Origin of the sequence: Paraburkholderia ginsengiterrae (assembly GCF_001645125.1) — a bacterium.
Taxonomy (GTDB): domain Bacteria; phylum Pseudomonadota; class Gammaproteobacteria; order Burkholderiales; family Burkholderiaceae; genus Paraburkholderia; species Paraburkholderia ginsengiterrae.
The window spans coordinates 57,496-113,948 of sequence record NZ_LXKA01000327.1 but is presented as its reverse complement, the minus strand read 5'-3'; the positions used below and the strand labels follow the sequence as shown (position 1 = coordinate 113,948).

Annotated in this window: 53 protein-coding genes and 2 tRNA genes (1 of these 55 running past the window's edge); 24 read left to right on the top strand and 31 right to left on the bottom strand. The window is 63.5% G+C overall.

Annotated elements, in window-relative coordinates; translation table 11 throughout:
- Window positions 1-55: 55 nt before the first annotated feature.
- Window positions 56-619 (top strand): YggT family protein, encoded by a 564-nt coding sequence (locus A6V37_RS22895; RefSeq protein WP_064268623.1) that lies wholly within the window; start codon window positions 56-58, stop codon window positions 617-619.
- Between the two features lie 117 nt (window positions 620-736).
- Here A6V37_RS22895 and A6V37_RS22890 read toward each other — a convergent pair whose 3' ends face one another.
- On the bottom strand, window positions 737-1,639 hold the full coding sequence (locus A6V37_RS22890; protein ID WP_341272022.1) for a hypothetical protein: 903 nt from the start codon (window positions 1,637-1,639) through the stop codon (window positions 737-739).
- A 571-nt stretch (window positions 1,640-2,210) separates the two neighbouring features.
- Between A6V37_RS22890 and A6V37_RS22885 the strand changes: the two genes are divergently transcribed.
- Both A6V37_RS22885 and trmB read left to right on the top strand, forming a co-directional pair.
- A tRNA-Gly gene (locus A6V37_RS22885) sits at window positions 2,211-2,284 on the top strand.
- 160 nt (window positions 2,285-2,444) lie between these two features.
- The gene (trmB, locus tag A6V37_RS22880; protein ID WP_064286375.1) at window positions 2,445-3,227 is read left to right on the top strand and encodes a tRNA (guanosine(46)-N7)-methyltransferase TrmB; all 783 of its coding nucleotides are present in this window, start codon (window positions 2,445-2,447) and stop codon (window positions 3,225-3,227) included.
- A 93-nt stretch (window positions 3,228-3,320) separates the two neighbouring features.
- Here the strand turns inward: trmB and A6V37_RS22875 are convergent, their stop codons facing one another.
- The 3 genes from A6V37_RS22875 to A6V37_RS22865 all read right to left on the bottom strand — a co-directional run bounded on the left by A6V37_RS22875 (window position 3,321) and on the right by A6V37_RS22865 (window position 5,266).
- Window positions 3,321-4,157, bottom strand: a complete 837-nt coding sequence (locus tag A6V37_RS22875; protein WP_064268625.1) for an undecaprenyl-diphosphate phosphatase — start codon at window positions 4,155-4,157, stop codon at window positions 3,321-3,323.
- Window positions 4,158-4,237: 80 nt separating this feature from the next.
- Window positions 4,238-4,831: a DUF1439 domain-containing protein gene (locus tag A6V37_RS22870; protein WP_064268626.1), complete on the bottom strand. Its 594-nt coding sequence runs from the start codon at window positions 4,829-4,831 to the stop codon at window positions 4,238-4,240.
- 99 nt (window positions 4,832-4,930) lie between these two features.
- Window positions 4,931-5,266, bottom strand: coding sequence for a YkgJ family cysteine cluster protein (locus A6V37_RS22865; RefSeq protein ID WP_075643541.1), 336 nt, complete (start codon window positions 5,264-5,266; stop codon window positions 4,931-4,933).
- Between the two features lie 224 nt (window positions 5,267-5,490).
- On the opposite strand from A6V37_RS22865, the gene hemN reads away from it, so the two are divergent.
- Entirely contained in the window at window positions 5,491-6,876 is a 1,386-nt protein-coding gene (hemN, locus tag A6V37_RS22860; protein WP_064268627.1) for an oxygen-independent coproporphyrinogen III oxidase, read from the top strand.
- 106 nt (window positions 6,877-6,982) lie between these two features.
- Window positions 6,983-7,067: transfer RNA gene (locus A6V37_RS22855), tRNA-Leu, on the top strand.
- Between the two features lie 156 nt (window positions 7,068-7,223).
- On the opposite strand, the gene A6V37_RS22850 is transcribed toward A6V37_RS22855, so the two are convergent.
- Window positions 7,224-8,705, bottom strand: a complete 1,482-nt coding sequence (locus A6V37_RS22850; protein ID WP_082902741.1) for a hypothetical protein — start codon at window positions 8,703-8,705, stop codon at window positions 7,224-7,226.
- Between the two features lie 381 nt (window positions 8,706-9,086).
- On the opposite strand from A6V37_RS22850, the gene A6V37_RS22845 reads away from it, so the two are divergent.
- From A6V37_RS22845 to A6V37_RS22830, 4 genes are all read left to right on the top strand, one after another.
- A complete protein-coding gene (locus A6V37_RS22845) occupies window positions 9,087-9,458 on the top strand; it encodes a YciI family protein (RefSeq protein WP_064268628.1) in 372 nt (123 codons plus the stop codon).
- Window positions 9,455-10,723, top strand: a complete 1,269-nt coding sequence (locus A6V37_RS22840; RefSeq protein ID WP_064286374.1) for an RNA polymerase sigma factor — start codon at window positions 9,455-9,457, stop codon at window positions 10,721-10,723. Before A6V37_RS22845 ends, A6V37_RS22840 begins: the two co-directional genes overlap by 4 nt.
- A gap of 107 nt (window positions 10,724-10,830) precedes the next feature.
- Complete coding sequence (locus A6V37_RS22835; RefSeq protein WP_064268911.1) at window positions 10,831-11,100, top strand: MoaD/ThiS family protein; 270 nt, start codon at window positions 10,831-10,833, stop codon at window positions 11,098-11,100.
- Between the two features lie 48 nt (window positions 11,101-11,148).
- Entirely contained in the window at window positions 11,149-12,303 is a 1,155-nt protein-coding gene (locus A6V37_RS22830; protein ID WP_064286373.1) for a WD40/YVTN/BNR-like repeat-containing protein, read from the top strand.
- A gap of 19 nt (window positions 12,304-12,322) precedes the next feature.
- Here A6V37_RS22830 and A6V37_RS22825 read toward each other — a convergent pair whose 3' ends face one another.
- The 3 genes from A6V37_RS22825 to A6V37_RS22815 are packed head-to-tail and all read right to left on the bottom strand — an operon-like array spanning window position 12,323 to window position 14,624.
- Window positions 12,323-12,754: a YeeE/YedE family protein gene (locus A6V37_RS22825; protein ID WP_064268631.1), complete on the bottom strand. Its 432-nt coding sequence runs from the start codon at window positions 12,752-12,754 to the stop codon at window positions 12,323-12,325.
- Window position 12,755: 1 nt separating this feature from the next.
- Window positions 12,756-13,190 carry a YeeE/YedE family protein gene (locus A6V37_RS22820; RefSeq protein ID WP_064268632.1) on the bottom strand — a complete coding sequence of 145 codons (435 nt, stop codon included), beginning with the start codon at window positions 13,188-13,190 and terminating at the stop codon, window positions 12,756-12,758.
- Between the two features lie 48 nt (window positions 13,191-13,238).
- Window positions 13,239-14,624, bottom strand: a complete 1,386-nt coding sequence (locus A6V37_RS22815; RefSeq protein ID WP_064268633.1) for an amino acid permease — start codon at window positions 14,622-14,624, stop codon at window positions 13,239-13,241.
- A 213-nt stretch (window positions 14,625-14,837) separates the two neighbouring features.
- Here A6V37_RS22815 and A6V37_RS22810 point away from each other — a divergent pair, with 213 nt between their 5' ends.
- Window positions 14,838-15,839, top strand: coding sequence for an alpha/beta fold hydrolase (locus tag A6V37_RS22810; protein WP_082902742.1), 1,002 nt, complete (start codon window positions 14,838-14,840; stop codon window positions 15,837-15,839).
- Window positions 15,840-15,909: 70 nt separating this feature from the next.
- Here the strand turns inward: A6V37_RS22810 and A6V37_RS22805 are convergent, their stop codons facing one another.
- The 9 genes from A6V37_RS22805 to A6V37_RS22765 form a co-directional block, all read right to left on the bottom strand.
- Window positions 15,910-16,743: a M55 family metallopeptidase gene (locus A6V37_RS22805; RefSeq protein WP_064268634.1), complete on the bottom strand. Its 834-nt coding sequence runs from the start codon at window positions 16,741-16,743 to the stop codon at window positions 15,910-15,912.
- Window positions 16,743-17,822, bottom strand: a complete 1,080-nt coding sequence (locus tag A6V37_RS22800) for a DmpA family aminopeptidase (protein WP_064268635.1) — start codon at window positions 17,820-17,822, stop codon at window positions 16,743-16,745. Before A6V37_RS22800 ends, A6V37_RS22805 begins: the two co-directional genes overlap by 1 nt.
- The gene (gene gsiD, locus A6V37_RS22795; RefSeq protein ID WP_064268636.1) at window positions 17,819-18,724 is read right to left on the bottom strand and encodes a glutathione ABC transporter permease GsiD; all 906 of its coding nucleotides are present in this window, start codon (window positions 18,722-18,724) and stop codon (window positions 17,819-17,821) included. Before gsiD ends, A6V37_RS22800 begins: the two co-directional genes overlap by 4 nt.
- A 7-nt stretch (window positions 18,725-18,731) precedes the next feature.
- Window positions 18,732-19,652, bottom strand: a complete 921-nt coding sequence (gene gsiC / locus A6V37_RS22790) for a glutathione ABC transporter permease GsiC (protein ID WP_064268637.1) — start codon at window positions 19,650-19,652, stop codon at window positions 18,732-18,734.
- Between the two features lie 111 nt (window positions 19,653-19,763).
- Window positions 19,764-21,326, bottom strand: a complete 1,563-nt coding sequence (gene gsiB / locus A6V37_RS22785; RefSeq protein ID WP_064268638.1) for a glutathione ABC transporter substrate-binding protein GsiB — start codon at window positions 21,324-21,326, stop codon at window positions 19,764-19,766.
- Window positions 21,327-21,413: 87 nt separating this feature from the next.
- Entirely contained in the window at window positions 21,414-23,336 is a 1,923-nt protein-coding gene (locus A6V37_RS22780) for a dipeptide ABC transporter ATP-binding protein (protein ID WP_064268639.1), read from the bottom strand.
- A gap of 85 nt (window positions 23,337-23,421) precedes the next feature.
- Window positions 23,422-24,414 (bottom strand): isoaspartyl peptidase/L-asparaginase family protein, encoded by a 993-nt coding sequence (locus A6V37_RS22775; protein WP_064286372.1) that lies wholly within the window; start codon window positions 24,412-24,414, stop codon window positions 23,422-23,424.
- Window positions 24,411-25,397, bottom strand: a complete 987-nt coding sequence (locus tag A6V37_RS22770) for a MurR/RpiR family transcriptional regulator (RefSeq protein ID WP_064286371.1) — start codon at window positions 25,395-25,397, stop codon at window positions 24,411-24,413. The genes A6V37_RS22775 and A6V37_RS22770 overlap by 4 nt, the downstream gene beginning before the upstream one ends.
- Before the next feature lie 219 nt (window positions 25,398-25,616).
- Entirely contained in the window at window positions 25,617-26,870 is a 1,254-nt protein-coding gene (locus tag A6V37_RS22765) for an MFS transporter (protein ID WP_064286370.1), read from the bottom strand.
- Between the two features lie 104 nt (window positions 26,871-26,974).
- Here A6V37_RS22765 and A6V37_RS22760 point away from each other — a divergent pair, with 104 nt between their 5' ends.
- The gene (locus tag A6V37_RS22760) at window positions 26,975-27,685 is read left to right on the top strand and encodes a pseudouridine synthase (protein ID WP_064268643.1); all 711 of its coding nucleotides are present in this window, start codon (window positions 26,975-26,977) and stop codon (window positions 27,683-27,685) included.
- A gap of 168 nt (window positions 27,686-27,853) precedes the next feature.
- Window positions 27,854-28,042, top strand: a complete 189-nt coding sequence (locus A6V37_RS22755) for a hypothetical protein (RefSeq protein ID WP_064268644.1) — start codon at window positions 27,854-27,856, stop codon at window positions 28,040-28,042.
- Between the two features lie 88 nt (window positions 28,043-28,130).
- Here A6V37_RS22755 and A6V37_RS22750 read toward each other — a convergent pair whose 3' ends face one another.
- Window positions 28,131-29,171: a Rossmann-fold NAD(P)-binding domain-containing protein gene (locus tag A6V37_RS22750; RefSeq protein WP_064268645.1), complete on the bottom strand. Its 1,041-nt coding sequence runs from the start codon at window positions 29,169-29,171 to the stop codon at window positions 28,131-28,133.
- 113 nt (window positions 29,172-29,284) lie between these two features.
- On the opposite strand from A6V37_RS22750, the gene A6V37_RS22745 reads away from it, so the two are divergent.
- From A6V37_RS22745 to A6V37_RS22735, 3 genes are all read left to right on the top strand, one after another.
- On the top strand, window positions 29,285-30,316 hold the full coding sequence (locus tag A6V37_RS22745; RefSeq protein WP_064268646.1) for a CDP-6-deoxy-delta-3,4-glucoseen reductase: 1,032 nt from the start codon (window positions 29,285-29,287) through the stop codon (window positions 30,314-30,316).
- Window positions 30,317-30,677: 361 nt separating this feature from the next.
- Entirely contained in the window at window positions 30,678-31,862 is a 1,185-nt protein-coding gene (locus A6V37_RS22740; RefSeq protein ID WP_064268647.1) for an acetylornithine transaminase, read from the top strand.
- A 16-nt stretch (window positions 31,863-31,878) separates the two neighbouring features.
- Complete coding sequence (locus tag A6V37_RS22735; RefSeq protein WP_064268648.1) at window positions 31,879-32,349, top strand: GNAT family acetyltransferase; 471 nt, start codon at window positions 31,879-31,881, stop codon at window positions 32,347-32,349.
- Window positions 32,350-32,445: 96 nt separating this feature from the next.
- On the opposite strand, the gene A6V37_RS22730 is transcribed toward A6V37_RS22735, so the two are convergent.
- The 7 genes from A6V37_RS22730 to A6V37_RS22700 form a co-directional block, all read right to left on the bottom strand.
- On the bottom strand, window positions 32,446-33,162 hold the full coding sequence (locus tag A6V37_RS22730; RefSeq protein ID WP_064268649.1) for an ABC transporter ATP-binding protein: 717 nt from the start codon (window positions 33,160-33,162) through the stop codon (window positions 32,446-32,448).
- On the bottom strand, window positions 33,162-33,935 hold the full coding sequence (locus A6V37_RS22725) for an ABC transporter ATP-binding protein (RefSeq protein ID WP_064268650.1): 774 nt from the start codon (window positions 33,933-33,935) through the stop codon (window positions 33,162-33,164). The genes A6V37_RS22730 and A6V37_RS22725 overlap by 1 nt, the downstream gene beginning before the upstream one ends.
- A 17-nt stretch (window positions 33,936-33,952) precedes the next feature.
- Window positions 33,953-35,122, bottom strand: a complete 1,170-nt coding sequence (locus A6V37_RS22720; RefSeq protein WP_064268651.1) for an ABC transporter permease subunit — start codon at window positions 35,120-35,122, stop codon at window positions 33,953-33,955.
- Between the two features lie 17 nt (window positions 35,123-35,139).
- A complete protein-coding gene (locus A6V37_RS22715) occupies window positions 35,140-36,090 on the bottom strand; it encodes a branched-chain amino acid ABC transporter permease (protein ID WP_064268652.1) in 951 nt (316 codons plus the stop codon).
- 230 nt (window positions 36,091-36,320) lie between these two features.
- A complete protein-coding gene (locus A6V37_RS22710) occupies window positions 36,321-37,520 on the bottom strand; it encodes a branched-chain amino acid ABC transporter substrate-binding protein (protein WP_064268653.1) in 1,200 nt (399 codons plus the stop codon).
- A gap of 540 nt (window positions 37,521-38,060) precedes the next feature.
- Window positions 38,061-39,020 carry a 4-hydroxy-3-methylbut-2-enyl diphosphate reductase gene (ispH, locus tag A6V37_RS22705; protein WP_064268654.1) on the bottom strand — a complete coding sequence of 320 codons (960 nt, stop codon included), beginning with the start codon at window positions 39,018-39,020 and terminating at the stop codon, window positions 38,061-38,063.
- Window positions 39,021-39,022: 2 nt separating this feature from the next.
- Window positions 39,023-39,478 carry an FKBP-type peptidyl-prolyl cis-trans isomerase gene (locus A6V37_RS22700; protein ID WP_064268655.1) on the bottom strand — a complete coding sequence of 152 codons (456 nt, stop codon included), beginning with the start codon at window positions 39,476-39,478 and terminating at the stop codon, window positions 39,023-39,025.
- 167 nt (window positions 39,479-39,645) lie between these two features.
- Here A6V37_RS22700 and radC point away from each other — a divergent pair, with 167 nt between their 5' ends.
- The 4 genes from radC to nadB all read left to right on the top strand — a co-directional run bounded on the left by radC (window position 39,646) and on the right by nadB (window position 42,923).
- Window positions 39,646-40,425, top strand: coding sequence for a RadC family protein (radC, locus tag A6V37_RS22695; RefSeq protein ID WP_082902743.1), 780 nt, complete (start codon window positions 39,646-39,648; stop codon window positions 40,423-40,425).
- 229 nt (window positions 40,426-40,654) lie between these two features.
- Complete coding sequence (gene rpmB / locus A6V37_RS22690) at window positions 40,655-40,888, top strand: 50S ribosomal protein L28 (protein WP_064268656.1); 234 nt, start codon at window positions 40,655-40,657, stop codon at window positions 40,886-40,888.
- Between the two features lie 10 nt (window positions 40,889-40,898).
- Window positions 40,899-41,066, top strand: a complete 168-nt coding sequence (gene rpmG, locus A6V37_RS22685; protein ID WP_007180630.1) for a 50S ribosomal protein L33 — start codon at window positions 40,899-40,901, stop codon at window positions 41,064-41,066.
- Window positions 41,067-41,324: 258 nt separating this feature from the next.
- Window positions 41,325-42,923 (top strand): L-aspartate oxidase, encoded by a 1,599-nt coding sequence (gene nadB / locus A6V37_RS22680; RefSeq protein ID WP_064268657.1) that lies wholly within the window; start codon window positions 41,325-41,327, stop codon window positions 42,921-42,923.
- A gap of 86 nt (window positions 42,924-43,009) precedes the next feature.
- Here the strand turns inward: nadB and nadC are convergent, their stop codons facing one another.
- The 6 genes from nadC to purN form a co-directional block, all read right to left on the bottom strand.
- Window positions 43,010-43,909 (bottom strand): carboxylating nicotinate-nucleotide diphosphorylase, encoded by a 900-nt coding sequence (nadC, locus tag A6V37_RS22675; RefSeq protein WP_064268658.1) that lies wholly within the window; start codon window positions 43,907-43,909, stop codon window positions 43,010-43,012.
- Entirely contained in the window at window positions 43,909-45,048 is a 1,140-nt protein-coding gene (nadA, locus tag A6V37_RS22670) for a quinolinate synthase NadA (protein ID WP_064268659.1), read from the bottom strand. The genes nadC and nadA overlap by 1 nt, the downstream gene beginning before the upstream one ends.
- 130 nt (window positions 45,049-45,178) lie before the next feature.
- Window positions 45,179-46,375 (bottom strand): DesA family fatty acid desaturase, encoded by a 1,197-nt coding sequence (locus A6V37_RS22665; RefSeq protein WP_064268660.1) that lies wholly within the window; start codon window positions 46,373-46,375, stop codon window positions 45,179-45,181.
- Between the two features lie 203 nt (window positions 46,376-46,578).
- The gene (locus A6V37_RS22660) at window positions 46,579-47,934 is read right to left on the bottom strand and encodes a mechanosensitive ion channel family protein (protein ID WP_075643539.1); all 1,356 of its coding nucleotides are present in this window, start codon (window positions 47,932-47,934) and stop codon (window positions 46,579-46,581) included.
- An 89-nt stretch (window positions 47,935-48,023) separates the two neighbouring features.
- On the bottom strand, window positions 48,024-49,283 hold the full coding sequence (locus tag A6V37_RS22655; RefSeq protein WP_064268662.1) for an RsmB/NOP family class I SAM-dependent RNA methyltransferase: 1,260 nt from the start codon (window positions 49,281-49,283) through the stop codon (window positions 48,024-48,026).
- Entirely contained in the window at window positions 49,280-49,933 is a 654-nt protein-coding gene (gene purN / locus A6V37_RS22650) for a phosphoribosylglycinamide formyltransferase (protein ID WP_064268663.1), read from the bottom strand. The genes A6V37_RS22655 and purN overlap by 4 nt, the downstream gene beginning before the upstream one ends.
- A 118-nt stretch (window positions 49,934-50,051) precedes the next feature.
- Here purN and A6V37_RS22645 point away from each other — a divergent pair, with 118 nt between their 5' ends.
- The 5 genes from A6V37_RS22645 to A6V37_RS22625 all read left to right on the top strand — a co-directional run.
- Window positions 50,052-51,047, top strand: coding sequence for a bifunctional riboflavin kinase/FAD synthetase (locus A6V37_RS22645; protein ID WP_064268664.1), 996 nt, complete (start codon window positions 50,052-50,054; stop codon window positions 51,045-51,047).
- A 168-nt stretch (window positions 51,048-51,215) separates the two neighbouring features.
- A complete protein-coding gene (ileS, locus tag A6V37_RS22640; protein ID WP_064286369.1) occupies window positions 51,216-54,053 on the top strand; it encodes an isoleucine--tRNA ligase in 2,838 nt (945 codons plus the stop codon).
- 11 nt (window positions 54,054-54,064) lie between these two features.
- A complete protein-coding gene (lspA, locus tag A6V37_RS22635; RefSeq protein ID WP_064268914.1) occupies window positions 54,065-54,571 on the top strand; it encodes a signal peptidase II in 507 nt (168 codons plus the stop codon).
- Window positions 54,572-54,691: 120 nt separating this feature from the next.
- Window positions 54,692-55,906 carry a bifunctional phosphopantothenoylcysteine decarboxylase/phosphopantothenate--cysteine ligase CoaBC gene (gene coaBC / locus A6V37_RS22630; protein WP_064286368.1) on the top strand — a complete coding sequence of 405 codons (1,215 nt, stop codon included), beginning with the start codon at window positions 54,692-54,694 and terminating at the stop codon, window positions 55,904-55,906.
- 73 nt (window positions 55,907-55,979) lie between these two features.
- Window positions 55,980-56,453, top strand: partial view of an LLM class flavin-dependent oxidoreductase gene (locus A6V37_RS22625; RefSeq protein ID WP_064268667.1) — the 5' portion only. Its footprint extends 546 nt past the window's final position; only the first 474 of its 1,020 coding nucleotides appear in the window; its start codon is at window positions 55,980-55,982; the stop codon falls past the right edge of the window.

Sequence of the window (56,453 nt, the reverse complement as noted above, 5' to 3'; positions counted from 1 at the left end):
GCGCCGGCACCCTGCGGCCGACCGACGGCCGTCATTCGAAGGATAAGGACACGAGATGTTTGGCGATATCGCCCGTTTTCTGCTCAATACCGTCTTCACGTTGTTTGGCGCCGCCCTATTGCTGCGCGCATGGCTGCAGGTCGTCCGCATGCCGCCCTACAACCCGGTGAGCAATGCTGTGCTGCAAGCCACCAACTGGATCGTGCTGCCGCTGCGGCACATCTTGCCGAGCACGCGCAAAATCGACTGGGCGAGCGTTGTCGCGGCGCTGCTCGCGGCCATCGTGTATGTGGTGCTGATGGTGGTCCTGACGGGCGCCGATCCGCTCACGCTGTTGCCGACGCTGCTGATCGTCGCGGTGCTGACGCTGATCAAATGGGCGCTGAACCTGATCATCTGGATGACGATCCTGATGGCGCTGCTGTCGTGGCTCAATCCGCGTTCGCCGGCCATGCCGATTCTGTATCAGCTGACCGCGCCGTTTCTGAACCCGCTGCGTCGCGTCGTGCCGCAGCTCGGTGGCATCGACCTTTCGCCGATCCTGCTGTTCGTGATCGTGCAGGTGCTGCTGATGGTGGTCACGCGCGCGGCGGTCCAGTTGACGTACTTCGTGATCTGACGGCGCGCGGCCCGCGCGCTGGTTCTCTCTCGCCGCAGACATACCTCGCCTGAAACGCCGGGCTAGTCGGCCGCCGCCCATCCAACAGGGCGGCGGCCGTTTCACGTCATGCCCCGCTTACTGCTTCTTCACCTGGCCGTAGGCGACCGTCGCGTTATTCGCCGACTTGATGAGGTAGATGATCGAGCGGGAGTACAGCGTGCTCCCCGTGATCGGCAGGAACGCAATCGCGGCATTACCCGTGTAGGTCGTACCCGCAGCCAACGCGCAGGATGCACTCGTTCCGGTGACGGTCAGCGTGAAGAGATTCTTGCTCGACGACGGCGTGGTGAGCAGCAGCGTGCCGGAAACCGGGCAGTTGCTCATCGTGCCGGACAGCGTGCCGTCGTTAGCAATCGTCAGCGACGAACCGGTTTGCGTCCACGTGCCCGCGACACTCGACTGCGTCACCGCGAGCGCATTCGCCGCGTCGTAGTTCCACGCCAGGCTGACCGTGTTGCCGTTATAGACATAGCTGCCGGTGAACGTCTGCTTGGCGGCGAACGTGCCCGAGCCGGAGGTGGTCGTATAGTAGACGCCGCCGTTATATTGCAGACCCGAAGTGAGCGTCCAGTTCGGTGCGGTGGTCGCGACGACGCCGAACATCTCCGACAGGACGAACGTGCCCACCGAATTCAGGGCGGAAATATTGCCTTGGGGATCGATAAACGCAGACGTCTTGTCGGCGCCGAAGGTGCTCGTCCAGAGGCCCTCTATACCATTGCCGGAAGTAGCGGCCGAGCCGGCTTGCGGGCTCGTCAGACTCGGCAGCGGCTCGCCGCTCAGCGCCGGAGACGATGCCGCAGCCGGAGCGCTCGCCGCAGCGGGCGTGCTCGCGGCCGGCGTGCTTGCCGCCGACGGAGTCGAAGCGCTGCTCGATGCAGGTGCCGCAGAGCTGGAATCCCCGCCGCCACCGCCGCCGCACGCTGCCAGAACGAGCGAAGCAAGCAGAGATAACGCCAATGTAGCTTTGTAGTTCATATTCATTTTTTTGTTGGCGAGCGCGGCCAATCAGGCTCGCTAACTCGCGCCGTTGGTCAAATTGATCTCGATGTTTTTCCGCCAGCGCCAATTCGTAGAGTTATTCCAAGAATCCACTTGACAAATACATAATCGCATGAATTTATGTAATATTTTGAAAGACGCTAAAGACGTAAACGGCGCGATTTCGGCAACCTTTAATATTGATTTGGATTTATTTTGGAATGAACTCACTGACGCCGGTGAATACAATGCGGCATGAATAAACCTACGGCAATTCGGCGTACTAACCTGATCGATTTGAAAGTTATATGAAAGTTTAATGCGCAGTTAACCGCCCAATCTGACTGGCAATCAATCAGGGTTTTAATCAGCACATGCAATGCCTCTCCCAAACGCACACAAAGCACGATGCAACGTCAATATCCTGCTTGTCGCCACGTGAGGTCGCTTCGAGCCATTCGGCGCGCCCAGCACGCCGGCAACAACTTCCGGCGCGAACCCATTTTTCATCCTGCCCCCCGATCCCGACTCCCCAAAGCGCCGAAACCCCTGTAAAATAGCGCGCTCTGCGGGCGTCGTATAATGGTAATACCCTAGCTTCCCAAGCTAGAGCCGTGGGTTCGATTCCCATCGCCCGCTCCAGATACTTTTCCGCCGCGCCGCCCAACCAATCGGGTGAGCCTTTCCGCGGAATCCAGCACGAGCCGCCTCCCTGAAGGCGGCTTTTTTGTAGTGGCGGCGGCCTGGCGTAGCGATTCGCGGCTCGCGCCGTGACGCCCTCACCCTTGTAGCAGCATCGACCATGACCCACGATCCCAACGAAGCCGGCCTGCCGGACGAACTCCCAACGCCCTCCAGCGACGCCGAAGCTCAGCCCGCCGGCGACGATACGTCCGGAGAGAATGCGCTGCATCGGCGCCGCATCCGCAGCTTTGTCACGCGCGCCGGCCGTGTCTCGACCGGCCAGCGCCGCGCCATGGATGAACTCGGCCCGCGCTTCGTGGTGCCCTACGCGCCGCAGCAGCCCGACTGGAACGGCGTATTCGGCCGTACGGCGCCGCGCGTGCTGGAAATCGGCTTCGGCATGGGCGCGACCACGGCGGAAATCGCTTCGCACCGCCCCGGCGACGATTTTCTCGGCGTCGAGGTCCACGAGGCGGGCGTCGGCGCGCTGCTGAAATTGATGGGCGAGCAGAACCTGTCGAATATCCGCATCATCCAGCACGACGCAGTCGAAGTGCTCGAGCAGATGATCGCACCCGACAGCCTCGACGGCGCGCACATCTTCTTTCCGGACCCGTGGCACAAAGCACGCCACCACAAGCGCCGGCTGATCCAGCCGAAGTTTGTCGCGCTGCTGGTGTCACGCCTGAAACCGGGCGCGTATCTGCATTGCGCAACGGACTGGCAGAACTACGCCGAACAGATGCTCGAAGTGCTGGGCGCCGACCCGGCGCTGGAAAATACCGCCGACGCTTATGCGCCGCGTCCGGAATACCGTCCGGTTACGAAATTCGAGCGTCGTGGACTACGGCTCGGTCACGGCGTGTGGGATCTGGTTTTCCGCAAACGCGGCGCTGAGTAAAGCCGCGCACTGGACAAACACTCGCCCGATAAGAAAAAGGTCCGCAATTGAATTGCGGACCTTTTTCTTTTGGCTCGGATAAAACGACAAAGCTCAGTCTGTCCAGCTCAATGCGCCGCTATAGCCGACCAGCAGAATCAGCAATCCAAACGCGATGCGATACCACGCAAACACGGTGAAATCGTGCGCGGCAATATAGCGAAGCAGCCAACGAACGCAAGCGAATGCACTGACAAAGGCCGCGGCAAAACCCAGCGCGAAGGTGCCGAGCGCGTCGACGGAAAGAAGATGCCAGTCTTTGTAGAGTTCGTATGCGGTCGCACCGAAAATAATCGGAATCGCGAGAAAGAAGGAAAACTCCGTGGCGACGCGCCGCTCGAGCCCAAACAGCATCCCGCCGATAATCGTCGACCCTGAGCGCGACATGCCGGGAATCAGCGCAAAACACTGAGCGAGGCCGACTTTCAGCGCATCCAGCGCGCTCAGATCGTCGACGCTCTGCACGCGCGCCGCGGTGTCGCCGCGCGCACGCTGGCGCGCTTCAGCCCACAGGATGACAACCCCGCCCACCACCAGCGCGAACGCGACCGGCACCGGCGAAAACAGCGCCGCCTTGATGGATTTTTCGAACAGCAATCCGAGCACGACCGCCGGAATCGTCGCGATGATCACGTTCAGGGTGAAGCGGCGCGCATCGGGCCGGCTCGGCAAGCCGGACACCACGTTGCCGATGCGGCGGCGAAACTCCCAGCACACGGCGAGAATCGCGCCGAGCTGGATGACGACATCAAAGGTTTTCTCGTGCTCGTCGTTAAAGTTCAGCAAGCTGCCGGCGACGATCAAATGCCCGGTGCTCGATACGGGCAAAAACTCGGTCAACCCTTCGACCACGCCCAGAATCAGCGCCTTGCAAGCCAATAGCCAGTCCATCCGTGCCCCTTATCGCTGTAGTTAACCAGAACGAACAGGGTCGGCACGGTAGCGCGCGGCCCTGGCGGCCGCGCGCCGCGTCATTTTTCGACGATCTGCACGCGTATGCCGTTTGTAAGGATTGTGATTGTACCGGGTTCGTAGTTCACCCCGGCAAATTGCAGTTGTTCCGGCTTGAATGTGTAGATCGGATAGTTGGTCAGCAATTGCGTGGCGAGCAGCGCCGCCGCGGCATTGATCTGCTGCGTGTAAGCCTGCGCCTGTCCGCTCACGCTGACGTTGTCCACGTTAGGCGACTTCAGCACGACCGACTTGCTGGCGGCGTCGTAGGCCAGTTCGCTCGATAGCGTGAAGATGCCGTCGACCGGCTGCGGCATGAACGGACTCGCGAGGCGTGCGTTGAGCTTCACGGAGACGCGATTCGCATCCGGCAGGAAGCCGACCACGGGATTCGTCAGCGCGACGTCGAACACTTGCGAGACCGTGCGCTGATACGGGAATTTGCGCTGCACCGCGTCCTGCACCTGCTGCTGGGAGAACGTGTAGTGCGAAGGAATGAACGGAAACGTCGAGCTCGCGCACGCCGCAAGCGATACGGTAATGCCGAGCGCGCCGCAGCCTGTCAGCGCGGCTTGCAGAAAGCGGCGCCTGGCCGGCGCAGCGGGTCGAGTCATGCGAAATCTCCTGTGGAAACCCGATCGGGCATGCAGTTGAGTTGTGTTCGGCCGGGACAGCCGGATTGAATGGATGGCATGAAGGCGCGCCGAGGCCCGTTACCGCTGAGCCGCCGGTTGCACGCGAGGCCGAGTCTGAGCCTCGAGTTGCGTAAGCCACGCGAGCGCTTCATCACGATTCGCGCCGCACATTTCCATTTGCGGTTGCAGACCGGAGCAGCACGCCGGCCGCTCCGGCTGGCCGAAGATCGCGCAGCGCAGATCGTCGCCGAGCTGCACGCAGCGCACGCCCGCCGGCTTGCCGTTCGGCATGCCCGGAATGGGACTCGAGATCGACGGGGCGATACAGCACGCGCCGCAATCGGGGCGGCACGCATGCCCGGCGACATCAAATGGAGACTCGCGCTTCACAGCGCCGTTCGGCACATCATTCACGACCTTTTTCCTTCAACTCGACAACCGGCAACAAACTATCAGACCCGCATTGTGCCACCGCATTCCGTGCGACCTTTTTACGCAATCGGCTGAGCGGCCGCTCACGTAAACTCGAGAGGTCCCCAAAAGGCCATGTTCAAGAGGCGTCCGCGCCGTTCGATCCAGCCGCGCGAACCGCGCCGGTCCTGCCTCTTCCTCGATGGCCGCCAGACCGCGAGCCACTCATGTCCATCGCCAATTCGCTGTTCCGTCCCGACCTGCTCGCCAAATACAGCGCGAACGGTCCGCGGTATACGTCCTATCCGACCGCCCTGCAGTTCCACGACCACTTCAATCCCGCCGACTACTTACGCGCCGCCGCCGACCCGGGTGCGGCGGACACGGATCTCTCGCTGTACTTCCATATTCCGTTTTGCGACACCGTGTGCTTTTACTGCGGTTGCAACAAGGTCGCGACGAAAAATCGCGCCCATGCTCGTCCGTACCTCGAGCGAATGAAACGCGAAATAGCGCTGCAGGCGGGATGTTTCGACACGCGTCGTCCGGTGTCGCAATTGCATTGGGGCGGTGGTACGCCGACCTTTCTGTCGCACGGCGAAATGGCGGAACTGATGGCTGCCACGCGTGAGCACTTCATGTTGCTGCCTGACGCGATCGCCGAATATTCAATCGAAGTCGATCCGCGCGAAGCATCGCCCGAGACCATTGCGCATTTGCGCGAGCTTGGTTTCAACCGCTTGAGCCTCGGCGTGCAGGACTTCGATCCACTCGTGCAGCAGGCAATCAATCGCATACAGCCGCTCGATATGACCGTGTCGGTCATGCAGGCCGCGCGCGCCACCGGCTTTCATTCAATCGGCGTCGATCTGATCTACGGGCTGCCGCATCAAACGGTGGAAAGCTTCAGCCGCACGCTCGACACCATGCTGGCACTCGCACCGGATCGTCTCTCGGTGTTCGCTTATGCGCACATGCCGCAGCTCTTCAAAATGCAACGTCAAATGGATCCGGCGACGCTGCCCTCGCCAGCGCAGCGGCTCGCGATCCTGCAGCGCGTGGTCGAACGCTTGACGGCCGCGGGCTATGTGTACATCGGCATGGATCATTTCGCGCTCCCCACCGACGAACTGGCCCGCGCTCAGGCGCAGCGCACTTTGCATCGCAATTTCCAGGGCTACAGCACGCGGGCCGAATGCGATCTGATCGGCTTCGGCGCGTCGTCGATCGGCAAGGTCGGCGATGTGTACGCGCAAAACGCCAAGGACCTGCCCGGCTACGCCGCCGCGATCGATGCAGGCAAGCTCGCGATCACGCGCGGCGTGCGGCTCACGGCTGACGACCGTCTGCGTCGCGACGTCATCACGCAACTGATGTGCAATCTGGAACTGCGCTTTGACGAATTCGAAGCCGTCTATGGCATCCGCTTCGCCGAGACGTTCGAGCCCGAGCTGGAGCGGTTGCGCGGCTTCGAGCAGGATGGGCTGGTGTCGATCAGTGCAGGCAAGCTCGAAGTGCAAACGGCCGGACGCATGCTGGTGCGCAATATCGCGATGGTGTTCGACCGCTACCTCGGGCAGCAGACGCTCGAACGGTTCTCCCGCACGGTTTGACAGCCCGGATGCGTTGGAGAGCAACCGGCTTGCCCGCTGTCCATTTTTCGGCCATAATCTGCGTCTTCGCTGCGCGCCAGTTTCTGGCGCGTGCGCCGCGAGACCTGCCCAGGTGGTGAAATTGGTAGACGCAGGGGACTCAAAATCCCCCGCCGCAAGGCGTGCCGGTTCGATTCCGGCCCTGGGCACCAACTAGTCTCGCAACGATCACCAGCTTTGCCAACGAAACCCCGCCAGATCAAGTCTCGCGGGGTTTTTTGTTTCCATGGCCACCAAGGTTTGCCTAACGGCCGCGCGTTGAGAAGACGGTTCGGGCAACCGATGACGTACGACCGTAAGCGAGGGGGCTATTTCCACCCCTCCGTCCCTGCCTGGTAATCGACGAACATCGCGTGCGTCGCGAAGAAGCCGATCCCGATATCGGTTAGCTCAACCCCCGAGTTGAGCTGTGGTGTGAGCGTCGTCGCAAAGTTGCCCGTGCCCGCGGTGAACGAGTAATTGAACGCCGGACCCATCGTGACGCTGATCGGCGTGCCGGCGGAGATCGTCGCCGGAAAGCCCGTCAGATTGACCGTCCCCATCATCATGCCGGAATTCCCCGTGTTCACGATCACGCTGGCCGTCGACGTGCTGCTGCCAGCGAAGGCGACCGTCGATGGCGACACGACCTGGCTGCAGATTTTGACGGAAGGGGCGGACGTGCCCGAGGGCAACTGGCTGCAACTCAGCGCCACCGCCGTGAAGCCGGCCGTCACAGCCGGGGTCACGCCGACCTGCAACGACGGCACGGCACTGCAACTGCCGGGCGTACCGAGGGTGCAGTTCTGCAAGGTGAACGGCTGCAACACATAGCCAGGATCAACGGTCGATGCGTAGGTCAGAGAACGTAGTGGGCTCAATAGCCCGCACGCAGACGACGCGCTCGGCGCGGTGTTGCAGACGGCGACCGATGAGATGTGGGAGCCCCGTTGATACATGGTCGTCAGCGACGGGTTGACGCCGAAAATATTGGACGTCACGGTGTCCGGCGACACGGCGGCGCCTTGAACCAAGACCTGGTAGACGAACAGGATCGGGATGACCGAAGTCGTAATTTGCCCGGCAGACCCGAACGACACCTGCGCGAAACCCAGGTTGCCAATGGCAAAAATGGCGGGCGGATTCGTGACGGCGCCAAACCACCCGACATTGAAACCCGCACCCTCGTCGTTCAGCGTGGTCTCCAGCACGATGTTCGTCACGGTGATGCCGTTGTACGTGATGGTTTGAATCGTGTCCGGAAGGATGGGAGGGTTCAGTCCCACGAACCCGTCTGCGGTAACCACCGACGACGGGAAAAGGTCGAGCGCATTCAGCACCACGCCCGATGACCCCGTATCGAGTGCCGCATTGATCGACACCTTGTTGTTCCCCACCATCGTCACCGGCACATAGGCGTGCGAGTAGCCGTCCGACGCGGTCGCGACCGGATAGATGCCTATGGCAGAGGGACTCGAAATAACCGTGTTGCACTGCACGTCGACGTTGCCGACGTTAGCCGCGGCGACAATGCCGCCGCCTTGACTGACCAAGCAGTTCTCGCCGGCCGGCTGACTGGCAACCGATATCTGATAGGCCGTTCCATTCGGAAGTTGATCCGGGAACGCGAAACTGGTGGCGCCTGAGGCGATGGATAGCGTCGTCGTGCCGTTGGTCAACGTCAGCCCGGACGACGAGAGGTGATCGACCGTCCCCGAGACCGTGTAAGTCGGGGAACTATTCGAGCCTCCGCCACAACCGCTCAAACCGGCAATCAACGCGGTCAGTACGATCCAGAGCGTTACGCGCATGTCCCACCCCATCATTTATCGGTCGCCGTCCAGGCGGCTGGCTCGGCTTTACCTGCCGGTCGTGCGAAGTTTAGGGCAGGAGCAAGACTGGTGGACAAGAATTTTCCGCCCCCCACCCTCAAGATCACGGCGAGCATGCCGGGTCATGCAGTCATTCGACGTCATGCCGCTTGGACAGCCGGCGGTATCGAGTGGTATTTTTAGTGGCATTACCCTCGCTGCCGCCCGCCCCTTGCGCACCTCGCCGCGCCGCATCCGGGCAGCCGCGTATTCCGATTGCAGATTTTTTCAACGCCACCTGTCCATCAGCAAGCGCCCCGAGCGTCATTGTGATGGCGGCCGATGCAATTCATCCGCCTCAACCCCATGACGGAGGCTCACATGCAATATCTGTTGATGATCTATTCGGAAGAAAACGGCTGGAGCAAGATGACCGACAGCGAGCGGCAGCAAGGCGTGGCCGCATATCACGCGTACACCGAATCGTTGAACAAGGCGCAGGTGCTCGTCGGCGCCAACCGGCTGCAGCCCACCAGCACGGCGACCACGGTGCGGCTCGTCGACGGCAAGCCGCAGGTGCTGGACGGCCCCTATTCCGATTCGAAGGAGCAGCTCGCCGGCTACTACCTGATCGACGCGCCCAACCTCGATTCGGCGATCGCATGGGCGTCGCGTTGTCCCGGCGCCGGGCACGGCATCATGGAAGTGCGCCCGGTCTGGACCGCCCCGTACGAAGCGCCATCGGTTAAATGAGTCCCTCCGGCGGCAGCCGTGACGGCGACGCCGCCGCGCGGTCGATTGCCGAGGCGGTCGCGCGCCGCAGTTACGGCAAGCTCGTCGCGCTGCTGGCCATGCGCACACGCGACGTCGCCGCGGCCGAGGACGCGCTCGCCGACGCGTTTGCGGCCGCGCTGGCGGACTGTCCCGCGCGCGGCTGCCCTGCGAATCCCGAAGCATGGCTGATGACGGTGGCGCGCCGCCGGGCGATCGACGGCGCGCGTCATCGCCGGATCGGCGACGACGTGTCGAACCAGCTCGCGATCCTCGCCGACGAAATCGACGAGCATGAAGCAGGCGCGTTGCCCGACCGGCGCCTCGCGCTGCTGTTCGCGTGCACGCACCCCGCCCTCGAGGCCGCGATCCGCACGCCGCTGATGCTGCAGGTGGTGCTGGGGCTCGACGCGCAGACAATTGCGTCCGCGTTCCTGATGTCGCCCGCCGCGATGAGCAAGCGCCTCGTGCGGGCCAAGAACAAGATTCGCGAAGCGGGTATTCCGTTCAACGTGCCCGAGCGCGAAGAGCTGCCTGAGCGGCTCGACGCGGTGCTGGAAGCGGTCTATGCCGCGTATGCCGAAGGATGGACCGACCCGCTCGGCGGCGATACCGGGCGGCGCGATCTCGCCGACGAGGCACTGTTTCTCGCCCATCTGCTTGTCGAACTGCTGCCCGAAGAGCCCGAGACGCTGGGTCTGCTCGCGCTGATGCTGTATGCGCAGGCGCGGCGCGATGCGCGACGCGATGCAGCCGGCGAATACGTGCCGCTCTCGGCCCAGGATCCGGCGACATGGAACGCGCCGATGATCGACGCCGCCGACACCTTGCTAAGGCGCGCGAACACATTGGACGCAATCGGACGGTTTCAGCTCGAGGCCGCCCTGCAGTCGGCGCACGTGTACCGCTGCCGGACGCGTCGCGCGAACTGGGACGAAGTCGTGCAGCTTTACGACGCGCTGTTCGCGATTGCGGCGACGCCGGTGGTCGCGGTGAACCGCGCGCTCGCGCTGGCGGAGCGGGACGGCCCGCAGACGGCGCTCGACGCGCTCGAACCGTATGCGAACGATCCACGCCTCGCCGACTACCAGCCGTACTGGGCCGCGCGCGCCAATCTGCTTGCACGTGCCGGCGCGACGGCCGAGGCGCTCGGGGCGTACGACCTCGCGATCGGCCTGGAGCGCGATCCGGCCGCGCGGCGGTTCCTGCAGCGCAAGCGCATGGAATTGTCAGCGGCGAACAGCTAGCTCGCACGGGGGCTGTCAGCCAGCTGGGGCGCCGCCCGGAAGCGCCAGGCGAATCGCCTAAACTAGAGACTCAACGAACGCGGGTGTTCCCGCGCGGCTACGCAGACATGGCGCATATCTTCTTCGCTGCTTCGATTCAGCGGCATATCGCAACGCCCGAGCGCGAAGTCGATGCGCGCACGGTCAGAGAAGCGCTCGAGGCCGTCTTCGTCGCGCAGCCTCGGCTGCGCGGCTACATCCTTGATGACCAGAGCGCATTGCGGCGGCATCTCGTTGTGTTTGTCGACGGCCGGCGAGTGCGTGACCGGCAACATCTGTCCGATATGCTCGGCGAGGATAGCCGTGTTTATGTGGTGCAGGCGCTGTCGGGTGGGTAAGAGGGTTCCGTTCCTAACCAAGCGTTGCGTGAGATCGGAGTAAAACGCATGAGCGATCGATTGCTTGTCGCAACCCGCAAGGGGCTGTTCATTCTGCAAGCCGATGGCAAGGGCGGCTGGTCGCTCGGCGAACCGCATTTCATCGGCGAGCCGGTGAGCATGGTGCTGGCCGATCCGCGCGACGGTTCGCTGTATGCCGCGCTTAATCTCGGCCACTTTGGCGTGAAGCTGCATCGCCGGCGCGCGGGCATGGCGGGCTGGGAAGAGTGCGCGGCCCCCGTCTACCCGCCCCAACCCGCCGACGAAATGCCGCCCACCGGCGACGCTACGCACACGAGTGAGGACACCGCCGCCGACAATGCAGGCGCCGCAGCGCCTACCCCGCCCTGGACGCTTCAGCAAATCTGGTCGCTCGAAACCGGCGGCCCGGACGAACCCGGCGTTTTATGGGCCGGCACAATTCCAGGCGGCCTTTTCCGTTCCGGCGATGGCGGCGACACATGGGTGCTCAACCGCGCGCTGTGGGATCGTCCGGAACGCCGCGAATGGTTCGGTGGCGGCTACGACGCGCCGGGTATCCATTCCGTGATGGTCGATCCGCGTGACAGCCGGCACGTGACGATTGGCGTGTCCTGCGGCGGCGTCTGGCAAACCCATGACGGCGGCACAACGTGGCGCGTGAGTGCCGAAGGCATGGAGGCGGACTATATGCCGCCGGAGCGGCGCGGCGAAGCCAACGTGCAGGACCCGCACCGGGTCGTGCAATGCGCGGCAAACCCGGATGCCCTGTGGACGCAGCATCATTGCGCGATCTTCCGCTCGACCGACGGCGCGGCGCACTGGCAGCGGATCGAAGCGCAACCATCGAGCTTCGGCTTCGCGGTTGCCGTGCACCCCCACGAACCGGACACCGCGTGGTTCGTGCCCGCCGTGAAAGACGTGTGCCGCATGCCCGTGGACGGCCAGTTCGTCGTTACGCGCACACGCGACGGCGGCCGCACGTTCGAGCGTTTCTCGAATGGCTTGCCGCCCTCGCCGGCGTATGACCTCGTGTATCGGCACGGCCTCGCTGTGGATGACTCCGGCACGCGCCTCGCGATGGGTTCGACCACCGGAGCGCTTTGGACGTCTAACGACGCCGGTGAAAGCTGGCAATTGCTGTCAGCCCATTTGCCGCCGGTCTACTGTGTCCGGTTCGGATGAGCGCGGGGGCGCTCCGGATTCATGTTCGGCCGGCGCGTACCGATAATCGCTCGATGACCGAGAAAACCGCCATGCCCACCAGCATGGCAATGACGAACAGCACCGCATCCGGCTCACCGCTGCCCAGGTTCACGAGCGCCGGTCCCGGGCAGAACCCGGCGAGCCCCCAGCCGGCGCCAAACACGGCACTCCCCACGAGCAGGCGACGGTCGATGCGCGTGGCCGTGGGCATGCGCATCGGCGCGCCGGACAAGCTGCGATCACGCCGCCGCGCCATGGCGAATCCAACGCTGGCCACGCCGACCGCGCCTGCCATGACAAATGCCAGTGATGGATTCCAGCTGCCGGCCAGGTCCAGAAACCCCAGCACATTCGCGGGGTTAGCCATGCCGGAGACAATCAGTCCGATGCCGAATATCAGGCCTGCCAACAGTGCGCCAAGAATCAGCATGTCAAAGCCCCAGGAGATGTCGGGTAACAAAAACGGTGCCGAAGCCCACTGCCATGAACGTGATGGTGGCGGCGAGGGAGCGCAACGAGCCTCGCGAGAGGCCGCATACTCCGTGACCGCTCGTACAGCCGGAGGCGTAACGGGTGCCGATGCCGACCAGCAGGCCGGCGGTAACGAGCACTGGCTGCGACGACTCAATCGTGATTGCCGGCAGCGGTGCGACTAGCCTGAACACCCACGGCGCGGCGACTAGTCCGAGCAAAAACGCGACTCGCCATGCGCGGTCGCGGGAGGCCGAATAAAGCAAGCCGCCTACAATCCCGCTAATGCCGGCGATGCGGCCACTGACCATGACGAGCAGCGCCGCCGCGAAGCCGATCAGCAAGCCGCCGGCAACGGCTGCACCTGGATGGAAGTGGGCAAGATCAATGTTCATTGCGAGCGTCCTATCACCGTGCTGCAAATATATACTACTCGGCACACCTTATCGTCCCGCCACCTGCGCTCCGCTGTGCACGGTCGCGCGCTTACGCTTGAACACGTAGCCGGCCCACATCACCACCAGCCACGCCGGCACGAGCCACACCGAGACCGACAGGCCCGGCGTCATGGCCAGAATCACCAGGATCAGCGCCATGAAGGCGAGGCAGATCCAGTTGCTGACCGGGAACCAGAACGACTTGAACACGAGCGTCTCGCCCGCCGCGACCATCGCCTTGCGCGACTTGAGATGCGTCAGGCTGATCAGCGCCCAGTTCAGCACCAGCGCGGCCACCACCAGCGCCATCAGCAAACCGAGTGCTTCCGCCGGAATCAGATAGTTGATGATCACGCAGGTGAACGTGGCAAGCGCCGACAACCCAATCGCCATGTACGGCACGCCGCGCCGGTCGACCTTCATCAGCGCGCGCGGTGCATTGCCCTGCTCCGCGAGGCCGTAGAGCATGCGGCTATTCGCGTACACGCCGCTGTTGTAGACCGACAGGGCCGCGGTCAGCACCACCACGTTGAGGACGTTCGCGGTCAGCGTCGAGCCGATCTGCGAGAAGATCATCACGAACGGGCTGCCGCCCGCCGCCACTTCGTTCCACGGATACAGCGAAAGCAGCACCGCCAGCGAGCAGATGTAGAAAATCAGAATCCGGTAGATCACCTGATTCACGGCCTTCGGGATGCTTTTTTGCGGCTCGTCCGCTTCAGCTGCCGTAATGCCGATCAGCTCCAGGCCGCCGAACGAGAACATGATGACCGCGAGCATCATGAACAGGCCGTGAAAACCGTGCGGGAAAAAGCCGCCGTGGCTCCAGAGGTTGGTGATCGAGGCTTGCGGGCCGCCATGGCCGCTGAACAGCAGATAGCCGCCGAACACGATCATGCCGATCACCGCCACCACTTTGATGATCGCAAACCAGAACTCGGTCTCGCCGTAAGCCTTGACGTTCGCCAGATTGATTGCGTTGATGGCGGCAAAGCATACGAGCGCCGACACCCACGTGGGCACGCCCGGCCACCAGTAATGCACGTAGGTGCCGACCGCCGTCAGCTCGGCCATGCTCACGAGCACGTACAACACCCAGTAGTTCCAGCCGGACAGGAAGCCCGGGAAGTCGCCCCAATACTTGTACGCGAAGTGGCTGAACGAACCGGCTACCGGTTCCTGAGCCACCATTTCACCCAACTGCCGCATGATCATGAAGGCGATGATGCCGCCGATCGCATAGCCGAGAATCATCGACGGGCCGGCTGCCTGCAACACGCTGGCGGAGCCGAGAAACAAGCCGGTGCCGATCGCCCCGCCCAGCGCAATGAGCTGGATGTGGCGATTCTTCAGCCCCCGCTTCAGGCCGTCTTGCTGCTGTGCACTATTCAAAATTGCGCCCCAGTGTATGGATAAGGATCACCTGGCCGGACTTGTGATCCGGCCGGGCCGAACCGGAAATTTTACTGCGGCCGAAATTGCCTAAATATTGGGAGCAACCCGCGCTTGGTTCTGCGCCGCACTTAACGGTGAGGATTGGGATTGTCACTGGCTCGACGCTTCTGTATGGTCGCCTAGTCGGGGTTCAGCCTTCGGAGATTCAACATGTCGCTCAAACGTTTGCGTTTGCTTTGCGCCGCTGCTTTGTCTCTCTGTTTCGCGGGCACCGCCGCTCTCGCCCAAACCGCCGCGCCCGGAACAGTCCCTGCCGCTATGCCCGCGGTGACGCCTGCCGTGGTGCCTGTTGCCGCGCCCGCTGTGGTGCCTATCGCGGAACCGGCAGCCGAGCCGCCGGCCGAACCCGCCATGGAGGCGAGCGCGCCCGAAGCGCCCGCTCCGGCGTCCATGGCGCCCGCCGCACCTCCCGTTAAAGCCGCCACGGCCCCGCCCCCCGCCGCACCCATGACCGGCCCGGTGCGCAACGTCGTGCTGGTTCACGGCGCGTTCGTCGACGGTTCGAGCTGGAACGGCGTAGTCGCCAAACTGCAGCAGAAGGGCTATCACGTGAGTTCGGTACAGAACCCGCTCACCTCCCTCGCCGACGATGTCGCCGCGACCCGCCGCGTCCTCGCGCGTCAGAACGGTCCGACCCTGCTGGTCGGGCATTCGTGGGGCGGCATCGTGATTACCGAAGCGGGCGCGAACGCGCCGAACGTCGCCGGTCTCGTCTACATCGCGGCGATTGCGCCCGACCTGCACGAAACGGCCATGGATCTGATGAAACGCGGCGCGCAGATGCCCGCGGGCAAAAGCATCATCAAGGACCCGAGCGGCTTTCTCTGGCTCGACCGCACGAAATACCGCGCCGACATCGCCGCGGACGTTCCCGAAAACCTGACGCGCGTGCTCGCCGCGGCACAAGTCCCGCTTGCGGAAAAAACCTTGACCGAAACGGTCAGCCAGGTCGCGTGGAAAGACAAGCCGTCGTGGTATGTGCTGACGACGAAGGACCGGGCGCTGTCGCCGGAACTCGAAAAATTCATGGCCGACCGGATGGGCGCGAAAGTCGTGCCGATGGCGTCGAGCCACCTCGCGCCCGTCTCGCATGCGGGTGAGATTGCCGATGTAATCGATCGCGCCGCGCGCGAACTGAGCCGGCAGCAGTAGCGTGGGTTAGGCCCATGCGCGTGTGCAGTCGCGCATGGGCCAACGCAATGACGTTCGGCGTGGCCGCCGGCTAGCGCAACATGAACGACATTGCCGACAGGCAGTTCAGCATACGCACTGCATGTTCGACCGATGCCGCGCCAAAGCGCAGCGTGACGGCGTCGACGCGCGTGAGCATCGGCCATTGGCAGAACAGATCGGCGAGCGCGCTGGTCTGCGTGCGCAGTTCGCACTCGACAGGCAACGCTGCCGCGCGCGCGGATTCCCGCGCGTGTCCCTCTGCAAGAGACTGCTGAACCACTTCACGCGCGGCGGTTTCGATCGCCAAGCGGGCGCTGGCCGGCGATTGCGTCACGCCGCTCGCATGTCCCGTCGCACTCTTGGTGACGACAAAGCGCGCCTCCGGAAAACGCGGCGCGGTTTCCTCCGCGAATACGTCGTCGCCGGATAAAAGCGCGACCCGTGCGCCATATTCTTCCGCTAACGCGCCATACAAGCCTGCCTCGCCGACCTCGACGCCGTTCAACGAAACGCGCGCGAATGCAAAGCTGTTGATTGTGTGCGCGAGGATGCCACGCGTTTGCGACATCGCGTGATAGCCGATCATGAAGACCAGTGCGGCGCCGTACTCCAGCCCGGCCATCATGCCGAGCGTGCGCGGTTTGCCGAGCACCACCTGGGCGCGCGCGTCGAGCAGATCGGGCAGCAGATTGCGAAAGCCCCCATGCGAGTCGTTGACCCAGACCTGCGTCGCGCCGCCGGCGAATGCGCCTTCAATTGCGGCATTGGCTTCGAGGGTCATCCAGCGGCGCGCGGCTTCGTATTCGCCGTTGCCGGCGCGCGTCTGTTCAGGATGAAACACACCGGCAACGCCTTCGATGTCGGCGGAAATGAGGACTTTCATCAGGAGGCGCGCTTCAGTAGTTGAGCAAGATCGGGGACGCTGTCGCGCAGCGACAGACGGCGATGGCCGTCGCGCCCGGTCACGGACGCGGCGCTCCACAGGGCGTCGAGAATCGCCTGCTCCACGCTGTCCGCGGCGGCGCGAAAGAGCAGATCGAGACGCGCGTCGGCGAGCAACGGCGGGAGCGTGACGAAGTCGGACGCGTGCGGGACCGTGTATGCGGTCGAAAACGCCAGCGCGATATCGCCGCTGCCGTGGCCGTACACCGAACCGGTCCGCGCGAGACCCGCCGCCGCCCGCAACGAGAGACGCTTGAGCTGGCGCGCGTCGAGTGGCGCGTCGGTGGCGACGATCATGATGATCGAACCTTGCTCCGGTTTCGCGATGCTCGCCGCACTCGCCGCTTGCGCTGCGCGCTCGGCCAGCACGCGGCCAAGCGGTACGCCATCGACTGTCAGCATCGGCAGGCGGCCAAAGTTCGCCAGCACGAGCGCGCCGACCGTATAGTCGCGCCCGGCAATGGCTGTCACGCGTGACCCGTTGCCGATCCCGCCTTTCAGATCGAAGCACGACATGCCGCGCCCCGCACCGACCGCTCCGCTCGCGACATCCGTGCTCGCGGCCGCGCAGGCGTTGTCGAAATGCTGTTCAGTGACAGCCATCGCCTGAATATCGTTCAGGAATCCGTCATTACATTCGAACACGAGCGGATTCACCGTTGACCACTCACGCCCGATCTGAGGATTCGCACGAATGGCTGCGCGAATCTGCGCCTGCGCGACCGCGGCGACGCCGAAGGTGTTCGTCAACGCAATCGGCGTTTCCAGCGTGCCGAGTTCCTCGACTTGCACGAGCCCGATGCTTTTGCCGAACCCGTTTATTACCGACGCCGCCGCCGGCACCTTATCGAGAAACGCATCGCCAGGATGCGGGCGAATCACCGTCACACCGGTTTGCATCGCGCCCTCGTCGAGGGTGCAGTGGCCGACCGTCACACCCGGTATATCGGCAATCGTGCCGAGCGGACCGGACAGCAGTTCGCCGATATGCAGCGCGCTTTGGCGCTCAGTCGGTTTCATGCCCGGTCGAGCTTCGGATCGAGCGCGTCGCGCAGACCGTCGCCGAGCAGGTTGAACGCGAGCACGGTCAGGAAGATCGCCAGGCTCGGAAACAGCGCGATATGCGGCGCCGTGACCATGTCGGCGCGCGCTTCATTGAGCATCGCGCCCCACTCGGGGGTCGGCGGTTGCGCGCCGAGTCCGAGAAACGACAGGCTTGCCGCGGTGATGATCGACGTGCCGATACGCATCGTGAAGTACACCACCACCGACGAAATCGTCCCCGGCAGAATGTGACGCACGATAATGGTCCAATCCGATGCGCCGATGCTGCGCGCCGCCTCGATATACGTGAGATGTTTGAGCATCAGCGTATTGCCGCGCACGAGCCGTGCGAATGCCGGAATGCTGAAAATCGCGACCGCGCAGATCACGTTGATCATGCCGTTGCCGAGAATCGCCACCACGCCGATCGCGAGCAGAATGCCCGGGAAAGCGAACAGCACGTCGGCCACGCGCATCGTGATGCGATCCCACCAGCCTTCGTAGTACCCGGCCAGCAAACCGAAGAACGTGCCGATCACCGCGCCGATCGCGACGGACAGGAACCCCGCTTCGAGCGAAATGCGCGAGCCGACCAGAATGCGGCTAAAAATATCTCGTCCCAGCGAATCGACACCGAACCAATGCGCCGCGGAGGGTCCTGCATTCAGCGCGTCGTAGTCGAAGAAATTCTCCGGGTCGTACGGCACGATATGCGGCGCGAGAATCGCCACCGCAATCAACAGCAGCACGAAAATGCCGGCGGCGAGCGCGACGTGCTGCTTGCGGAATTTGCGCCAGAACTCGCTCCACGGCGTGCGGACCGCGTTTTCTACAAGAGCGGCCTTGGCCGCATTCGCCTCGGTAGCAGAAATGCTCATGCGGGCCTCACTTGAAACGGATGGTCGGGTTGATCACGGCGTACAGCACGTCCACGACCAGATTGATAATGATGAATTCGAGCGAGAACAGCAGCACTTCGGCCTGAATCACCGGATAGTCGCGCATCGACACCGCGTCCACCAGCAAGCGCCCAAGGCCCGGCCAGTTGAACACCACTTCGACCACGATCGAGCCGCCCAGCAGGAAACCGAATTGCAGCCCCATCATCGTGACGACGGGGATCATCGCGTTGCGCAGGCAGTGCTTGATGATCACGAGGCGCTCGGGCACACCCTTGGCGCGCGCGGTGCGCACGAAATCTTCGTTCAACACCTCGACGAACGATGCGCGCGTGAAGCGCGCCATCACCGCCGCGACCGCCGCGCCGAGCGTCAGCGACGGCAGCACGTAGCTCTGCCACGAGCCATCGCCGACAATCGGCAGCCAGCCGAGCTTCACCGAAAAAATTTCCATCAGCAGCATGCCGAGCGCGAATGCCGGAAACGAGATGCCCGACACCGCGAGCGTCATGCCGAGCCGGTCGGGCCAGCGGTTACGCCACACGGCCGACACGATGCCGATACCCATGCCGAACACCACCGCCCACACCATGCTGGAGAGCGTGAGCAGCAGCGTCGGCATGAAGCGCTCGCCGATCTCCTGGCTCACCGGCCGTTTGCTGCGTGTCGAGATGCCAAAATCGCCGTGTGCGATCTTCACGAAGAAGTTGGCGAACTGCTGCGGCATCGGCTTGTTCAGGCCGAGATCGGCCCGCACCAGCGCGACGGTCGCCTCGTCCGCATCGGGACCGGCGGCGAGCCGCGCCGGATCGCCCGGCAGCAGATGCACGAACAGGAACACCAGCACGGCGACGATAAAGAGCGTCGGCAGCAGGCCAAAGAGACGTTTGACGAGAAAGTTCAGCATGGAACCCAATCCGGCAATAGTGCGGGCAACGAAAGATCTGGTGCGGCGGCATGGCGGCCGTATGGCCCGGCGCGCCGTTTCAGAAGCGCGCCGGGCCGCACGGCCAGTGCTTTACTTGATCGCGATGTCGTCGAAATTGAACGAGCCGTCCGGCGCCACGTAAGCACCCGACAGACGCTTGCTGCGCGCATACACGACCTTCTCCTTGACGAGGAAAATCCACGGCGCGTCGGCCCAGATGCGTTTTTGCGCGTCCGTGTACAGGTCGGCTTTCTTCGCGCGATCGGTGGTTTCGAGCGCCTGCTTCAGGTCGCTGTCCACGGTGTCGTTCTTGTAGTAGGCCGTATTGACCATCTTCGGCGGGAAAGAGACCGATGCAAGCAGCGGCGTGATAGCCCAGTCCGCCTCACCCGTCGACGACGACCAGCCCGCGTAATACATCCGCACCGGTGCCGTGGCGGCGTCCTGCGCGCTTTCCACCTTGGCGACGCGTTGACCCGCCTCCAGCGCTTCGACCTGCGCCTTGATGCCGACTTGCGCCAATTGCTGCTGCACGAACTGGATCACCTTCTGCGCGGTCGAGTAGTTATACGCGGACCACAGCGTGGTTTCGAAACCGTTCGGATAGCCCGCTTCCTTCAGCAGGGCGCGCGCCTTGGCCGGGTCGTACGGCCACGGCCCGAGCTTCACCGCGTAATCGACGCCTTGCGGCACCACACCGTCAGCCGGCGTTGCGTAGCCGGCGAACACGACCTTGGTGAGCGCGTCCTTGTTGACTGCGTAGTTCAGCGCCTCACGCACCTTCGGATTGTCGAACGGCTTCTGGTTCACGTTCAGGCTGATGTAGCGCTGAATGATCGACGGCGATGCGATCAGGTCGACCTTCGGGCTGGTTTGCAGCTGCGCAGCCTGTTCGAACGGCACCTGGAATGCGAAGTCCGCCTCGCCGGTGCGCATCAGCGCAGCGCGCGTGTTGTTGTCGACCACCGGCTTCCAGTCGATCGCATCGATCTTCGGATAGCCCTTCTTCCAGTAGCCCGCGAACTTCTTCACCGTCAGATCGCCCGCCGGGTCCCACTTCACCAGTTCGAACGGGCCCGTGCCGACCGGGTGGAACGCGATGTCCTTACCGTACTTCTTCAGCGCGTCCGGCGAGATCATCACCGCCGACGGATGCGCCAGCACGTTGACGAACGCCGAGAACGGCGCCTTCAGCGTGATCTTCACGGTGTACGGATCCACCACTTCGGTCTTCTCGATGCGGTTGAACATGTTGTAACGCTTGAGCTTGTTCGCCGGATCGGTCACCCGGTCGAAGTTCGCCTTGACCGCGGCGGCGTTGAAGTCGGTACCGTCCTGGAACTTCACGCCATGGCGCAGCTTGAACGTGTAGACGCGCGCATCGGGGCTGGCCTCGTAGCTGTCGGCCAGCACGTTGACCAGTTTCATGTCCTTGTCGAAACCGAACAGCCCCTGATAGAACGACTTGGAGACTGCTTGCGAGAGCGTGTCGTTGGCATCGTACGGATCGAGCGTCGTGAAGGTCGAGGCGACGGCCATCACCGCCGTGGTATCGGCGTGCGCCACATTGCCCGCGAGCATCGCGAACACCATTGCGCCGCCGCTGATGAGCGCGCGCAAACGAAACGGAGAAGACGGGACCATCGGGTTCATGAGGTGGGCTCCAGGCAGCAAGATGAAAACAGGTTGAGGTGCGGTAAGACGTAGGTCGTGCTTGCGGTTCTGTTTGAAGTTCGAGTCTCAGTAAGCGCCGCCGATACGATGCCGGGCGACGAAATGGTCCGGTCCGACCGCCACCAGCGGCGCCACGACCGGTTCATCGTTTAGCGCACGTATCGGGCTTGGAATCTCGTCGGCGGCGAGCATGCGTTTCGCGTGACGGCGCGCCGGATCGGCGACCGGCACCGCGCCCATCAGCTTGCGTGTGTACGGATGCTGGGGCGCTTCGAACACCGCGCGGCGCGGACCGATCTCGACGATCTGCCCGAGATACATCACCGCGACGCGGTGGCTGACGCGCTCGACCACGGCCATGTCGTGCGAGATGAACAGATAGGCGACGCCGAGTTCACGCTGCAGATCGAGCATCAGATTCACGATCTGCGCCTGCACGGAGACGTCCAGCGCGGAAACGGATTCGTCGGCGATCACGACTTTGGGGTTCAGCGCCAGCGCGCGCGCAATGGCGATCCGCTGGCGCTGGCCGCCGGAGAATTCGTGCGGATAGCGGCGCGCGGCTTCAGGCGGCAAGCCGACCTTTTCGAGCAGCCATGCCACGCGCGCCTGCGCTTCGTCGCCTTGTGCCACACCATGCACGAGGAGGGGCTCCATGATCGAGAAGCCGACCGTCAAGCGAGGATTCAGCGAGGCGAACGGGTCCTGGAAAATAAACTGGATGTCGCGGCGCAGCGCCTGCAAGGCCGGGCCCGACAGCGAGCTGATGTCCTTGCCGTTGAATTCGATCGACCCGCTCTGGCTTTCGACGAGGCGCAGCAGCGAACGGCCCGTGGTCGATTTGCCGCACCCCGATTCGCCGACCAGCGCGAGCGTTTCACCCGGCCGCAAATCGAAGCTGACTTTTTCGACCGCGTGCACGCGGCCCGTCACGCGGCCGAACAGACCGCTCCTCACCGGAAAACGCGTGATCAGATCGCGCACGCGAAGAATCGGCGGTGTGGTTTCCGCTACGCGCGGCTGTGCCTCTTCGGCGACGGCGGCAACGGGGCGCACGGCACTATCGGTGCCGCTCAGGCTCGCCTGCTCGACGGTCAGGATCGGAAATTTGGCCGGCTGATCGGTACCCTGCATCGCGCCGAGGCGCGGCACGGCGGCGAGCAACGCCTTGGTATAAGGATGGGACGGCGCGGCGAACAGCGCGTCCGAAGCGCCCTCTTCCACCTTCTCGCCGCGATACATCACCAGCACGCGATCGGCCACTTCGGCGACCACGCCCATATCGTGCGTGATAAAGATCACGCCCATGTTCATCTCGTCCTGCAGGCCGCGGATCAGTTGCAGGATCTGCGCCTGAATCGTCACGTCGAGCGCGGTGGTCGGCTCATCGGCAATCAGCAACGCCGGCTTGCACGACAGCGCCATGGCGATCATCACGCGCTGGCGCATGCCGCCCGACAGTTGATGCGGATAGCGCGCCGCCACCCGCCGCGCTTCCGGAATGCGCACGAGTTCGAGCAGGCGCAGCGTTTCGGCTTGCGCGGCGGAGCGGCTCTTGCCCTGATGCAGGGCAATCGCTTCGCTGATCTGGTCACCCACCGTGAAGACCGGATTAAGCGAGGTCATCGGTTCCTGAAAGATCATCGCGATGTCGGCGCCGCGAATCGAACGCATCGTGCCGGACGACGCTTGCGCGAGGTCGAGCACGCTGCCGTCGCGGCGCCGGAATGCGATGCTGCCGCCGGCAAGGCGCCCACCGCCATGCTCGATCAGCCGCATCAACGCGAGCGATGTCACCGATTTGCCCGATCCCGATTCGCCGACGATCGCCAGCGTCTCGCCGCGATCGACCGTCAGCGACAGATTGCGCACGGCGTTGAACGTGGTGCCGCCGCGGCGAAAGGCGACCGACAGATCGTCGACCGCGAGCACGCGTTGCGCAGGCAAGGTTTCGATGAGCGGACGGGCGGTGTGCGGTGAAGTCGGCACGGTGATTCCTTTGGGTTCGAACGCGGCTAGCGAAAGTTCAAGCTAAAGTTCAAGCGAAACGTCAGTCGATATTCAGGAAAACGAATCAGCGATAAATCGCCGTCACCGGCGTTTCGCCGAGCCGCGCAAATCCGCGATACATGCCTTCGGTATTGAACGGCAGCGTGAAGTTGCCGCGTGCGTCGACCGCGACAAGGCCACCGCGTCCGTCGATCTTCGGCAAGCGGTTCATCACCACGTCGTGGGCCGCCTCCTCCAGCGACACATCGCGATAGGCCATTTGCGCCGCGACGTCGTAGGCGGCGACCATGCGGATGAACATTTCGCCGGAGCCGGTGGTCGACACCGCGCAGGTTGCGTCGTCGGCGTAGCAGCCCGCACCGATCAGCGGCGTATCGCCCACCCGGCCGACCTGCTTGTTGGTAACGCCGCCCGTCGAGGTCGCGGCCGCCACATGGCCATGACGATCGAGCGCGACCGCGCCGACGGTGCCGAACTTGCGGTTCGGGTCGATCGGCTCGTGCGGCGTGGGATTGTCGTCATTCGAAGGCGGCGTGGCGGCGAGCGTCGCGCCGTCGTGATCGAGCATGGCGCGCTGCTGGCCGCGCGCGAGCAGCCACTGCCGATGGCGCGCCTCGGTATGGAAATACTCGGGCTCGACGAATTCGAGACCTTGCGCGGCGGCGAAGGCTTCCGCGCCCTCGCCGGTGAACAGGACGTGTTCGCTCGCTTCGAGCACGCGGCGCGCCGCCAGAACCGGATTGCGCACGCGCTTCACACAACAGATCGCACCGGCTTCGAGCGTGCTGCCGTCCATGATCGCGGCGTCGAGTTCGTGCGTGCCGGCTGCCGTGTAGACCGCGCCGCGACCCGCGTTGAAGAGCGGACAATCTTCGAGCAGGCGCACCGCTTCGCTGACGGCGTCGAGCGCGCTGCCGCCCTCGGCGAGCACGCGCTGGCCCGCGCTCAGCACGGCGTGCAGGGCGGCGTGATACTCGGCTTCGGCGCTGGCCGACATCGATGCGCGCAGGATCGTCCCTGCTCCGCCATGAATGGCAATGACTGCGTTGGAGTTCATCGTTTGGTTTGGGTAGTGCGAGGTGAGCGGGTGGTGCGCGGCGTGGTCCGAATGGCGGCGCGGGCGGGCCGCTCGTTCGCGCCGGGGTCCGCGGCTTGCGGCTCGATGAGCCACGGCAGCACGAATTCGCTGACCTCGGCGGCGGCCTTCACCGAACGTTTCGCCCGATACGCCACGGCATCGCACAGCGCTTCGATCACCGCCAGCACGGCTGAGTCGGCGTTTGCCGCGAGCCGCCGGTCCGCGCGGATATAGAGCGAGAGATCGGCGAATTGCGCGAGCGGCGAACGCGGACTGTCGGTGAGCGCCAGCACGCGCGCGCCTCGGGTTGCCGCACGGCGCGCGAGTTCGATTGTGTCTTCGACGTAGCGCGGAAACGCAATGCCGATGACCAGATCATCCTGATTGGCTGCGAACAAACGCCGTGCCGCATGCGACGGCCCACCCATGAGCGCGAGCGACTGCACGTTGTCGTGATAGGGCATCAGGCCGTGCTCCATCAGACCCGCGAGAAACGCGCTGGCCCCGTAGCCGAGCACGAATACGCGGCGCGCCGCGATGATCGCTTCGACGGCGGCTTCGGCCGCGGAGTTGTCGATGGCGGTACGCGTGGTGTGCAGATTGCTGGCCGCCTGCTCGAGTGATGCGTCGACGACATCGTCACCGGCCGCGAGCGATTCCTGCGCGGTGCGCAGACGTTCGACCGGCGCGAGCGTCGCTTCGAACCCGCGCACGAGCGCGTCGCGAAACTGGGGATAGCCGTCGAAACCGAGCGCACGGGCGAAGCGATTCGCCGTGGCCACCGACGCACCGACTACGCTGGCCAGTTCGTCGATCCGCATGGTCGCCGCGCGAAACAGATTGGCCAGCACGTAGTCGCCCATGCGGCGATGAATCGGAGTGAGGGTCGGCATGGCGGCGGCAATGCGCGCGGCGATGGCCTGCTCGGCGGGACTGGAAGCAACGGAGGATTGATGAATCATGCGAGCGAGGCAGCGCGGTAGTCGCCCCCGAAAGGGGTTTCCTTCGGGGCGCCCCCAAGAGGACTTCCTTCGGGGCGTAATGAAAATGAATGAAAGTATATTTACATAGAAATTCTCCAGAAAAAAATTCATTTTCATTTTCGAGGGTTTTCACGGATGAGACGCATGCCGTGCACACGCCTCGCCCGCACAGATGCGCCTCGGTATGAAAATCTGTTTTCAGCAGGCCGCGGCGCTCGCTTCAGGCACGCTTTCGAGCCGCGCCGCGGGCGACATCACGATAATCAGCGCCTGCGTGAGAAAGGCTGCGGCCGCCGTGACCAGACAGGCGTCCACGCCCCACCGCGCGCTGATCGCCGCGCCGAGCAGCGCGCCCACCGGCCGCGCACCGTAGGTAGCAGTGCTGACGAGCGCCGACACGCGCCCCATCATCCGCTCAGGGGTGATCGCCTGGCGCAGCGTGGTCGAGCCGACCACCCACAGAATCGGTCCCGCGCCGAGCAGGAAGAAACTCGTCATGGCGGGCCAGAACGACGGCGCAACGATTGTCGCCATCATGACGAGCGACGCGAGCAGGCCGCACGACGGTCCGATGATCAGCACGCGTCCGAACGTGAGGCGTCGGGCAATGGTCGGCGCGGCCAGTGCGCCGCACACCATGCCGACGCCGTAAGCGCCGAGCGTCACGCCAACCGCCGATGCGCTCAGACCCAGCCGATGCACCGCGTACGGCACATACACCGCTTGCAGCACGAAGAAGCCGAGGTTGAAGAACACTGCGGTCGCGAGCATCGGCCGCAGCAGCGCGTCGCGCAGCACGAAACGCGTGCCGTCGCGCAGTTCGAGCATGAAGTGACGCCGTGGCGCGGGCGCGCGCGGCGGCTCGCGCAAGCCCGCCAGACACGTGACGGCGAGTGCCGAGAGCGCCGCCGCGCAGCCATACGCCCAGCCCGCGCCGATCCAGCCGACCAGCAGCCCGCCGAGCGCCGGTCCCGCCGAATACGCCACGCTGCGTGCGAGTTCGAGCCGGCCGTTCGCACTCGCGTACGCTTCGCGAGGCACGAGCGCGGGCACCAGTGAAGGCGCGGCAACGTTGTAGGCGACCGTGCCCGTCGCGGCGATGAAGCCCAGCATTGCAAGCAGCGGCAGGCTCAATGCATGCGCCATCACGAGCAGCAACACGCCCAGCATGGCGATCACGCGCACGCTTTCGGCGAGCGTCATCAGTGTGCGGCGCGAGCGGCGGTCGGCCCAGACGCCGAGTGGAATCGACAACAGCAGGAACGGCAGCGTCTGCGCGGTTTGCAGGAGCCCGGTGTCGCGGGCGTCTGCGCCGAGCGCGAAGACCGCCACGAGCGGCGCGGCGGCAAGGATGATCTGCTCGGCGGATTGCGCGGCCAGGTTCGACCACGCAAGCCGCTGAAACGCAGCTGGCAGACGCACTGTGGATGATTGGGTGGAAGTAGCGAGCATCAATGAACTCCTGAGACGTGACGTGGTGTGACGTGAGGAGTTCATCGTCGTCCGAGTCGCGGCGCGGGGCGCTCCGCTTCTTGCGGTGTTATTCTTCGCTCGCCATGAATCTCGAAAGCATTCTCTTTACTCAGGGTTTCGGCTCGCGCCGGCAATGCCGCGCGCTGATCGCCGACGCGCGCGTGAGCGTCGGCGGCATAGTTTGCAGCGATGCCGACGCCGATTTCCCCACCGTGGACAACGCCCTCACCTTCAGCGTGGACGGCGTCGTCTGGCCGTATCGCGAGCACGCCTATCTGCTGCTGAACAAGCCCGCCGGCTATGAGTGTTCGCGCGATCCGCAGCATCATCTGAGCGTGTTCAGCCTGCTGCCGCCGCAGTTCGCCGAGCGCGGCGTGCAATGCGTGGGCCGGCTCGATCAGGACACGACCGGCCTGCTGCTCCTCTCCGACGACGGCAAGTTCGTCCACCTGTTCACGTCGCCGAAACGCAAGGTGCCGAAGGTGTATGTCGCGACCACGCGTCATCCGCTCGACGACGCTCAACTGCAGACGCTACGTGGCGGTGTGTTGCTGCATGGCGAGTCCAAAGCGACTGCAGCGGTCGACGCCGAAGCACGCGGCACCCACACGCTCGCGCTCACCGTGCTGGAAGGCAAATATCACCAGGTCAAGCGCATGATCGCGGCCGCCGGCAATCGATGCGAAGCGCTGCATCGCGAGCGGATCGGCGGACTCGCGTTGCCGGAAACGCTTGCGCCAGGTGCGTGGCAATGGCTCGATGAAACGGACCTCGGATCTTTACGGAGCGGGTAAACCGGTAGTACCCCGTTAAGACCTTGATGCAGCAGGAAAAGCGTGTGCGGTGCCGCACACGCACGGCGCACGGCGCCCGTTCGCACGCTGCGCCGCAGCATGCTCTTCCTTACAGCTCGCCCTATACTCGTTTAAACAAAGACTACAAAGGGCTCAAGGAGGCGCGCCATGGTCATCCACGACACGTTTGCCATCTCGTACGTGATGATTGTTTTTCTGTGCCTCGGCGTCATTCTGATTGGCGGACTGCTGGTCGTCATGCGATTGCGGCACAGCTATCACCCGAATCTGATCGGCGCATTGATCGGCGCGATGCTGTGCTTTCTGCTGCTGGAAGCATTGCCCGCGCTGACCTGAGCCTGGCGCGGCCGCGCGGCGCGCATGCAGGGGCGCGGGTCGTCTTCCTGCCAGACGGTGCGCGGCGCGGCGCAGGTCGAGCGCGCTGTTAGCGCGGCTTCACACAGTCGCGCAAAAAGTCATCGACGCTCGGGTACTGCAAGCCCACGCGCAATTCTTCCTTGAGGCGCCGGTTCACGAGCCGCCTCGATTCCCGCATGAAAGACAGCAAGGTCGGTTCGATCTGCTGCTCGGCTTGCGCCAGCGTGATGCGTGGCGCGTGCGCGAGACCAAACGCGTCAGCCACCCTGTCGAAGTACTCCCCCATCTTCAGCGACGAGTCGTCCGACGCGTGGATGACGCGCGCCGGACGGCCGTGCGTGGCGAGGCGCACGAGGATGGCAGCCAGATCGTCGGCGTGGATGTGATTGGTGTAAACGTCGTCGGCATCGGTCAGGGCGGGTGTGCGCTTTTCGAGCCGCGCAAGCGGCAGACGATTGCCCGCGTAGATACCGGGAATGCGCGCGATGCTCGCCGCGACGCTGCCGCGCGCCGTCGCTCGGCGCAGTTGCCGTTCGGCGGACACGCGGCGTTTGGCGCGCGCGTTGGCCGGATTCGCCGCACGGGTCTCGTCGATCCACGCGCCGCCGCAGTCCCCGTAGACCCCCGTCGTGCTCGCATACACGAGGCGCACCGGCGCGCGCGAACCGGCGGTTCGGCGCACCCCGTCGGGTACAATATTGGCTGCTTCAGATTCCGCCCACGAGGCACGAATACGGCGCAAGCGCCCTATCGGTGACACCGAGGGCGACACGGCGCCCCACGCGGTCCGCAGCGTTGAAGCGCTGCGCGTGCACAGCGTCGCGAGCAAGGCGCGGGTTCGGCGGTCGTCGTCGCCGTTCTTTTGCGGTGGCGCGAGATGCAGCACCGTCGGCGCGAGGCCCGCGAGCCGTTTCAGGCTGCGGCGCGCATCGAGATCGCCGACCAGCGGCGTCACGCCCGCAGCACGCAGTTCGGCGCAGCGCCCGGCGTGGCTGGTCAGTGCGAAGACATGCGCGCGCGGCTGCAGCAAGGGCACGCAGCGCATGCCGACATCGCCGCAACCTACGATTAACACGCGCGGCCGGCGGAAGTTTCGTGTCGCTTTCATGGTGGACGCATTGTAGCCGCCCCGCGCGGCAAGCACCCGGCAGTGGATACGGCAGGTCCGATAACGCGGGTTTGACAACGATTTACCGACTTTCGAATTCGAACACTCACTCTATGGCATTTAACGTCACGCTCCGGCAAAGCGGCCGGCAGTTTCAGGTAGAACAGGACGAACCGGTGCTGAGCGCCGCCTTGCGCCAGGGCATCGGCCTGCCGTACGGCTGTAAGAACGGCGCCTGTGGCTCGTGCAAGGGCACCGTGATCAGCGGCGAGATCGAGCAGCGCGCGCACTCTTCGTCCGCCTTGTCGAACGACGAAAAAACCCGCGGCATGGCGCTCTTCTGCTGCGCCACGGCCTGCTCCGATCTCGAAGTGGACGTTCGCGAGGTAGCGGGCGTGGGCGACGTGCAGGTCAAGAAACTGCCGTGCCGCGTCAACGCAATCGAGCGCAAGGCCGACGACGTCGTCGTGTTGAAGCTGCAATTGCCCGCCAACGAACGTCTGCAATATCTGGCCGGCCAGTACCTCGAATTCATTCTGAAGGACGGCAAGCGCCGCAGCTATTCCATGGCAAGCGCGCCGCACGCGGAAGGCCCGATCGAATTGCACATCCGTCACATGCCCGGCGGCGCCTTCACCGATCACGTGTTCAACGCCATGAAAGAGCGCGACATCCTGCGCTTCGAAGCACCGCTCGGCACGTTCTTCCTGCGCGAAGAATCGGACAAGCCGATCGTGCTGCTGGCGTCGGGCACGGGCTTCGCGCCGCTGAAAGCGATCGTCGAGCACGCGGTGTTCAAGAACCTGAACCGGCCTATGACGCTGTACTGGGGCGCACGCCGCAAGAAAGATCTGTATCTGCTCGAACTGGCCGAGCAATGGGCGCGTGAGATTCCGAACTTCAAGTTCGTGCCCGTGCTGTCCGAGCCGGACGCAGGCGACGCATGGACGGGCCGCGTCGGCTTCGTGCATCGCGCGGTGATCGAGGACTTGCCGGATCTGTCGGCGTACCAGGTCTATGCGTGCGGCGCGCCGGTGATGGTCGAGTCGGCGCAGCGTGATTTCACGCAGCACCACGGTCTGCCGGAAGACGAGTTCTATGCGGACTCGTTTACGAGCGCAGCGGATCTGGCCAACGCGGTTTGACGAGAGACACCGCTCCGATCGAACCGTCGGCCGGAGCGGAACTGAGCAACGTGTCAGCAGGAAGGCTGTTGCAGAAAAAACCGGTTCGGCGCACATGATGCAAATTCATGGTTTACACCAGCGCTTTCCTTGTCGTATTCTTTCGCGCATGAACCGCATCCTGTCCGAACTTCGACGTCGCCGCTCGCCGCTCCCCTAGGGACGCCGCTGGCTTCGTCACGGACTCGCGCCACACAAAGGTGCAAGCTGTTCGAATCATGAAAGCCACGGCATGCCGTGGCTTTTCTGTTTTTCCGGCCGCTGTTTTGCAGCAGCCCAATCGTCATCCACCCTTCACCCCCGCTGTCTGGAGCCTGCCGTCATGAATTTCAATGAGTATCCGATCGAGTCGCTGATGTACATCACGAACCGGCCCGAAATCGTTTTCACGCACGGCAAGGGCTCGTGGCTCTACGACAATAACGGCAAGCGATATCTGGACTTCATCCAGGGCTGGGCGGTCAACAGCCTCGGCCATTGCAACGACGGCATGATCGAAGCGCTGAACAAGCAAGCCAAACTGCTGCTCAATCCGTCGCCGGCTTTCTACAACGAGCCGATGTCGCAACTCGCCAGCCTGCTCACGCAACACAGCTGCTTTGACAAGGTCTTCTTCGCCAACAGCGGCGCCGAGGCCAACGAAGGCGCGATCAAGCTCGCGCGCAAGTGGGGCAAGAAGTTCAAGGACGGCGCGTTCGAAATCATCACGTTCGATCACAGCTTCCACGGCCGCACGCTGGCCACCATGTCGGCCAGCGGCAAGCCGGGCTGGGACACGATCTACGCGCCGCAAGTGCCGGGCTTCCCGAAGGCGGATCTGAACGACATCGCGTCGGTGGAAAAGCTCATCAATGCGAAGACCGTTGCGGTGATGCTCGAGCCGATTCAGGGCGAAGGCGGCGTGATTCCGGCTACGCGCGAGTTCATGCAGCAACTGCGCGAACTGACGAAAAAGCACAACCTGCTGCTGATCGTCGACGAAGTGCAAAGCGGCTGCGGCCGCGCGGGCACGCTGTTCGCGTATGAGCTGTCGGGCATCGAGCCGGACATCATGACGCTCGGCAAGGGCATCGGCGGCGGCGTGCCGCTCGCGGCGCTGCTCTCGAAGGCGGAAATCGCCGTGTTCGAAGCAGGTGATCAGGGCGGCACCTACAACGGCAATCCGCTGATGACCGCAGTCGGCTACTCGGTGATCTCGCAACTCACGGCGCCGGGGTTCCTCGAAGGCGTGCGGGCGCGTGGCGAATATCTGCGCTCGAAGCTGCTGGAATTGTCGGAAGAACGCGGCTTCAACGGCGAACGCGGTGAAGGACTGCTGCGCGCGCTGCTGCTCGGCAAGGACATCGGCAACCAGATCGTCGAAAAGGCGCGCGACATGCAACCGGATGGTCTGCTGCTGAATGCGGCGCGTCCGAACCTGCTGCGCTTCATGCCGGCGCTGAACGTGACGAACGAAGAGATCGACCAGATGATGGCCATGCTGCGTTCGATTCTCGACACGCTGTAATCGCGCCGGACCGCGCATGACGACGAACGCCACGCTGTCGATCCGTTGCTTCGACGCGAGCGACACGGATGCCGTGGTCGCGCTGTGGCAGAACGCCTTCCCCGAGTACCGGGACGTGACGAAGCCGCAGCGCAATCCGCATCTGTCGATCGCCAACAAGCTGGCCACGCAACCGGAACTGTTCTTTGTCGCGGTGCTTGGCGAGCGGATCGTCGGCACGGTGATGGGCGGCTACGACGGGCACCGTGGCTGGCTGTACTCACTCGCGGTAGATGAGTCGCTGCGCCGCCACGGCATCGGCACGCGCCTCGTCGCGCATGTGGAAGCCGTGCTGACCGAACGCGGCTGTCCGAAGCTGAATCTGCAGGTGTTGTCCGCGAAGGCCGACGTCCGCGCGTTTTACGAAGCGCTCGGCTACCGTGCCGATGCGGTGATCAGTCTCGGCAAACGGCTAGGGGAACTGGCGGATCCAGCACCGGCGGTTTGATCCGTTACAGGTCCGCAAAAAACTAAAGGCTGCATGCGTTTGCGCATGCAGCCTTTTTTCATCGGCAGTCCGAGCCGAGCGGGTTATTCGCCCAGCTTATTCGCCAAGATAAGCCGCACGCACCTTCGGATCATCCAGCATCTGCTTCGCGTCGCCCGACATCGTGACCAGACCCGAGTCCATCACGTAGCCGCGATTCGCCGCCTGCAACGCGAGACGCGCGTTCTGCTCGACGAGCATCACGGTGATGCCTTCCTTCGAGATCGTGCGCACCACTTCGAAGATCTTCTCCACCATGATCGGCGACAGACCCATCGACGGCTCGTCGAGCAGCAACAGCTTCGGCTTGCTGATGATCGCGCGCGCCATCGCCAGCATCTGCTGTTCGCCGCCCGAGAGCGTGCCAGCGTACTGCGAAGCGCGTTCCTTCAGGCGCGGGAAGAAGCCGAACATGCGATCGACGTCCGCCTTGATGCCATCCGTGTCGTTGCGCAGATAAGCACCCATCTGCATGTTCTCGACGATCGACATGCGCGAGAAAATGCCACGGCCTTCCGGCACCATCGCCAGACCGCGCTTGAGCAGTTCGTGCGCCGGGACACCCTTGATCGACTGGCCCATGTACTCGATGTCGCCCGCCGAATACGGCTTCAGACCGGTGATGGCCTTCATCGTCGTGGTCTTGCCCGCGCCGTTCGCGCCGATCAGCGTCACCAGCTCGCCCTGCGCGATTTCGAGGTCGATGCCCTTGACTGCCTGAATGCCGCCGTAATTGACCTGCAGGCCCTTGATTTTCAACATTGCCGTAGCCATTAGTGGACCCCCGCACCCAGATAAGCTTCGATCACCTTCGGATCCTTCTGCACGTCTTGCGGCAGACCTTGCGCAATCACCTTGCCGTAGTCGAGCACCGTCATCTGGTTGCACAGACCCATCACGAGTTTCACGTCGTGCTCGATCAGCAGGATCGTCTTGCCGTCGGCGCGGATCTTGTCGAGCAGCTTGGTCAGCTCGACCTTTTCCGTTGCGTTCATGCCGGCAGCCGGTTCGTCCAGCGCGAGCAGCTTCGGATCCGTGGCCAGCGCGCGCGCGATTTCCAGACGGCGCTGGTGGCCGTACGAGAGATTGCGCGACGTGTAGTCCGCGTACTGCACGATCCCGACGTACTCCAGCAGTTCGATCGCGCGTTCCTTGATCTCGCGCTCTTCCTTGCGCTCCGCCGGCGTCTGGAACACTGCGCCGATCAGGCCGTGTTTGGTACGCACGTGACGGCCGACCATCACGTTCTCCAGCGCGGTCATGCCGCCGAACAGACGGATGTTCTGGAACGTACGCGCAATCCCGGCCTTCGCGACCTGATAGACCGCGGTCGGCGTGTAGTTTTCACCGTCGAGCTTGAAGTCGCCCGAATCCGGCGTGTACAGGCCCGTGATGACATTGAAGAACGTGGTCTTGCCGGCGCCGTTCGGGCCAATCAGACCGTAGATCTGGCCGGACTTGATTTCGAGGCCGACGTCGGACAGCGCCTGCAGGCCGCCGAAGCGTTTGTTGACGCCCTTGACGGACAGTCGAATGTTGTCGCTCATATTATTTCCCCAGTCCGTTACGCCCGCACCGGCTTCTTGCCGCTGCGCTTCGCCAGTTTCGCAATCTTGTCTTCGTGCTTCGGCGACGGCCACAAGCCTTCCGAGCGGTACAGCATGATCACGACCATCGCGAGGCCGTACAGCAACTGACGGATCACTTCGGTATCGACGATTTCATGGCCGAAAATCGCGTTTTGCAGCGGGCCCATCGTCGAGCGCAGGAATTCCGGGAACACGGCGAGCAGCACCGCACCGAGAATCACGCCCGGGATGTGGCCCATACCGCCCAGCACCACGCACGCCAGCACCACGACCGATTCCCAGAACGTGAACGATTCCGGCGACACGAAGCCCTGGAACGAACCGAACATCGCGCCCGACAGGCCGCCAAACGACGCGCCCATCGCGAAGGCCAGCAGCTTGACGTTACGGGTGTTGATGCCCATCGCCTTCGCGGCGATTTCGTCCTCGCGGATCGCGGCCCATGCGCGGCCGATACGCGAATGCTGCAGACGCGTACAGGTCCAGATCACGAGCAGCGCGCACAGCACGAACAGGTAGTAGTACATGTACACGGACGGGAACGACAACCCGAGGAACGAGTGGGTCTGCGAGAGGCTGAAGCCGCCCACCTGCACCGGATCGATCCCCGTGATCCCCTTCGGGCCGTTGGTAATGTTCACCGGACGGTCGAGGTTGTTCATGAAAATCCGAACGATTTCCCCGAAGCCGAGGGTCACGATCGCGAGATAGTCGCCTCGCAGACGCAGCGTCGGCGCACCGAGCAGAATCCCGAAGACCGCGGCAAGCGCCATCGCGATTGGCACGATGATCCAGATCGGAACGTGCAGGCCGTGCGGCGCGAGACTCGCGATCCATTCGAACTGCGTCGACAGATGCGGCGAGCTCAACAGAGCGGCCGTATAAGCGCCGATCGCGTAGAACGCGATATAGCCCAAGTCCAGCAGGCCGCAGAAGCCGACCACCACGTTCAGGCCCAGTGCGAGCATCACGTACAGCATCGCGAAGTCGAGCACGCGGACCCAGTAGTTGCCGCCGGCCGCGCCGATGATCATCGGCGCCGCGATCACGAAGATGGCCGTAATGATGCCGACGGTCAGCGTCTTCGCCAGATTTTTCTCAGGGATGAGCGTCGTGGACGGCTCGATCGGTTGAATTGATGTCATGTCTATTTCTCCCTGGATCAGGCGCGATCCGCAACGCGTTCGCCGAGCAGGCCCGACGGACGGAACACCAGCACAATGATCAGCACGATGAACGCAAACACGTCCTGATAGTTGCTGCCGAAGACGCCACCTGTCAGGTTGCCGATGTAGCCGGCGCCCAACTGTTCGATCAGGCCGAGGATCACCCCGCCCACCATCGCGCCGCCGAGATTGCCGATCCCGCCCAGCACCGCCGCGGTAAAGGCCTTCAGGCCGGGGATGAAGCCCATGTAGAAGTGTGCGTTGCCGTATTCCGACGCGATCATCACGCCGGCCAGTGCGGCAAGCGCCGAGCCGATCATGAAGGTGGCCGAAATCACGAAGTTCGGGTTCACGCCCATCAGGCTGGCAACACCCGGGTTCTCGGCGATCGCACGCATCGCACGGCCCAGCTTGGTCTTGTGAACCAGCAGCAGCAGGCCGCCCATCACGAGGAACGCCACCACGATGATCACGATTTCAGTCATCGAGATCACGGCGCCGGGGGTCGTGTCGGTCGCCTTGATCACGTTGATCGGATCGGTGGGCAACAGCTGCGGGAACGGCAGCGGGTTGCGCGACCAGATCATCATGGCCAGCGTCTGCAGCAGAATCGACACGCCGATGGCGGTGATCAGCGGGGCCAGACGCGGCGCCTTACGCAACGGCCGGTAGGCCACGCGTTCGATCGTGTAGCCGACCAGCGAGCAAACCACTGCCGCGATGATCAGCGCGAGGCACAGCGTCGGCACGTTGCCGAGGCCGGGGAAGTGGTTCTGAAGCACGCCTATGGCTGAGAGCGCAACCATCGCGCCCACCATCAACACATCGCCGTGAGCGAAGTTGATGATGCCCAAGATGCCGTAAACCATCGTATAGCCCAGTGCGATGATGGCGTAAACGCTGCCAAGCACCAGTCCGTTGAGGACCTGCTGGATGAAGATATCCATTTAATGCTCCTTAGCCCGTGCGACTGGATTCGCGTTCTTCATCAGCCGGTGGGCGGTGATGCGGTACGCCAATCTCAACGGCACTGCGGGTACTGATGTAAAAGACCGGTAAGGGTTATCCGCTGCCGGTTTCGTCCTACGACCGGGTTGCAGTCGCGGGCTCGCCGGAGGCGGATGCAAAAACGGCACCGTTGGGTGGTGTCGGTGCCGTCAGGCTGAACGTCCCGTCATCACAGCTTCACCACGTCGAGAACCGCTTTTTTGCCGTTCCTGAAGTCGTAAAGCGTAATGGCGCCCTCTTTCAAATCACCCTTGTCGTCGAACGCGATGTGGCCGATTACCCCGTTGTAATCGGTGGACGGCATCGCAGCCAGCACCTTGGGCGCCTCGATCGAATTAGCGCGCTTCATTGCATCGACAATCACGTACACAGCGTCATACGTGAACGGCGCGTAAATCTGCACCGGTGTGTGGAAACGGTCCTCGTACTTCTTTTCGAAGTCCGCTCCCTTGTCCATCTTCGAAAGCGCGAGTCCCGCCTCCGAACAGACCAGGTTTTGCACGGCGGTTCCCGCCAGCTCACCTACCTTGTCGGTACACACACCGTCGCCGCCAAGGATTTTTGCCCTGATACCGAGCGCCGCCGCCTGCTTCGTGAACGGCCCGCCCGTTGCGTCCATACCGCCGAACATGATCACGTCCGGCTGAACACGCTTGATTCTTGCTAGGATGGCCTGGAACTCCGTGGCCTTGTCATTCGTGGTTTCCCGAGCAACGATCTTTGCGCCGCTCGCCTGTACTGTTTTCGCGAACTCGTCCGCCAATCCCTTGCCGTAGACCGTCGAGTCGTCGACGATCGCGATGCGTTTCGCGCCCAGCGCCTTCGTCGCATAGCTGGCGAGCGCCGGGCCCTGCTGCGCGTCGGTCGCGACCACGCGGTACGTCGTCTTGAAACCTTGCCGCGTGTACCCCGGATTCGTCGACGACGGCGAGATCTGCACAATGCCTGCATCGCTATAGATCTTCGACGCGGGGATGGAAACGCCCGAGTTCAGGTGCCCGACCACCGCGACCACATGGTCGTCGACAAACTTCTCGGCGACCTCGGTGCCCACTTTGGGATCGGCCGCGTCGTCCTGCGCGTCGAGCTGCAGCTGGATCTTGCGCCCGTCGATGGTCAAGCCTTGGGTGTTGATTTCCTCGACCGCCAATCGTGCCCCGTTTTCGTTGTCCTTGCCCAGATGCGCAATGCCGCCCGTCAACGGGCCGGCATGACCAATTTTCACGACAATCACTTCGCTTGCCGGTGCGGCGGCCACTGTCGCAGCCGATGCGCCCGTGCCCGCCTCGCCATCGCCCTTTTTTCCGCATGCGGTCAGCATCGCAACCGCAGCCACGATGGACACGGTGTAAGCAAATTTGACTCGCATTAGGTAGGTCTCCTGCGCCTTGCAAAATCTAGTGTTCGAAGCCCTTAGGCCTTGAGAACGCGCGCATTGTAACTCCAATTTTGCGACGGGCAATATTGTTGAAACGGCAGGGTTTTCCTGCATTGCAACCTTATTTTGAGAGCAAAATCCTCTAAAAGGCGCAACCAGGTTGCGACTGCTTTTCGTGCACCAGTTGCACTGTCATTGCACCCAATGGCATCAAGTGTTGCAGCGAATTCCCTCGACGCCCGATTGCGCCGTGCTTCGCGTCAGGTATTACGTTTATATTGATAACGAGACGCACGCACTATTTTAGTGCGTCAAAAAACAGGGGTGACTGGTTTGGCCCTGATAAAACGGGGTCACATCAATTTAAACTCTATAAAAAACCGGATCACATTTCAAAGAAATTTGTGCGGGAGGACACCGAAATCCGTTTTTTCCGGCGATATGGCACTTTTTTATTCCGGACCCGCGGATCTTTAGCCATAAAAAAAGCGCACCCTCGGGTGCGCTTTTCTTTCAGCGGTCAGCCAATTGTCAGGCTGGCAGACCCAGCCCCCGCGGCAGCGGGAACGCGATGTTTTCCTCGATGCCGTCCAGCGCGCGCACGTTGCGCACGCCGAGCTCACGCAAACGGGCGATCACCGCCTGCGCCAGCACCTCCGGCGCCGAGGCGCCAGCCGTCACGCCGATGCGGCGCTTACCCTCGACCCACACCGGATCGATCTGATCCGGCGAATCCACCATATAGGCCGGCACGCCCAGCTTTTCGGCCAGCTCGCGCAACCGGTTGGAATTGGAGCTGTTCGGGCTGCCCACCACGATCACGACATCGCATTGCGGCGCCATGAACTTCACCGCGTCCTGGCGGTTTTGCGTGGCGTAACAGATGTCCTGCTTCTTCGGTTCGCGAATGGACGGGTATTTGGCCTTCAGGGCGCCGATGATCTCGGCCGCGTCGTCGACCGACAGCGTGGTTTGCGTGACGAACGCGATCCGCTCGGGGTCGGCCAGCTGCAAGGCCTGCACGTCTTCGATGTCTTCGACCAGATGCATGCCTTGAGCCGCCTGCCCCATCGTGCCTTCGACTTCCGGGTGGCCCTTGTGGCCGATCATGACGATGTCGAAGCCATCCTGGCGCATCTTCGCGACTTCGATATGCACCTTGGTCACGAGCGGACAGGTAGCGTCGTATACACGCAGCCCGCGCGATTCGGCCTCGGAACGCACGGCCTTCGACACGCCGTGCGCGCTGAAAATGACCGTATTACCCGCCGGCACTTCTTCCAGACTTTCGATGAAGATCGCGCCCTTCTTGCGCAGATCCTCGACGACATAGGCGTTATGGACAATCTCGTGGCGTACGTAGATAGGCGAGCCGTGCAGTTTGATAGCCCGCTCGACGATCTCGATAGCCCGGTCCACGCCGGCACAGAACCCGCGCGGCTGCGCCAGCAGGATCTCGGTTTCGGCAAGAGTCGTATCCGTGATGCTCATGTTTACAGAATCCCGATGATTTTCACTTCAAACGCCAGCGCCTGGCCGGCAAGCGGATGGTTGAAATCGAACAGGGCCGAGGTTTCGCCGACCTCTTTCAGGACACCGGCGTAGCGGCCGCCACCCGGTGCGTTGAATTCGACCAGGTCGCCTGGCGAAAAATCCTCGCCGATAATGCTGTTTTCGCGCAGCGTGGCCAACGACACACGCTGGATCAATTCCGGATTGCGGGGACCGAATGCCTGGCCCGGCGCTAGCTGAAAGGTCGAATGGTGGCCCACCTTCAAACCCAGCAAAATATCTTCCAGCGGCGGCGCCAGCTGACCGGCGCCGAGCAGCAGCGTAGCCGGCCTGTCGTTAAACGTGTTGATGACTTCGGCGCCATCGGCAAGGGAAAGCCGGTAGTGAAGCGTCACGTGTGAACCGGGCTTCACTTCGGAAATGTCGATGATGCTCATGCAATGCTCGCTCAGTCGAGGCGCGCAGCACGCGTGCGCCGCTGGCGCAGTCTCCGCGTGTGGCAAACCGTCGGGGTGCCGTGCGCAAAGCGTCTATTGTAAGCCACATAGCGGGCGGCGGCTTGCGTGCGTCGCGCCCCAAACTCGCAGCGGAGGATTCTCTATATATGGCTGACTACGCCACCACGATCGACCGGCCGCCCGTTGAAGCGGCCAACCCCGCGCCCGTGGGACAAACCGCCGCAAAGCCTCGCGCGCGTGCGCGCCGGGCGCTCTTGCGCGGAAAATGGCTTAAAAAAGACATGCCGCGCGAACGGCTGATCGAAAAGGGTCCCGGCGTGCTGTCGGATGCCGAGATGATCGTGCTAGTGCTCGGCTCCGGCTTGCCCGGGCACGACGTCTTCAGCATCGCGCGCGCCCTGCTGGCGCGCTTCGGCTCGCTGCGCGCGATGCTCGACGCAACTTATACGGACTTCGACGGCCTGAACGGCATCGGCCCGGCCAAAAAAGCCCAGTTGCTAGCCATCATGGAGATGGCGCGCCGCTCGCTGGTGGACAAAATGCGACAGCGCTCGCTGCTGAACTCGCCCGAAGCCGTCGAAAACTACTTGCGCCTGACGATCGGCGGGCGCCCGCAGGAAGTTTTTGTGTCGCTTTTTCTCGACGCGAGGCATCGGCTGATACATTGCGAAGAAAGTGCTCGGGGCACGCTCACGCGCATGGCGGTGTATCCGCGGGAAATCGTGCGGCGCGCGCTGAACCTGAATGCAGCCAGCCTGATCGTCGCGCATAATCACCCTTCCGGCGCCGTCCAGCCAAGCGCAAGCGATTGCCGCCTGACCCACACGCTGCGTGACGCACTGGCCCTGATAGACGTGCAACTGGTCGATCATCTGGTGATCGGCGCCGACAGTGTCTACTCCTTCGCCCGCGCCGGCTGGCCGTGACGCGGCCCGAACCAGGGCCGCGCGGAGATGGCGCCGTGGCCGGCATCGCAAATAAGGTTTGATTTTGCGGCTTTTTTTCTGCTAGAATTCCGGTTTGCCTATTTCCAACCCCCTGTTCCGAAGCCACCAAGGCGTTCCGGAAAGGAAACGTGCCTGAATTTCAGCGCGGCTCTTTTCGGGAAACTTTCACGGCGTTCGAACTCAGAATTAGCGTATTAGGAGTGCTCTCATGGCACGCGTATGCCAAGTAACTGGGAAAGCGCCGATGAGCGGCAACAACGTTTCCCACGCGAACAACAAAACCAAGCGCCGGTTCCTGCCGAACCTGCAAAGCCGCCGTATTTGGGTGGAAAGCGAAAACCGTTTCGTGCGTCTGCGCATTTCGAACGCCGGTCTGCGCTTGATCGACAAGAACGGCATTGACGCTGTGCTCGCAGATCTGCGCGCACGCGGTGAAGCCTAAGGAGTAAATCATGGCGAAAGGCGCACGCGACAAGATCAAGCTGGAATCGACCGCAGGCACGGGTCACTTCTACACGACCACGAAGAACAAACGCAACATGCCGGAAAAGATGCTGATCAAGAAGTTTGATCCGGTCGTCCGTAAGCACGTTGAGTACAAGGAAACCAAGATCAAGTAAATCTTGGCTCCTGCCTGACGAAGGCAAAAGACATTCAGAAAAGCCTCGCATTCGTGCGGGGCTTTTTTGTTTCCAGCGCCGTTCTCTTCGCTATTGCGGCGCCGTTCATCGGTCACTCGTCCCTTATTCCTCCATTCGAATCGCCTTATGCCAATTGGCCAGCTTTCCCTCGTCCGCCGTGGCGCGTATCCTTTCTCGTTTTAGCGGCGCGCCCAGAGCACGCCGTCACCGCAAAACGAAGAGATGGAGATAGTGGCAATGGAATTCGATGTGGCGATTGTCGGTAGCGGTCTGGCTGGATTGAGCGTCGCGCTCAATCTTGCGCAGACCCGGCGGGTTGCGGTGGTCGCCAAGCGATCGATGACCGAAGGCGCGAGCGACTGGGCACAAGGCGGCATCGCCGCGGTACTGGACTCGGCGGACAGCATCGATAATCACGTGAGCGATACGCTGATCGCCGGGGGTGGTCTATGCGACGAAGCGGCCACGCGTTTTATCGTCGAGCATGGGCGTGCGGCGATCGAATGGCTGATCGACCAAGGTGTGCCGTTCACCAAAGACGACGCTGCCGAACTCGGCTTTCATCTGACGCGCGAAGGCGGCCATAGCCATCGCCGGATCATTCATGCAGCCGACGCGACGGGCCATGCCGTGGTCGCCACGCTCAGCGAGCGCGTGCGCCAGCACCCGAACATCACGCTGCTCGAAGATCACTACGCAATCGACCTGATCACGTCCGACCGACTCGGCTTGCCCGGCCGCCGCTGTCACGGCCTGTACGCACTCGACCTGCAAAGCGGCCGCACGGTGACGATCGAGGCTCCGCATACGGTGCTTGCCACGGGCGGTGCCGGCAAGGTCTATCTCTACACCACGAATCCCGATACCGCGACGGGCGACGGCATTGCAATGGCCTGGCGGGCCGGCTGCCGCGTGGCGAATATGGAGTTCATCCAGTTCCATCCAACCTGCCTCTTCCACCCCTACGCCAAGTCGTTCCTGATCTCGGAAGCGGTGCGCGGCGAAGGCGGCATCCTGAAGCTGCCGGATGGCACCCGCTTCATGCCGAACCATGACGAACGCGCTGAACTCGCGCCGCGAGACATCGTCGCGCGAGCGATCGACTTTGAAATCAAAAAGCGCGGCATCGATTGCGTGTATCTCGACATCAGCCACCAATCACCGGAATTCCTGCGCGAACACTTCCCGACTATTCTTGCGCGCTGCCTGGAGTTCGGCATCGACATTACCAAAGAGCCCATTCCAGTCGTGCCGGCCGCGCACTACACGTGCGGCGGCGTCGTGACCGATCTGGCTGGCCGAACCGATCTGGCTGGCCTGTACGCGGTCGGTGAAACGTCCTGCACGGGCTTGCATGGCGCAAACCGGCTTGCCAGCAACTCTCTGCTCGAGTGCCTGGTGATTGGCCGCTCGGCGGCGCAAGCGATCGAGGAGGAAGGTTTCAGCGCCGCCGTCCACGCACCGCTGCCAGACTGGGACGAAAGCCGCGTATCCGATCCCGACGAAGAAGTGGTAGTCGCTCACAACTGGGACGAATTGCGCCGGCTGATGTGGAATTACGTCGGCATCGTACGGACCGACAAACGGCTTGCGCGCGCCAAGCACCGCCTTGCACTGCTGCGCGACGAGATCCACGAGTATTACGCGAACTTCAAGGTAAGCCGCGACTTGTTGGAACTGCGCAATCTGGTCGATGTGGCTTCGTTGATCGTCGAAGGTGCACGTTCGCGGCGCGAGAGCCGCGGCTTGCACTTCAGCCGCGACTGGCCGGCGACTCTGCCGAAAGCGCTGCCGACCGTGCTATCGCCGGATCGTGTGCCCAATCGCAACGTGTGATTGATTTGCGCTAAAAAAACGGGCCATTGCCGGGATATCCGGCAATGGCCCGTTCTTCCTGCGTCGGGTGCGTAGAAACGCTCGCCTTAGACTATTCGCATCGAGTAATCCGTTGCACGCACGTCTTTGGTCAACGCACCGATCGATACACGATCCACGCCCGTCTCCGCAATCGTCCGCACAGTTTCGAAGTTCACACCGCCCGACACTTCCAGCACCGCCCTCCCTGCTGTGATGCGCACCGCGTCACGCATTGCGTCGAACGAAAAATTGTCCAGCAGAACGGACTGCGCGCCGTGCGCCAAGGCGGCTTCCAGTTGCTCGAGTGTCTCGACTTCTATCTGGATCGATATGCCCGCATTCAGCGCCAGCGCGGCGTCCATCGCCGCTCCCACGCCACCAGCGGCGGCAATGTGGTTTTCCTTGATGAGAATGCCGTCATACAGCGCCAGCCGCTGATTTGCGCCGCCGCCCACGCGCACCGCGTACTTTTGCGCGAGCCGCAGACCCGGCAAAGTCTTGCGTGTATCGAGAATGCGCGTGCTCGTATGAGCGACAGCGTCGACATAGCGGCGCGTTGCGCTCGCCACACCCGACAGCAGTTGCAGGAAATTCAGCGCGTTACGCTCCGCGGTCAGCAACGCACGCACGGGGCCACGCAGCTCGCAAACCGGGGTATCCGCTGCCATGCGATCGCCCTCACGGTAGCGCCACGTCACTTCGATACGCGGATCGACCGCGCGCATGACCGCGTTGAACCACGGCACCCCGCACAGCACAGCGTCCTCGCGCACGATAATGCGCGCCTCGCGCACGTCGTCGGCGGGCACAAGGCGGCCCGTCTGGTCGCCTGTGCCGATATCCTCTGCCAGCGCGTCCGCGACATTGCGCGCCAAGGCGGCGCTGAATGCCACACCGTACTGCGCGTGAATTTCATCGAACAGCGGCGACACCGCCTCGGCCTGCCCGCACTCAACCGCTCCCATTACGCTGCTCCCACGTTCGAATACAGTTGCGCATCGCGCGCGAGATCGCCGCTCGCCTGCACGCGCTTCTTGTGACGCGCCGCGAAATCCAGCATCTGGTCGATCGGCAGACGCGCCCGTTCACCGATCGCACGATCGACGAAAATCTCATTGTGGCCACGCTCGAGCACATCGGCCAGATTGGCCAGGCCGTTCATCGCCATCCACGGACAGTGCGCGCAGCTCTTGCAGGTCGCACTATTGCCGGCCGTTGGCGCGGCAATCAAGACCTTGCCTGGTGCGGCGAGCTGCATCTTGTGCAGGATGCCGAGATCGGTCGCCACGATGAAATGCGTCGCGTCGAGCTTTTGCGCGGCGTCGATCAATTGCGTGGTCGAGCCCACCACATCCGCTTGCGCCACGACGTTGGCCGGCGACTCCGGATGCACCAGCACCTTCGCGCCGGGATATTCGGCACGCAGCAGATCGAGTTCGATGCCCTTGAACTCGTCGTGCACGAGGCATGAGCCCTGCCACAGCAGCATGTCCGCGCCGGTCTTGTTCTGGATATAGCTGCCGAGGTGCCGGTCCGGCGCCCAGATGATTTTTTCGCCACGCGCGTGCAGGTCGGCCACGATCTCCAGTCCGATCGACGACGTCACCATCCAGTCCGCGCGCGCCTTCACCGCCGCGCTCGTGTTCGCATACACGACCACGGTGCGATCCGGGTGTGCGTCGCAAAAAGCCGAGAATTCATCGACCGGGCAGCCAAGATCGAGCGAACAGGTCGCGTCGAGATCCGGCATCAGAATGCGCTTGTCCGGACTCAGGATTTTCGCTGTCTCGCCCATGAAGCGCACACCGGCAACGACCAGTGTCTGCGCTGCGTGATCGCGCCCGAAGCGCGCCATCTCCAGCGAGTCGGCCACGCAGCCGCCGGTCTCGTCGGCAAGCTCCTGCAATTCCGCGTCGACGTAATAGTGCGCGACGAGCACGGCCTTCTCGCGCTCGAGCAACGCGCGGATGCGTGCCTTCAGCGCCACTTTCTCTTCCGCCGACGGCATGGCGGGCACCTTCGCCCACGCCTGCCCGATTCCACAGGTCGTGCCCTGTGCCTGCGGCCGGTCATATTCGACGGTCCTGATCGCCTGCTGCTCCATGATCTCCTCTGCCCTCGCTCTGCCGCCGCGGACTGTCCATCATGAATTGATGGTGTTTCCGTGGCCCAAAAAGCAAAACCCCGCCAACGCGGGGTTTTGTGACGTAACGAGATTTTAATGGATTTCGCTATCAGGCATAACGGCGCAGTCGCAACGCGAATTCCTGCAGTGCCTTAATGCCGCTCTGCTCCGCGCGATGACACCAGTCCTGCAACTGGATCAGCAACTGATCGCGCGACGCATTGGAGCGCTCCCACATTGCCGCCAGTTCGTTGCGCATGTCGATGTAAGTCTTGAGCTTCTGGCTGTTCGCGAAGATTTGCGGCAGCTGGCGCTTCTGCGGCTCGTCGAGACCGGCTTCTTCCTTGTGGAACCAGCTACGTGCGCCGCGCATGACCTGATACTTCTCACGCGCGCCCACTTCCTTCAGATGCGCCAGTTCCTGACGGTAAGCGCGCTTGAGCGCCTTGCCGTAACGGGCCATCACTTCGTAGCGATTGGCCAGCACCGCCTGCAGCGTGTCTTGATCGAGCACCAGCTTGCCGGTGGTCAGACGCGGCGTGGGCGCAACCTTCTTCACCTTGGCGAGGCGGAACGCCGACATGATGCGGATGTACATCCAGCCGATATCGAACTCGTACCACTTGTTCGACAACTTGGCCGACGTCGCATACGTGTGGTGATTATTGTGAAGTTCCTCACCGCCGATGATGATGCCCCACGGGAAAATGTTCGTGCTGGCATCCGACGAATTGAAGTTGCGATAGCCCCAGAAATGCGCGAGGCCGTTGACCACGCCGGCGGCCCAGAACGGAATCCAGACCATCTGGACGGCCCAGATCGTCAGGCCCACAACGCCGAACAGCGCGACGTTCAGCACCATCATCAGGCTCACGCCGAGGATCGGGTACTTGGTGTAGACGTTGCGTTCCATCCAGTCGTTCGGCGTGCCGTGACTGAACTTGCGCATCGTTTCTTCGTTTTTCGCTTCCGTGCGATAGAGTTCTGCGCCTTCGAGCAGCACCTTCCAGATGCCGCGCGTTTGCGGGCTGTGCGGATCTTCTTCCGTTTCGCACTTGGCATGGTGCTTACGGTGAATCGCGGCCCACTGGCCGGTCAGCATGCCGGTGGTCATCCACAGCCAGAAGCGGAAAAAATGACTGACGACCGGATGCAGCTCCAGCGCGCGGTGCGCCTGGCAGCGATGCAGATAGACCGTGACGCCGATGATCGTGACGTGCGTGACAGCCAGCGTGTACAGCACGAGTTGCCACCACGAGAAGTGCAGCAGCCCGTGGGCAAGGAAATCAAGCAAAGAATTCAACAAGGCAATTTACCTGTGGAACGAGAGACACAAGACAAACGCAGGACGCGTGTGTCAAGAAAGTGAAAGCATACAGCGAGGTTGGACGATATTCTACTTGAACCGTTCCAAGTGTTTGTAACAAATAGGGATTTTTTGTGCGGCATCAAGAGGATGAGCGCGCCGAAAGTCTCGTTGAAGACCGGCGGCCGCGCTCAAAACGCCCATCAGCGGGCGCTGTCCGCCTGGTTTGCGGCGGGGGCGGTCATTATTACCGGCTGCGGCATTGCGTCGCTCACATTGCCGACAATTCGCACTTCGCGTTGCGCGAACGGAATCGAGATGTCGTGCTCCGAAAACAGACGCCAGATATTGCGATTGACGGCCGAACGCACGCCCGAGGTGCCCTTCGCCGCGTCCTCGATCCAGAAGCCGAGTTCGAGATTGATGCCGTCCGCGCCGAAACTCGCCAGATAAGGCGTCGGCGCCGGCTCCTGCAGCACGCGCGGCACGCCCTCGGCAGCCTGCGCGAGGAGCGCCATGGCCTGTTCGACGTTGGACGTGTACGCGACCTGCACGGCCAGCTTCGAAAAGCCGCGGGTCAGGTATGACGACTGGTTCTGCACCACGTCAGTAATCAGCTTTTCGTTCGGGATCAGCGTCTCAATGCCGTCCAGCCCGCGCACCACGGTATAGCGCGTGCGGATCTGCGTGACCATGCCCTGCAGGCCGCTCACGTTGATCGTGTCGCCGATCCGCAGCGACCGGTCGATCAGGATGATGAAGCCCGACACATAGTTGCTGGCGATCTTCTGCATGCCGAAACCGAGCCCAACGCCCAGCGCGCCGCCGAACACACCCAGCACCGTGATATCGATGCCGACCAGCGAGAGGCTGATCAGCACCGCCGCCAGCACGAACAGCGCCCGGCCGACCCGCGCCACCACCACCTTCAGATTGGCGTCGAGCGTGGTCGAACGGATCAGGCGGTCTTCGAACGCCGAGCCGAGCCACATCGCGATGATCATCGTCACGCACACCCACATCAGGCCCGTGACGAGCGAGAGCAGCGTCATGTGCGCGTTGGCGATCCGGAAATGGACGCTCGCCATCCAGTCGATCACGTCGTCCTGGATACCCACCACCGTGAGCACCATGGCGATCCAGACAATCAGCGAAACGAACTTTTCGACGAGAAACAGCCACGGATGAGTCTCGCCGTCGTGGCTGAAGACCCGCCTCGCGAAGAAAAACACGATGTAAATCAGGCCTATGCCGAACAGCGGCACCAAGGCCAGGTCGAGCAGCGCCGTATGCATGAACGGGCTCGCGATCGATCGCGCGAGCCAGACGAGACACGCGCCGATCAGCGGGAAGAACGCGCGATTCAGGCTCTCCGCGCCGAAACGCAGCGTCTGATAGCGCGTCTGGCGGCGCAGATCCAGCGCGCGCCGCAACACGCGTGCTAGCAGCCAAGCGAGCGCGAGCGTCCCGAGCAGGACGCCGATCTGCCACAGCATCACCGGCTGGCCGAAGTCGCGCAGCAGGTCGCTGAACATATGGGGGAAAAGACGGTTTTGCATGATGTCGCCGAAATCGCCGGCGCACCGTCAGGCCCTGGGATCGAATCAGTGAACCCGAGAACCCGCGCGCCGGCCAATGCCTGTTGCGCTTAACTCTGACGTTCGAGCACTGCGGCAAAGAAACCGTCGGTTGCGTGGCGGTGCGGCCACAGCGACAGATAATCGCCCATTTCCAGATCGATGCGCTGCTCGGCCAGCACGTCGCGCGCGGGCACGAGGGCGAAGTCCGGATGATCGGCGAGGAACTGCTTCACGACGGCTTCGTTTTCCGCCTCCAGAATCGAGCAGGTGGCGTAGACGAGGCGGCCGCCCTTCTTCACCAGACGGGCCGCGCTGGTGAGAATCGACAGTTGCTTCGGCGTCAGTTCGGCGACCGATTCCGGCGACTGGCGCCACTTCAGGTCGGGGTTGCGGCGCAGCGTGCCCAGGCCGCTGCACGGCGCGTCGACGAGCACGCGGTCGATCTTGCCCGCGAGGCGCTTGATCTTCGAATCGTGTTCGCTGTCGATCAGCACCGGATTCACGTTCGACAACCCGCTGCGCGCGAGGCGCGGCTTGAGTTTGGCGAGGCGCCGCTCGGAGATGTCGAAAGCGTAGAGACGGCCGGTGGAGCGCATCGCCGCGCCCAGCGCCAGCGTCTTGCCGCCCGCGCCGGCGCAAAAGTCGACGATCATCTCGCCGCGCTTGGGCGCGACCAGCGCGCACAGCAACTGGCTGCCTTCGTCCTGCACTTCGAGCCAGCCGTGCTGAAACGCGTCCAGCTTGGTGAGCGGCGGCTTGCCGACCACGCGCACGCCGAACGGCGCGAACGGCGTCGCACCGGCCTCGATGCCCGCCTTCGACAACGCGTTCAACACGTCGTCGCGGCTCGCCTTGATCGGATTCGCGCGCAGATCGAGCGGCGCCGGATAGTTCAGCGCGGCGGCCAGTTGCGCCAGCTCGGCGGCGTCGAACCGCTGGCTGAGCGCCTCGGATATCCACCCGGGCAGATTCAGGCGAATGCGCAGCGGCAGGCTCTCCGGGTCGATCGTCGCGACGTGGTCGAGCCACTTCGACTCCGACTCGGACACGAATGGCTTGAGCGCCGTGCGGCCGGCCGTCTGCATCAGGCCCAGCAGGGCCAGACGGCGCGCCGGGCTGCCGGCGCCGCTTTCGGCCAGATGGGCGAACTCCATCCGGCGGCGCAGCACCGCGAACACCGCCTCGGCGATCACGCCGCGTTCGCCGTGCCCGAGCTTCGGATGCGCGCGGAAGAAACGGCTCGTGGCGGCATCGGCCGGGCCATTCAGCTTCAGGACGTCAGCCAGCAACGTCTCGGTTTGTCCAATCAGGAAACCATGCAATCTCATGCGCCCTCTCCGGCAGTGTGACCGGCAAAGAGCCATTGCGGCTCTGGCGGCGTAAGCGTGACACGCAGGCCGTCGAGAGCCAGACGCCCTTCGACGAACCAGCGCACCGCGCGTGGATAAATAATATGTTCGGTAGCCAGCACGCGTTCGGCGAGCGTGGCGGGCGTGTCGCCGGTTTCGACGGGGACCGCCGACTGCACGACGATCGGCCCATGATCCAGCTGCGACGTGACAAAATGCACGGACGCGCCATGCAGCCGCACGCCGGCGTCGAGCGCCTGCTGGTGGGTTTTCAACCCCGGAAAGCTCGGCAGCAGTGATGGATGCACGTTCAGCATGCGCCCCGCGTAATGATCGACGAAACCGGCCGTGAGCACGCGCATGAACCCGGCGAGCACCACCAGCTCGGGCGCGAAGCCGTCGATCTGCTGGGCCAGCGCGGCGTCGAAGCTGTCTCGGTCGGGAAACTGGCGGTGGTCGACCACCGCGGTGGCAATGCCGTGCGACGCCGCGAACGCAAGGCCCGCGGCGTCAGGACGGTTGGCAATCACGGCGGCGACCTGCGCCGGCCAGCCTTCGGCCGAGCAGGCACGAACGATGGCTTCCATGTTGCTTCCCCGTCCGGAAATCAGGATGACGAGTTTTTTCATCCGCGGATTTTATCATTCGGGGACACCCAAAACCGCGACGCGCCGCCGTCTACTGCGCTGAGCGTTTATAATCGTTTGTTTTGCGGCACCTTGGCCGCCCTACCCCGAACCCGCTATCGTGAGAGTCTTCCGCGGTCTTCCCAATGCTGAAAGCCGTGCGCCCTGCGCACTGACCATCGGCAACTTCGACGGTGTCCACCGCGGCCATCAGGCTTTGCTCGCCCATGTGCGCGCGGCGGCCGATGCGCGCGGCCTGCCCGTCTGCGTGATGACCTTCGAGCCGCACCCGCGCGAATTCTTCAACCCAGCGGGCGCGCCGCCGCGCATCGCGATGCTGCGCGACAAGCTCGAAGCGCTGCGCACCAACGGCGTCGACCGGGTGGTAGTCGAGCACTTCAATCACACGTTCGCGAGCCAGTCGCCGGACACGTTCGTCGAGCGGATCATCGTCAACGGGCTGCACGCGCGCTGGGTCATGATCGGCGACGATTTCCGCTACGGCGCCAAGCGCGCGGGCGACTTCACGTCGCTGCAGGCCGCCGGGCAGCAACACGGTTTCGAAGTCGAGCAGATGGCCACGGTGGCCGATCCGTCGGGCGCGCGCATTTCCAGCTCGGGCGTGCGCGCGGCGCTGGTGGCGGGAGACCTCGACTCGGCGCGCGCCGCGCTGGGCCGAGACTATCTGATCAGCGGCCACGTCGTGCACGGCATGAAGCTCGGCCGCGATCTCGGCTTCCCCACGCTGAACCTGCCGATCGCCCACAAGCGTCCGGCGCTGGCGGGCATTTTCATCGTGCGCGTGCACGGCGTGGCGGACGAACCGTTGCCGGGCGTCGCGAGCCTGGGCCTGCGCCCCACCGTCGACGATTCCGGGCGCGTGCTGCTCGAAGTTCACCTGCTCGACTGGCATGGCGACGCCTATGGCAAACTTGTGCGCGTCGAATTCCTGAAGAAGCTGCGCGACGAGGAAAAGTACGTCGACCTCGAAACGCTGACCGCCGCCATTGCGCGCGACGTCGCCAATGCGCGCGCGTGGTTCGCAGCTGTCGGCGCCGGCACGCCGGGCAGCCGTTCCACCGGCTTCGCCACCTCGGCCACCGACCGAATTAGATAGCCGCCGTGGACCCCGCGTGCGCGCCGAGCGTCGCAGGGTCCCTCGCTGCGCGCATCGAAGGGCGTCCGTGACTCACGCGACATGCCTGCCGGGCGCGCCCAACGCCCTCGCGCATCGTGCGCATTCCGCGCCTCGCTGCGCATAGAAAGAATTCACCGCGACCTCATCATGAGCAACAAGAAAGCCGATTCGAAACCGCAGTCACGCTACCCGGTCAACCTGCTCGACACGCCGTTCCCGATGCGCGGCGACCTGCCCAAGCGCGAGCCGCAATGGGTCAAGGAATGGCAGGAACGCAAGATCTACGAAAAGATCCGCGCCGCCAGCCAGGGCCGCAAGAAGTTCATCCTGCACGACGGCCCGCCGTATGCGAACGGCGACATCCACCTCGGCCACGCGGTGAACAAGATCCTCAAGGACATGATCGTCAAGGCGCGCAATCTGGCGGGCTTCGACGCGGTCTACGTGCCGGGCTGGGACTGCCACGGCATGCCGATCGAAATCCAGATCGAGAAGCAGTTCGGCAAGTCACTGCCGGCCGCCGAAGTCATGCAGAAAGCGCGCGCCTACGCGACCGAGCAGATCGAGAAGCAGAAGGTCGGCTTCCGGCGCCTGGGCGTGCTCGGCGACTGGGACAATCCGTACAAGACCATGAACTTCACGAACGAAGCCGGCGAAATCCGCGCGCTCGCGAAGATCATGGAAAAAGGCTACGTGTTCCGCGGCCTGAAGCCGGTGAACTGGTGTTTCGACTGCGGCTCGGCGCTGGCCGAAGCGGAAGTCGAATACAAGGACAAGACCGATCCGACCATCGACGTGATGTTCAGCTTCGCCGAGCCGGAAAAGACCGCGCAGGCCTTCGGCCTCGCCGCGCTGCCGCGCAACGAAGGCGGCATCGTGATCTGGACCACCACGCCGTGGACCATTCCCGCCAACCAGGCGCTGAACCTGCACCCGGAAATCGTCTACGCGCTGGTCGACACGCCGCGCGGCCTGCTGATCCTCGCCGAAGAGCGCGTTGAAGCCTGCCTGAAGCTGTATGGCCTGGAAGGCACCGTGGTTGCCACCACGCCAGGCGCGAAGCTCGTCAATCTGCGCTTCAACCACCCGCTCGCGCCCGCGCATCCTGGCTACAAGCGCACCGCGCCGGTTTATCTCGGCGACTACGTGACGACCGAAACGGGCACGGGCATCGTGCACTCGTCGCCGGCGTACGGCGTGGAAGACTTCGTGTCGTGCAAGGCACACGGCATGGCCGATTCGGACATCATCAATCCGGTGATGGGCGACGGCCGCTATATCGAGTCGCTCGCGCTGTTCGGCGGCCTGTCGATCTGGGCGGCCAATCCGCAGATCGTCGAAGCGCTGCAAGGCGCCGGCTCCCTGCTGCGCACCGAGAAATTCGCGCACAGCTACATGCACTGCTGGCGCCACAAGACGCCGATCATCTACCGCGCGACGTCGCAGTGGTTCGCCGGCATGGACGTCAAGCCGAACGACACCAACAAGACCCTGCGCGAAACCGCGCTCGAAGGTATCGAAAACACCGCGTTCTATCCGTCGTGGGGCAAGCAGCGCCTCTTCAGCATGATCGCCAACCGGCCGGACTGGACGCTGTCGCGCCAGCGCCAATGGGGTGTGCCGATGGCATTCTTCGTGCACAAGGAAACCGGCGAGCTGCATCCGCGTACGCTGGAATTGCTCGAAGAAGTCGCACAACGCGTCGAGAAGGCCGGCATCGAAGCCTGGCAATCGCTCGACCCGCGCGAGCTGATCGGCGACGACGCCAACATGTACGAAAAGAACCGCGACACGCTGGACGTCTGGTTCGACTCGGGCACCACGCACTGGCACGTGCTGCGCGGCTCGCACAAGGACCAGCTGCAATTCCCGGCCGATCTGTATCTGGAAGGCTCGGACCAGCACCGCGGCTGGTTCCACTCGTCGCTCCTGACCGCCTCGATGCTCGACGGCCGCCCGCCGTACAACGCGCTGCTCACGCACGGCTTCACCGTCGACGGCGAAGGCCGCAAGATGAGCAAGTCGCTCGGCAACGGCATCGACCCCCATGAAGTGGCGAACCGCCTCGGCGCGGAAATCATCCGTCTGTGGATTGCCTCGACCGACTACTCGGGCGAACTGGCCATTTCCGAAGAAATCCTGAAGCGCGTGACAGAAGGCTATCGCCGTATCCGCAACACGCTGCGCTTCCTGCTCGCGAATCTGTCGGATTTCGATTTCGCGCAACACGCCCGTCCGGTGGAAGACTGGCTCGAGATCGACCGCTATGCGGTGGCGCTGTCGGCGAACCTGCAAAACGACGTCCTGTCGCACTACGAGAAGTACGAGTTCCACCCGGTGGTCGCCAAGCTGCAGACGTTCTGCTCGGAAGACCTCGGCGGCTTCTATCTGGACGTGCTGAAAGACCGTCTGTACACCACGGCGGCGGACTCCGTCGCGCGCCGCTCGGCACAGACCGCGCTGTACCACATCGCGCACGGCCTGCTGCGTCTGATGGCGCCGTTCCTGTCGTTCACCGCGGAAGAAGCGTGGAAGGTATTCGCGCCGAACAACGAAACGATCTTCACCGAGACGTATCACGCGTTCCCGGCGGTGCCGGAAGCCGGCGCGCTGCTCGACAAATGGACGCTCCTGCGCGCCGCGCGCAGCGACGTGACGAAGGCGCTGGAAGAAGCGCGCGTGGCGAACCAGATCGGCTCGTCGTTGCAGGCGGAAGTCGAAATCCGCGCGAGCGGCGCCCGTTATGACGCGCTCACGAGCCTCGGCGACGACTTGAAGTTCGTGCTGATCACCTCGGCGGCGAGCGTCGTGAAGGTCGGCAGCGAAGCGGAAGAAGGCGTCGAGGTCATTGCCTCGAAGTATCTGAAGTGCGAGCGCTGCTGGCACTACCGCGCGGACGTCGGCGCGAACGCCGAACACCCCACGCTGTGCGGCCGCTGCTTCAGCAATCTGTTCGGCAACGGTGAAGCCAGGAGCGCGGCATAATGGCGGGAACCATGTCGAAAACCGCTTCGAAATCGTCTGCCGGAAACAGCTCGCTGGCGCCCTGGCTTGGGGTCGCGCTCATCGTCATCCTGTTCGATCAGCTGACGAAAATCGCGGTCCAGAAGGTGTTCGCCTACGGTGTCGCGCATGAGGTCACGTCGTTTTTCAACCTGATCCTCGTGTACAACCGCGGCGCGGCCTTCAGCTTCCTCGCCATGGCGGGCGGCTGGCAGCGCTGGGCGTTCACCGCGCTCGGCGTGGTGGCCGCGCTGGTGATCAGCTACCTGCTCAAACGCCACGGCGGGCAGAAGATGTTTTGCACGGCGCTCTCGCTGATTCTCGGCGGCGCGCTCGGCAATGTGATCGACCGGCTGGCGTACGGCCACGTGATCGACTTCCTCGATTTCCACGTGCGCGCCTGGCACTGGCCGGCGTTCAATCTCGCCGATAGCGCGATCACGGTCGGCGCGATTCTGCTCGTGCTCGACGAATTGCGGCGCGTGCGCCGCACGCACTAACGCCGTAGGGGCCCGCGCTCAGATCGGCGCTGAGGCCCGAGTTGCAAAGGCGCGGCGGCGCGAGACAAAATCTCGCGCCGCCACCCGCCGCCCGCCATCACGCTTTGTCGGAGGCTTTCGTTGGCAACCGCAGAACTCGCAGGAAAACATCTCGTCCTCGGCATGACGGGCGGCATTGCCTGCTACAAGATCGCCGAACTCACGCGTCTGCTGACCAAAGCCGGCGCGACCGTGCAGGTCGTCATGACCGAAGCGGCCACGCAGTTCATCACCCCCGTCACTATGCAGGCGCTGTCTGGCCGTCCGGTCTACACGAGCCAGTGGGACGCGCGGGTGCCGAACAACATGGCGCACATCGATCTGTCGCGTGAAGCGGACGCGATCGTGATTGCCCCCGCCTCCACCGACTTCCTCGCCAAACTCGTCCACGGCATGGCCGACGACCTGCTCTCGACGCTGTGCGTCGCGCGCGATTGTCCGCTGCTCGTAGTGCCGGCCATGAACCGGCAGATGTGGCAGAACCCGGCCACGCAGCGCAACGTCGCGCAACTGCGCGCCGACGGCGTGAGCGTGCTCGGCCCCGATTCCGGCCCGCAGGCGTGCGGCGAAATCGGCGACGGCCGCATGCTCGAAGCCGCGGCCACCTACGAAGCCATTGCCTCGTTCTTCGCACCGAAGATCCTGGCCGGCCGGCGCGTGCTGCTGACTGCCGGACCGACCTTCGAGCCGCTCGATCCGGTCCGCGGCATCACCAACCGCTCCAGCGGCAAGATGGGCTTCGCGCTCGCGCGCGCCGCGCAGCAGGCCGGCGCCGACGTGCATCTGGTCGCCGGTCCGGTCGCCCTTGAGACGCCGTGGGGCGTGCTGCGCGAAGACGTGCAAACGGCCCAGCAGATGCACGATGCCGTGATGGGTTCGGTCGCGAACGCCGACATCTTCATTGGCGTGGCCGCCGTGGCGGATTGGCGTGTCGATCACGCCAGCGAGCATAAAATCAAGAAGACTGCCGGGCACGCGCTGCCGAGCTTTGCCTTCGTCGAAAATCCGGACATTCTGGCTGCGGTCGCGCAACTGCCGCGTCCGCCGTTCACCGTCGGCTTTGCAGCGGAGAGCGGCGACCTCGAAACCCACGGTGAAGAAAAGCGCGTGCGCAAGAAGGTGCCGCTTTTGATCGGCAATCTCGGCCCCCTCACCTTCGGCCTGGACGACAACGAAGTGATCCTGTTCGAAGCAGCTCGCACGACCAGGCTGCCGCGCGCCGACAAGCAGACGCTCGCGCGCGCATTGATCGCGGAAATCGCGAAGCGTCTGCCCGACACAAGTCCAATTCGCTGAGCGGCCGCGGCGGCACATCGACGCGGTCGCCGCCTCCGCGCGAGCGAATTGAGGCATCTGAAGCAGGTCTGACATGACGCTACTATCCGTGCTCGATCAAACGCCCGTGATCGCCGGGCATTCGGTGGCGGACGCGATTGCCGCCACCGTTGAACTCGCGCAACTCGCCGACGACCTCGGCTACACGCGTTACTGGTGTGCCGAGCATCACGGCTTGCGCGGCCTGTCGAATCCCTGCCCCGAGGTGATGCTGGCCCGCCTCGGCAGCGTGACGAAACGCATCCGGCTCGGCTCTGGTGGCGTGATGCTGCCGTACTACAGCCCGTTCAAGGTCGCCGAGCAATTCATGATGCTCGAGGCACTGTTCCCGAATCGTATCGATCTGGGCGTGGGGCGCGCGCCGGGCGGTGACATGGCCACGGCGCAAGCGGTGGCCGCCGGCGCTTACAATTGCGGCGATTTTTTCCCGCAGCAGGTGTCGGATCTGCTCGGCCTGATGCATGGCACGTTGCCCGAAGGTCATCTGGCGCACGGTGTGCTGCTGCAG

What these genes read in the sequence shown, in the direction of transcription:
- A6V37_RS22655 (WP_064268662.1), bottom strand. Translation starts at nt 49,283, where the DNA reads ATGAGATTGCATGGTTTCCTGATTGGACAAACCGAGACGTTGCTGGCT.
- A6V37_RS22725 (WP_064268650.1), bottom strand. Translation starts at nt 33,935, where the DNA reads ATGAGCGACAACATTCGACTGTCCGTCAAGGGCGTCAACAAACGCTTC.
- A6V37_RS22740 (WP_064268647.1), top strand. Translation starts at nt 30,678, where the DNA reads ATGAATTTCAATGAGTATCCGATCGAGTCGCTGATGTACATCACGAAC.
- trmB (WP_064286375.1), top strand. Translation starts at nt 2,445, where the DNA reads ATGACCCACGATCCCAACGAAGCCGGCCTGCCGGACGAACTCCCAACG.
- A6V37_RS22870 (WP_064268626.1), bottom strand. Translation starts at nt 4,831, where the DNA reads ATGACTCGACCCGCTGCGCCGGCCAGGCGCCGCTTTCTGCAAGCCGCG.
- A6V37_RS22715 (WP_064268652.1), bottom strand. Translation starts at nt 36,090, where the DNA reads ATGGATATCTTCATCCAGCAGGTCCTCAACGGACTGGTGCTTGGCAGC.
- A6V37_RS22770 (WP_064286371.1), bottom strand. Translation starts at nt 25,397, where the DNA reads ATGATTCATCAATCCTCCGTTGCTTCCAGTCCCGCCGAGCAGGCCATC.
- A6V37_RS22805 (WP_064268634.1), bottom strand. Translation starts at nt 16,743, where the DNA reads ATGAAAGTCCTCATTTCCGCCGACATCGAAGGCGTTGCCGGTGTGTTT.
- A6V37_RS22890 (WP_341272022.1), bottom strand. Translation starts at nt 1,639, where the DNA reads ATGAACTACAAAGCTACATTGGCGTTATCTCTGCTTGCTTCGCTCGTT.
- A6V37_RS22760 (WP_064268643.1), top strand. Translation starts at nt 26,975, where the DNA reads ATGAATCTCGAAAGCATTCTCTTTACTCAGGGTTTCGGCTCGCGCCGG.
- ileS (WP_064286369.1), top strand. Translation starts at nt 51,216, where the DNA reads ATGAGCAACAAGAAAGCCGATTCGAAACCGCAGTCACGCTACCCGGTC.
- A6V37_RS22765 (WP_064286370.1), bottom strand. Translation starts at nt 26,870, where the DNA reads ATGCTCGCTACTTCCACCCAATCATCCACAGTGCGTCTGCCAGCTGCG.
- A6V37_RS22660 (WP_075643539.1), bottom strand. Translation starts at nt 47,934, where the DNA reads ATGCAAAACCGTCTTTTCCCCCATATGTTCAGCGACCTGCTGCGCGAC.
- ispH (WP_064268654.1), bottom strand. Translation starts at nt 39,020, where the DNA reads ATGAGCATCACGGATACGACTCTTGCCGAAACCGAGATCCTGCTGGCG.
- purN (WP_064268663.1), bottom strand. Translation starts at nt 49,933, where the DNA reads ATGAAAAAACTCGTCATCCTGATTTCCGGACGGGGAAGCAACATGGAA.
- A6V37_RS22775 (WP_064286372.1), bottom strand. Translation starts at nt 24,414, where the DNA reads ATGAACTCCAACGCAGTCATTGCCATTCATGGCGGAGCAGGGACGATC.
- hemN (WP_064268627.1), top strand. Translation starts at nt 5,491, where the DNA reads ATGTCCATCGCCAATTCGCTGTTCCGTCCCGACCTGCTCGCCAAATAC.
- nadB (WP_064268657.1), top strand. Translation starts at nt 41,325, where the DNA reads ATGGAATTCGATGTGGCGATTGTCGGTAGCGGTCTGGCTGGATTGAGC.
- A6V37_RS22845 (WP_064268628.1), top strand. Translation starts at nt 9,087, where the DNA reads ATGCAATATCTGTTGATGATCTATTCGGAAGAAAACGGCTGGAGCAAG.
- A6V37_RS22730 (WP_064268649.1), bottom strand. Translation starts at nt 33,162, where the DNA reads ATGGCTACGGCAATGTTGAAAATCAAGGGCCTGCAGGTCAATTACGGC.
- A6V37_RS22830 (WP_064286373.1), top strand. Translation starts at nt 11,149, where the DNA reads ATGAGCGATCGATTGCTTGTCGCAACCCGCAAGGGGCTGTTCATTCTG.
- rpmG (WP_007180630.1), top strand. Translation starts at nt 40,899, where the DNA reads ATGGCGAAAGGCGCACGCGACAAGATCAAGCTGGAATCGACCGCAGGC.
- A6V37_RS22810 (WP_082902742.1), top strand. Translation starts at nt 14,838, where the DNA reads ATGTCGCTCAAACGTTTGCGTTTGCTTTGCGCCGCTGCTTTGTCTCTC.
- A6V37_RS22735 (WP_064268648.1), top strand. Translation starts at nt 31,879, where the DNA reads ATGACGACGAACGCCACGCTGTCGATCCGTTGCTTCGACGCGAGCGAC.
- A6V37_RS22875 (WP_064268625.1), bottom strand. Translation starts at nt 4,157, where the DNA reads ATGGACTGGCTATTGGCTTGCAAGGCGCTGATTCTGGGCGTGGTCGAA.
- A6V37_RS22825 (WP_064268631.1), bottom strand. Translation starts at nt 12,754, where the DNA reads ATGCTGATTCTTGGCGCACTGTTGGCAGGCCTGATATTCGGCATCGGA.
- A6V37_RS22895 (WP_064268623.1), top strand. Translation starts at nt 56, where the DNA reads ATGTTTGGCGATATCGCCCGTTTTCTGCTCAATACCGTCTTCACGTTG.
- A6V37_RS22850 (WP_082902741.1), bottom strand. Translation starts at nt 8,705, where the DNA reads ATGCGCGTAACGCTCTGGATCGTACTGACCGCGTTGATTGCCGGTTTG.
- radC (WP_082902743.1), top strand. Translation starts at nt 39,646, where the DNA reads ATGGCTGACTACGCCACCACGATCGACCGGCCGCCCGTTGAAGCGGCC.
- A6V37_RS22710 (WP_064268653.1), bottom strand. Translation starts at nt 37,520, where the DNA reads ATGCGAGTCAAATTTGCTTACACCGTGTCCATCGTGGCTGCGGTTGCG.
- A6V37_RS22700 (WP_064268655.1), bottom strand. Translation starts at nt 39,478, where the DNA reads ATGAGCATCATCGACATTTCCGAAGTGAAGCCCGGTTCACACGTGACG.
- A6V37_RS22750 (WP_064268645.1), bottom strand. Translation starts at nt 29,171, where the DNA reads ATGAAAGCGACACGAAACTTCCGCCGGCCGCGCGTGTTAATCGTAGGT.
- rpmB (WP_064268656.1), top strand. Translation starts at nt 40,655, where the DNA reads ATGGCACGCGTATGCCAAGTAACTGGGAAAGCGCCGATGAGCGGCAAC.
- A6V37_RS22720 (WP_064268651.1), bottom strand. Translation starts at nt 35,122, where the DNA reads ATGACATCAATTCAACCGATCGAGCCGTCCACGACGCTCATCCCTGAG.
- A6V37_RS22755 (WP_064268644.1), top strand. Translation starts at nt 27,854, where the DNA reads ATGGTCATCCACGACACGTTTGCCATCTCGTACGTGATGATTGTTTTT.
- A6V37_RS22800 (WP_064268635.1), bottom strand. Translation starts at nt 17,822, where the DNA reads ATGAAACCGACTGAGCGCCAAAGCGCGCTGCATATCGGCGAACTGCTG.
- gsiD (WP_064268636.1), bottom strand. Translation starts at nt 18,724, where the DNA reads ATGAGCATTTCTGCTACCGAGGCGAATGCGGCCAAGGCCGCTCTTGTA.
- nadC (WP_064268658.1), bottom strand. Translation starts at nt 43,909, where the DNA reads ATGGGAGCGGTTGAGTGCGGGCAGGCCGAGGCGGTGTCGCCGCTGTTC.
- nadA (WP_064268659.1), bottom strand. Translation starts at nt 45,048, where the DNA reads ATGGAGCAGCAGGCGATCAGGACCGTCGAATATGACCGGCCGCAGGCA.
- gsiC (WP_064268637.1), bottom strand. Translation starts at nt 19,652, where the DNA reads ATGCTGAACTTTCTCGTCAAACGTCTCTTTGGCCTGCTGCCGACGCTC.
- A6V37_RS22745 (WP_064268646.1), top strand. Translation starts at nt 29,285, where the DNA reads ATGGCATTTAACGTCACGCTCCGGCAAAGCGGCCGGCAGTTTCAGGTA.
- A6V37_RS22840 (WP_064286374.1), top strand. Translation starts at nt 9,455, where the DNA reads ATGAGTCCCTCCGGCGGCAGCCGTGACGGCGACGCCGCCGCGCGGTCG.
- A6V37_RS22820 (WP_064268632.1), bottom strand. Translation starts at nt 13,190, where the DNA reads ATGAACATTGATCTTGCCCACTTCCATCCAGGTGCAGCCGTTGCCGGC.
- A6V37_RS22835 (WP_064268911.1), top strand. Translation starts at nt 10,831, where the DNA reads ATGGCGCATATCTTCTTCGCTGCTTCGATTCAGCGGCATATCGCAACG.
- gsiB (WP_064268638.1), bottom strand. Translation starts at nt 21,326, where the DNA reads ATGAACCCGATGGTCCCGTCTTCTCCGTTTCGTTTGCGCGCGCTCATC.
- lspA (WP_064268914.1), top strand. Translation starts at nt 54,065, where the DNA reads ATGTCGAAAACCGCTTCGAAATCGTCTGCCGGAAACAGCTCGCTGGCG.